General features: G+C 73.1%; 48 protein-coding genes and 2 pseudogenes (1 of these 50 cut by a window edge). 22 read left to right on the forward strand and 28 right to left on the reverse strand.

Features of this window, described 5'->3' with window-relative positions:
* From ACFWWU_RS32840 to ACFWWU_RS32855, 4 genes are all read right to left on the reverse strand, one after another.
* Window positions 1-1092, reverse strand: coding sequence for a glycosyltransferase family 4 protein (locus tag ACFWWU_RS32840; RefSeq protein WP_384151279.1), 1092 nt, complete (start codon window positions 1090-1092; stop codon window positions 1-3).
* 244 nt (window positions 1093-1336) lie between these two features.
* Entirely contained in the window at window positions 1337-3187 is a 1851-nt protein-coding gene (locus ACFWWU_RS32845; protein ID WP_384151282.1) for a glycosyltransferase, read from the reverse strand.
* Window positions 3184-3372 carry a hypothetical protein gene (locus ACFWWU_RS32850; RefSeq protein ID WP_384151285.1) on the reverse strand — a complete coding sequence of 63 codons (189 nt, stop codon included), beginning with the start codon at window positions 3370-3372 and terminating at the stop codon, window positions 3184-3186. The genes ACFWWU_RS32845 and ACFWWU_RS32850 overlap by 4 nt, the downstream gene beginning before the upstream one ends.
* A gap of 578 nt (window positions 3373-3950) precedes the next feature.
* Window positions 3951-4757, reverse strand: coding sequence for a glycosyltransferase family 2 protein (locus ACFWWU_RS32855; protein ID WP_384151287.1), 807 nt, complete (start codon window positions 4755-4757; stop codon window positions 3951-3953).
* 160 nt (window positions 4758-4917) lie between these two features.
* On the opposite strand from ACFWWU_RS32855, the gene ACFWWU_RS32860 reads away from it, so the two are divergent.
* The 5 genes from ACFWWU_RS32860 to ACFWWU_RS32880 all read left to right on the forward strand — a co-directional run bounded on the left by ACFWWU_RS32860 (window position 4918) and on the right by ACFWWU_RS32880 (window position 12196).
* A complete protein-coding gene (locus ACFWWU_RS32860; protein ID WP_384151290.1) occupies window positions 4918-6768 on the forward strand; it encodes a glycoside hydrolase family 15 protein in 1851 nt (616 codons plus the stop codon).
* 121 nt (window positions 6769-6889) lie between these two features.
* The gene (locus ACFWWU_RS32865) at window positions 6890-7960 is read left to right on the forward strand and encodes a phosphatase PAP2 family protein (RefSeq protein ID WP_384151293.1); all 1071 of its coding nucleotides are present in this window, start codon (window positions 6890-6892) and stop codon (window positions 7958-7960) included.
* A 43-nt stretch (window positions 7961-8003) separates the two neighbouring features.
* Window positions 8004-10223, forward strand: coding sequence for an NADP-dependent isocitrate dehydrogenase (locus tag ACFWWU_RS32870; RefSeq protein ID WP_384151296.1), 2220 nt, complete (start codon window positions 8004-8006; stop codon window positions 10221-10223).
* 111 nt (window positions 10224-10334) lie between these two features.
* Window positions 10335-10625, forward strand: a complete 291-nt coding sequence (locus ACFWWU_RS32875; protein WP_384151299.1) for a hypothetical protein — start codon at window positions 10335-10337, stop codon at window positions 10623-10625.
* A gap of 110 nt (window positions 10626-10735) precedes the next feature.
* Window positions 10736-12196, forward strand: a complete 1461-nt coding sequence (locus ACFWWU_RS32880) for a sigma-70 family RNA polymerase sigma factor (protein WP_384151302.1) — start codon at window positions 10736-10738, stop codon at window positions 12194-12196.
* Window positions 12197-12214: 18 nt separating this feature from the next.
* Here the strand turns inward: ACFWWU_RS32880 and ACFWWU_RS32885 are convergent, their stop codons facing one another.
* From ACFWWU_RS32885 to ACFWWU_RS32900, 4 genes are all read right to left on the reverse strand, one after another.
* A complete protein-coding gene (locus tag ACFWWU_RS32885; RefSeq protein ID WP_384151305.1) occupies window positions 12215-12868 on the reverse strand; it encodes a CAP domain-containing protein in 654 nt (217 codons plus the stop codon).
* Between the two features lie 139 nt (window positions 12869-13007).
* Entirely contained in the window at window positions 13008-13880 is an 873-nt protein-coding gene (locus ACFWWU_RS32890; RefSeq protein ID WP_384151308.1) for a universal stress protein, read from the reverse strand.
* A 165-nt stretch (window positions 13881-14045) separates the two neighbouring features.
* Window positions 14046-15413 (reverse strand): acyl-CoA dehydrogenase, encoded by a 1368-nt coding sequence (locus ACFWWU_RS32895; RefSeq protein WP_384151311.1) that lies wholly within the window; start codon window positions 15411-15413, stop codon window positions 14046-14048.
* A gap of 198 nt (window positions 15414-15611) precedes the next feature.
* Window positions 15612-16067: an RrF2 family transcriptional regulator gene (locus ACFWWU_RS32900; protein WP_384151313.1), complete on the reverse strand. Its 456-nt coding sequence runs from the start codon at window positions 16065-16067 to the stop codon at window positions 15612-15614.
* 516 nt (window positions 16068-16583) lie between these two features.
* Between ACFWWU_RS32900 and ACFWWU_RS32905 the strand changes: the two genes are divergently transcribed.
* Window positions 16584-17444 carry a glutathione S-transferase C-terminal domain-containing protein gene (locus tag ACFWWU_RS32905; RefSeq protein ID WP_384151316.1) on the forward strand — a complete coding sequence of 287 codons (861 nt, stop codon included), beginning with the start codon at window positions 16584-16586 and terminating at the stop codon, window positions 17442-17444.
* A 266-nt stretch (window positions 17445-17710) separates the two neighbouring features.
* Here the strand turns inward: ACFWWU_RS32905 and ACFWWU_RS32910 are convergent, their stop codons facing one another.
* Window positions 17711-18748, reverse strand: coding sequence for an NAD-dependent epimerase/dehydratase family protein (locus ACFWWU_RS32910; protein ID WP_384151319.1), 1038 nt, complete (start codon window positions 18746-18748; stop codon window positions 17711-17713).
* A 138-nt stretch (window positions 18749-18886) separates the two neighbouring features.
* On the opposite strand from ACFWWU_RS32910, the gene ACFWWU_RS32915 reads away from it, so the two are divergent.
* Both ACFWWU_RS32915 and ACFWWU_RS32920 read left to right on the forward strand, forming a co-directional pair.
* Entirely contained in the window at window positions 18887-19129 is a 243-nt protein-coding gene (locus ACFWWU_RS32915) for a DUF5133 domain-containing protein (protein WP_384151322.1), read from the forward strand.
* A gap of 146 nt (window positions 19130-19275) precedes the next feature.
* Window positions 19276-21663, forward strand: coding sequence for an ATP-binding cassette domain-containing protein (locus ACFWWU_RS32920; RefSeq protein WP_384151325.1), 2388 nt, complete (start codon window positions 19276-19278; stop codon window positions 21661-21663).
* Between the two features lie 69 nt (window positions 21664-21732).
* On the opposite strand, the gene ACFWWU_RS32925 is transcribed toward ACFWWU_RS32920, so the two are convergent.
* A complete protein-coding gene (locus tag ACFWWU_RS32925) occupies window positions 21733-22266 on the reverse strand; it encodes a hypothetical protein (protein WP_384151328.1) in 534 nt (177 codons plus the stop codon).
* 34 nt (window positions 22267-22300) lie between these two features.
* Window positions 22301-22603, reverse strand: a pseudogene (locus ACFWWU_RS32930) (IS5/IS1182 family transposase); the annotation flags it as partial.
* 252 nt (window positions 22604-22855) lie between these two features.
* Between ACFWWU_RS32930 and ACFWWU_RS32935 the strand changes: the two are divergent.
* The 3 genes from ACFWWU_RS32935 to ACFWWU_RS32945 all read left to right on the forward strand — a co-directional run bounded on the left by ACFWWU_RS32935 (window position 22856) and on the right by ACFWWU_RS32945 (window position 24173).
* Window positions 22856-22996: a hypothetical protein gene (locus tag ACFWWU_RS32935; RefSeq protein WP_384151331.1), complete on the forward strand. Its 141-nt coding sequence runs from the start codon at window positions 22856-22858 to the stop codon at window positions 22994-22996.
* A gap of 92 nt (window positions 22997-23088) precedes the next feature.
* Window positions 23089-23349 carry a hypothetical protein gene (locus tag ACFWWU_RS32940; protein WP_384151334.1) on the forward strand — a complete coding sequence of 87 codons (261 nt, stop codon included), beginning with the start codon at window positions 23089-23091 and terminating at the stop codon, window positions 23347-23349.
* A gap of 461 nt (window positions 23350-23810) precedes the next feature.
* The gene (locus tag ACFWWU_RS32945) at window positions 23811-24173 is read left to right on the forward strand and encodes a hypothetical protein (protein ID WP_384151337.1); all 363 of its coding nucleotides are present in this window, start codon (window positions 23811-23813) and stop codon (window positions 24171-24173) included.
* Between the two features lie 252 nt (window positions 24174-24425).
* Here ACFWWU_RS32945 and ACFWWU_RS32950 read toward each other — a convergent pair whose 3' ends face one another.
* A complete protein-coding gene (locus ACFWWU_RS32950; RefSeq protein WP_384151340.1) occupies window positions 24426-25529 on the reverse strand; it encodes a tyrosine-type recombinase/integrase in 1104 nt (367 codons plus the stop codon).
* A gap of 322 nt (window positions 25530-25851) precedes the next feature.
* Here ACFWWU_RS32950 and ACFWWU_RS32955 point away from each other — a divergent pair, with 322 nt between their 5' ends.
* A complete protein-coding gene (locus ACFWWU_RS32955) occupies window positions 25852-26064 on the forward strand; it encodes a hypothetical protein (RefSeq protein WP_384151342.1) in 213 nt (70 codons plus the stop codon).
* Between the two features lie 193 nt (window positions 26065-26257).
* Here the strand turns inward: ACFWWU_RS32955 and ACFWWU_RS32960 are convergent, their stop codons facing one another.
* Entirely contained in the window at window positions 26258-26509 is a 252-nt protein-coding gene (locus ACFWWU_RS32960; RefSeq protein ID WP_384151345.1) for a hypothetical protein, read from the reverse strand.
* A 482-nt stretch (window positions 26510-26991) separates the two neighbouring features.
* Between ACFWWU_RS32960 and ACFWWU_RS32965 the strand changes: the two genes are divergently transcribed.
* Window positions 26992-27342 (forward strand): DUF6233 domain-containing protein, encoded by a 351-nt coding sequence (locus ACFWWU_RS32965; protein ID WP_384151348.1) that lies wholly within the window; start codon window positions 26992-26994, stop codon window positions 27340-27342.
* Window positions 27343-27651: 309 nt separating this feature from the next.
* On the opposite strand, the gene ACFWWU_RS32970 is transcribed toward ACFWWU_RS32965, so the two are convergent.
* Both ACFWWU_RS32970 and ACFWWU_RS32975 read right to left on the reverse strand, forming a co-directional pair.
* Window positions 27652-27828, reverse strand: a complete 177-nt coding sequence (locus ACFWWU_RS32970) for a hypothetical protein (protein WP_384151351.1) — start codon at window positions 27826-27828, stop codon at window positions 27652-27654.
* 51 nt (window positions 27829-27879) lie between these two features.
* Complete coding sequence (locus ACFWWU_RS32975; RefSeq protein ID WP_384151353.1) at window positions 27880-28848, reverse strand: helix-turn-helix domain-containing protein; 969 nt, start codon at window positions 28846-28848, stop codon at window positions 27880-27882.
* A gap of 263 nt (window positions 28849-29111) precedes the next feature.
* Here ACFWWU_RS32975 and ACFWWU_RS32980 point away from each other — a divergent pair, with 263 nt between their 5' ends.
* Window positions 29112-29390, forward strand: coding sequence for a hypothetical protein (locus ACFWWU_RS32980; protein WP_384151356.1), 279 nt, complete (start codon window positions 29112-29114; stop codon window positions 29388-29390).
* Between the two features lie 376 nt (window positions 29391-29766).
* On the opposite strand, the gene ACFWWU_RS32985 is transcribed toward ACFWWU_RS32980, so the two are convergent.
* A complete protein-coding gene (locus tag ACFWWU_RS32985; protein ID WP_384151359.1) occupies window positions 29767-31044 on the reverse strand; it encodes a D-alanyl-D-alanine carboxypeptidase family protein in 1278 nt (425 codons plus the stop codon).
* A gap of 255 nt (window positions 31045-31299) precedes the next feature.
* Here ACFWWU_RS32985 and ACFWWU_RS32990 point away from each other — a divergent pair, with 255 nt between their 5' ends.
* Window positions 31300-31680, forward strand: coding sequence for a hypothetical protein (locus tag ACFWWU_RS32990; RefSeq protein ID WP_384151362.1), 381 nt, complete (start codon window positions 31300-31302; stop codon window positions 31678-31680).
* 40 nt (window positions 31681-31720) lie between these two features.
* Here the strand turns inward: ACFWWU_RS32990 and ACFWWU_RS32995 are convergent, their stop codons facing one another.
* Complete coding sequence (locus tag ACFWWU_RS32995; protein WP_384151365.1) at window positions 31721-32554, reverse strand: NAD(P)H-binding protein; 834 nt, start codon at window positions 32552-32554, stop codon at window positions 31721-31723.
* A gap of 226 nt (window positions 32555-32780) precedes the next feature.
* Between ACFWWU_RS32995 and ACFWWU_RS33000 the strand changes: the two genes are divergently transcribed.
* Window positions 32781-33986 carry a cytochrome P450 gene (locus tag ACFWWU_RS33000; RefSeq protein WP_384151438.1) on the forward strand — a complete coding sequence of 402 codons (1206 nt, stop codon included), beginning with the start codon at window positions 32781-32783 and terminating at the stop codon, window positions 33984-33986.
* 16 nt (window positions 33987-34002) lie between these two features.
* Here the strand turns inward: ACFWWU_RS33000 and ACFWWU_RS33005 are convergent, their stop codons facing one another.
* The 5 genes and pseudogenes from ACFWWU_RS33005 to ACFWWU_RS33025 form a co-directional block, all read right to left on the reverse strand.
* The gene (locus ACFWWU_RS33005) at window positions 34003-34248 is read right to left on the reverse strand and encodes a hypothetical protein (RefSeq protein ID WP_384151369.1); all 246 of its coding nucleotides are present in this window, start codon (window positions 34246-34248) and stop codon (window positions 34003-34005) included.
* A 140-nt stretch (window positions 34249-34388) separates the two neighbouring features.
* The gene (locus ACFWWU_RS33010) at window positions 34389-34865 is read right to left on the reverse strand and encodes an NUDIX domain-containing protein (RefSeq protein WP_384151441.1); all 477 of its coding nucleotides are present in this window, start codon (window positions 34863-34865) and stop codon (window positions 34389-34391) included.
* Between the two features lie 39 nt (window positions 34866-34904).
* A pseudogene (locus tag ACFWWU_RS33015) lies at window positions 34905-36116 on the reverse strand (FAD-dependent oxidoreductase); the annotation flags it as partial.
* A complete protein-coding gene (locus ACFWWU_RS33020) occupies window positions 36113-37531 on the reverse strand; it encodes an FAD-dependent oxidoreductase (protein ID WP_384151372.1) in 1419 nt (472 codons plus the stop codon). The gene ACFWWU_RS33020 and the pseudogene ACFWWU_RS33015, both read right to left, overlap by 4 nt.
* Window positions 37528-39033 (reverse strand): FGGY family carbohydrate kinase, encoded by a 1506-nt coding sequence (locus ACFWWU_RS33025; RefSeq protein ID WP_384151375.1) that lies wholly within the window; start codon window positions 39031-39033, stop codon window positions 37528-37530. Before ACFWWU_RS33025 ends, ACFWWU_RS33020 begins: the two co-directional genes overlap by 4 nt.
* 303 nt (window positions 39034-39336) lie before the next feature.
* Between ACFWWU_RS33025 and ACFWWU_RS33030 the strand changes: the two genes are divergently transcribed.
* The 4 genes from ACFWWU_RS33030 (at window position 39337) to ACFWWU_RS33045 (ending at window position 45432) form a co-directional block, all read left to right on the forward strand.
* Entirely contained in the window at window positions 39337-40311 is a 975-nt protein-coding gene (locus ACFWWU_RS33030) for a hypothetical protein (protein WP_384151377.1), read from the forward strand.
* Between the two features lie 158 nt (window positions 40312-40469).
* Window positions 40470-42002, forward strand: a complete 1533-nt coding sequence (locus ACFWWU_RS33035) for an amino acid permease (RefSeq protein ID WP_384151379.1) — start codon at window positions 40470-40472, stop codon at window positions 42000-42002.
* Between the two features lie 139 nt (window positions 42003-42141).
* A complete protein-coding gene (locus ACFWWU_RS33040; protein WP_384151381.1) occupies window positions 42142-43470 on the forward strand; it encodes a phytase in 1329 nt (442 codons plus the stop codon).
* Between the two features lie 96 nt (window positions 43471-43566).
* Window positions 43567-45432 carry a rhamnogalacturonan lyase gene (locus tag ACFWWU_RS33045; RefSeq protein WP_384151384.1) on the forward strand — a complete coding sequence of 622 codons (1866 nt, stop codon included), beginning with the start codon at window positions 43567-43569 and terminating at the stop codon, window positions 45430-45432.
* 40 nt (window positions 45433-45472) lie between these two features.
* Here ACFWWU_RS33045 and ACFWWU_RS33050 read toward each other — a convergent pair whose 3' ends face one another.
* Window positions 45473-46225 (reverse strand): GntR family transcriptional regulator, encoded by a 753-nt coding sequence (locus ACFWWU_RS33050; RefSeq protein WP_384151387.1) that lies wholly within the window; start codon window positions 46223-46225, stop codon window positions 45473-45475.
* A gap of 183 nt (window positions 46226-46408) precedes the next feature.
* Between ACFWWU_RS33050 and ACFWWU_RS33055 the strand changes: the two genes are divergently transcribed.
* Window positions 46409-47749, forward strand: a complete 1341-nt coding sequence (locus tag ACFWWU_RS33055) for a DUF2252 domain-containing protein (protein WP_384151390.1) — start codon at window positions 46409-46411, stop codon at window positions 47747-47749.
* 25 nt (window positions 47750-47774) lie between these two features.
* Here ACFWWU_RS33055 and ACFWWU_RS33060 read toward each other — a convergent pair whose 3' ends face one another.
* Together ACFWWU_RS33060 and ACFWWU_RS33065 are read right to left on the reverse strand one after the other, a co-directional pair.
* Window positions 47775-49160, reverse strand: a complete 1386-nt coding sequence (locus ACFWWU_RS33060; protein WP_384151393.1) for an NAD(P)/FAD-dependent oxidoreductase — start codon at window positions 49158-49160, stop codon at window positions 47775-47777.
* A 29-nt stretch (window positions 49161-49189) separates the two neighbouring features.
* Window positions 49190-49561 (reverse strand): ArsR/SmtB family transcription factor, encoded by a 372-nt coding sequence (locus ACFWWU_RS33065; RefSeq protein WP_384151396.1) that lies wholly within the window; start codon window positions 49559-49561, stop codon window positions 49190-49192.
* A gap of 121 nt (window positions 49562-49682) precedes the next feature.
* Between ACFWWU_RS33065 and ACFWWU_RS33070 the strand changes: the two genes are divergently transcribed.
* Complete coding sequence (locus ACFWWU_RS33070; RefSeq protein ID WP_384151399.1) at window positions 49683-51581, forward strand: heavy metal translocating P-type ATPase; 1899 nt, start codon at window positions 49683-49685, stop codon at window positions 51579-51581.
* A gap of 570 nt (window positions 51582-52151) precedes the next feature.
* Here the strand turns inward: ACFWWU_RS33070 and ACFWWU_RS33075 are convergent.
* The 3 genes from ACFWWU_RS33075 to ACFWWU_RS33085 all read right to left on the reverse strand — a co-directional run.
* Window positions 52152-52694, reverse strand: coding sequence for a PadR family transcriptional regulator (locus tag ACFWWU_RS33075; RefSeq protein ID WP_384151402.1), 543 nt, complete (start codon window positions 52692-52694; stop codon window positions 52152-52154).
* A gap of 186 nt (window positions 52695-52880) precedes the next feature.
* Window positions 52881-54914 carry an FAD-dependent oxidoreductase gene (locus ACFWWU_RS33080; protein ID WP_384151405.1) on the reverse strand — a complete coding sequence of 678 codons (2034 nt, stop codon included), beginning with the start codon at window positions 54912-54914 and terminating at the stop codon, window positions 52881-52883.
* 96 nt (window positions 54915-55010) lie between these two features.
* Window positions 55011-55842 carry the 3' portion of an ATP-binding cassette domain-containing protein gene (locus tag ACFWWU_RS33085; RefSeq protein WP_384151444.1) on the reverse strand. 44 nt of this gene lie beyond the right edge of the window, so only the last 832 of its 876 coding nucleotides appear in the window; its start codon lies beyond the right edge, outside the window; its stop codon occupies window positions 55011-55013.

Genomic DNA, 55842 nt, shown 5'->3' on the forward strand with positions numbered 1-55842 from the left:
TCACGTCAGCAGCTCTCGGTAGAGCGCCGCGTACCGGGCGGCGAACCGTTCGGGGCCGAAGTGGTCCTCGGCCAGGGCCCGTCCGCGCTCCGCGAGCACGTCCCAGGAGCGCGGCTGGTCGAGCAGCCACGCCAGCTGCTGTCCGGTGCGGCGCGCGTCGCCCGCGGGCGCCCGCAGCACGGCGTGGCCGAAGTCCGCGAACTGCGGCAGGTCGCTGAGGACCGCCGGCCGTCCCGAGGCCAGCGAGTGGAGCACGGTGAGCGGAATGTCCGCCTTGCCGCCGAGCACGGCCGGTGCGTACACCAGCACGTGGGCCGAGGCGATCAGGGCCCGCATGTCCTCGACGTGACCCCGGACTTCGACGTCGGGGAGCCCCGCCGCACCGGCCCGCTCCCGCAGCGCCTGGTCCAGCAGCCCGGAGTGCTGCCCCGACCGCCTGCGCATCGCGAGCACCAGCCGGAACCGGGCCCCCTCCTGCCACGCCTCGGCCGCCGCGTCGATCGCCGTCTCCGCGCCGCCCCGCAGATCGTGGTACCCGGCGAAGAGGACCATCGGATACCCCCGCGGGCGCGGCAGATACGGCCACGCGTCCAAGTCGATCATGGGTGGGATCACCCGTACGTCCCCGAAGTCCGCGGACCGCAGCCGCCGCGCCATCGACTCCGAGAGGGCGACCGTCGCCCCCAGCGGTCGGGACCGGGCAAGGAAGCGGCAGTCCGCCACCCCGGGCACGGTGTGCACGACCGGCCGCCCCCCGAGGAACAGCGGGCGGAGCCACGAGAAGACGGGGAAGGCGCGGCCGACGGAGAGGAAGGCGTGGACCAGGTCGACCCGGCGGCCGAACACGGTTCCGGCGAGGACGGCCTGCGCCCGCTGCGGGACGTGGGAGACGCCGTCGCGGGAGAGCATGCGCACCGGGCGGCCACGTCGCGGCGAGTTCCGCCCGTGGTCCGGCCACTGGGCGAACCAGACGAAGTCGACGTCGGGCAGCGCTTCGAGGACGTCGGAGGCGAGCCGCACGTCAGAGCCCTCCGCCCCGTCCAGCGGGCCGCCGGTCAGGAGCAGCACCCGGGGCCGCTCATGGCGGACCATCACGCACCTCCGTCCCCGTCGAGGCCGCGGCGCCGGGAGCCGTCCAAGGGGATCGGCACGACACGCTTCCGGAGGTACGGGCGCCGGCGGGGGTCCCTCCGGGCGGTTTCCCGGACGGAGCCGTAAGCGGCTGCTCCGGAAACGACGGACATCGGACCGGCGGCCGGTCCGGCGTCGGCGCCCACGTGGGGAGAGGGCACCGGCACGGGAGCGCCCGATCCGATGACGGTCAGGACGAAGCGGGTCAGCGGGGCGACTGCCATGACGTCCCCCTCTTCCTCGGCCGCCGTGCGGGGGCGGGCGCGTCCAGGAGCCGGTGGGCCAGGGCCAGATAGCGGCCCGTCATCTCGTCCCACGTGTAGTGCTGGGCGGCGAGCGCGGAGCGCCGGCCCAGGCCGCGGCGGAGCGCCGCGTCGCGGGCCAGCTCGCCCATCCGGTCGCCGAAGGCCGCCACGTCGAACGGCGGGACGGCCACGTCGCCGCCGTCGCGCATCCAGCGCAGGGCGGGCAGGTCGAAGTGGAGGACGGGCTTGCCGTACGCCATGCCTTCGAGGGCCACGAGACCGAACGTCTCGTGGCGGGAGGGCATCACGAGGAAGGCGCTGTCGCGCAGCAGTTGCCGCTTGCGCTCCTCGTCGGCGCAGCCCAGCCAGTGGATCCGGGGCTCGGGCCCCCTGGTGCGGGCGGCGACGAGCGCCGCGAGCCGGCGTTCCTCGGCCGGCGTGCCACTGCCCGCGAGCAGCAGATCCAGCGGCGACCCGGCCCGGTCGTAGGCGTCGAGGAGCAGGTCGAGCCCCTTGCGCCAGGTGTCGATCCGCCCCAGGAAGAGGATGAACTGCCCCCTGCCGAGGCGGGATTGGTCGTAGAGGCGCGGCTCCACGCCGTTGGCGATGACCTGGACGTCGGCGCGGGGACTGAGCCGCCGGATCGCCGAGGCGTCCGCCGCGGTCATCGCCACGAGGTACCGGTAGCGGCGCAACCCGAGCCGCTCGGCCAGGAACAACGGCACGCGGTAGGGGCGCCACAGCGCCTCGGCGCCGCGGCCCTGGTCGATGCCGACGACGGGCGCGCGGGTCGCCAGGGGCAGCAAGCCGGTCGAGAACGGGGGAGCGAAGCTCTCCAGCCACAGGTCGTGCCGGATACGGCGGGCCGCGAACGGCAGCAGTGCCAGGAACACCAGCCGCCCGGCGCGCGGACCCGCGCGGCCCACCGGCAGCCGTACGTACCGGATGCCGTCGCTGTACTCGGTTCCGGCGCGGCGGCCCGCCGTCACGACCGTCACGCGGAAGTCCTCCGCGAGCCTGCGGGCCACCTTGCCGGCGACCACGGCCCCGCCGGGCCGGTGGCCGGCGCTGTCGGCGTCGTCGTAGACCGACACGACCACGTGCTGCCGGGCGTCGGCGACGCCATCGGCGCCCCCGCCGTCCTCCTCGCCGTTCCTGGGAGGTGTCCGCACCACGTCGAGGATCTCCTCCAGGGCGCCGGCGGCGACGAGCGACGGAGCCCGCTCACCGTCGACGCACACCACTCGCGGCAGCCGCACGGACCAGGACTGGTAGCGGGCCCGCGCGGCGGCGGGGGAGCCGGCGAGGACCTGCCGGCCGTGCCCGAGCAGCGTGTCGGTCCCGGTCTCCACGAGGAGCGTCAGACCGTACCGGCCGGCCAGCCGGCGGAAGGCGCCCGCGACCGCCGACGAGGCGGGCGGGCCGAACGTCACCAGACCGTCGAGGGGCCCCCGGTCGGTCAGGACCACGGCCTGCCTGCCGCGCGCCCGCGCGGTCGCCTTCAGCCGGGCCGCCGTGATCCGGACCGCCAGCTCGGCGGCGTCGAGGAACGCGTGGGCGCGGCGCGGCAGGGATCCCCGGCGCTCGGGATCCGTTGCCCGCCGTGCCCACCGCTCACCCGGTTCCCCTTCTTCCCTCACCCGCGGTGGAACCGGGAACCTGCGGCACAGGAAGCAGCCGTGGCCGTGCGTGGTGACGACCGGCACCCCCCGTTCCTCGAGCAGCGTCGCGAGCCTGCGGACCAGCGAGGACCGGCCCGATGCGTCGGGACCGGACACCGCCACCAGCAGAACGTCTCGGGACGTCGTCATGGCAGGCGCCCCTCGGGCTTCTCGGCCGCCGCGTGCCCGCCGGGCACCGCGTCGCCGCGCACGACGCGGATCCCGTCGCGGTACCCCAGGGCGCGCGTGCCGGGGTACCGCGACGAGTCGAGGGTGTCGTGGGAGGAGAGGGTGACGGCGGCGGCGAGCACGGTCGTGGGAATCCGTGCGGCCACGGGGAGTGGTTCAGGAGCGCGCGGGATCAGGGCGGGGGCGGCGCGTCGACTACGGCGGCGGGCGCTGTGGCCGGCCTGGGCACACGGGCCGTCGATCCCGGAGGGACCGTCAATCCCGGAGGGACCCTCCGGCCCGGAGGGGCCGCCGGAACCCGCTGGGCCGCCGGAACCCGCTGGGCCGCCGGAACCCGCTGGGCCGTCGGAACCCGCTGGGCCGCCGGAACCGGCGGGGCGCCGGGCGTGTGTCCCGACCGCACGAGCGCGCCGGCGGCGGGCGGCGCCCCGGGGCCTGCACGTCCTGCTGAGGGGCGGCGGCGCGGCGGCGCGGAGGCGGTCGGAGACCCGGCGGGCCGGGGGAGCGGTCGGGCTGTGCGGGGCGCGGCGGACGGGCCCGCGTCGGGCCTCGGTGAGGGGCCAGTCGGTCACCCGCCGCAGGGGATGCGGAGCGGGTGCCGCCGGCACGCGGTTGATCTGGAGTGAGGTCACGACGAGCCTCTTCCGGCAACCGACCCGACCGAGGGTCTGCTCTGGCCTGAAAACGATGCTGTTTCCAGCCTTAGCCTCCCGGGTGCGATTCGTCAACCGGAGGGGTCGGCCGGAGGAGTGCCGGGGTCTCCCTGGGCGTGCCGGGAGCGGCCGTGGGCGAACCGCGAGAGGGTGTTGTGCGGCCGTTCGTCGAGGAGTGTGCCGAGGATGCGGGCGCCGTCGCGGACCGTGCGGGGGTGCGGAGGGCCGTGGCGGCGCGGCAGTTCACGACTGGGTACTTCGGCGACGCGCAGCCCGTAGTGCAGGGCGTGCGTCACGAGCTCTGCGCCGAGCTCGACACCGTCCTCGCGCAGGTCGAGGAGGTCGACGAAGCCCCGCCGGAACGCGCAGAACCCGTACCAGAGATCGGTGAGCTGCTGGCCGTAGAGCCGGCGTGCGACCCGCAGCAGGGCGCGATGGCCGAGGCGTCGCGCGAGGGGATAGTCGGCGACGTCCCCGCCCGCGATGAAACGGGACCCTTTGACGAAATCGAATCCGCTCTCCAGGTAATGCAGGTAGTGCGGGATCTCGTGGGGCGACATGCTGCCGTCGGCGTCCATCAGCACGATCAGATCCCCGGTGGCCGCGCGCAGTCCCGCGTGCGGGATGTCGCCCCGGGCGAAGTCCCAGGCCCCGAGCGTCCGGATGGTCATACCGTCCCGCGCGGGTCCCGTGCCGGTCGGTCCGCCGATCAGGACCACGTCCCGCACGTCCTCCGGAACCTGGCCGAGCAGCAGGTCGAGCGCGTGTCCCGGGTCCCGTCCGTCGGGGCGGACCGTCAGGACGAGGCTCACGGTGCGCGTGCCGGAGCCGGGCACCCGGTCGGTCGACCGGCGGAGGGGATGCGCGTCACTACTCATGGGTACGGCCTCCCGCGCGGCGAACCCGCGTAATTCAGAATCCTGCGGGGAAGGCGATGCCGTCAAGAAAACCGGAAGAATATGCGGAATGCCGCGAAGGAATACCCTCCCCGCCGCCCCGGTTTCTGCGCGAGATTTCCGAACGGCATACAATCCGGTCATGGCAGGGCGAATTGAAGACTACGCCCTCGTCGGGGACCTGGAGACGGCAGCGCTCATCGGGACCGACGGGTCCGTCGACTGGTGGTGCGCGCCCCGCTTCGACTCGCCCGCCTGTTTCGCGGCCCTCCTCGGAGATCCCGGGCACGGCCGGTGGATCCTCGCCCCGGTCGGGAAAACCCGCTGCACGCGCAGGAGTTACCGCGGCGACACGCTCGTCCTCGACACGTTCTGGGAGTCCCTCACCGGCACCGTCCGGGTCACCGACTTCATGCCCCCGCGCTCCCCGGGCTCCTCCCGCGAGGGCGTGCCGAGGATCGTCCGCGTCGTCGAGGGGATCGCCGGCCGGGTCGCCATGCGGGGCGAGTTGAGACTCCGCTTCCACCACGGCAGCATCGTGCCCTGGACCCGTGCGGTGGACCGGCACACCGTGGCCAGCATCGCGGGACCCGACGCCGCCTATCTCTCCTGCGGACCCGGCGCCGACCCCGTCGTCACGTCGGACCGTACGACCGTCGAGTTCACCGTGACCGCCGGGAGCCGCGTCGCGTTCGTCCTCGGCTGGCGCCCCTCGCACGCCTCCGTGCCCCCCACCGCCTCGCCCGCCGAGATCGACGCCACCCTCCTGCGTACCCTCGACTTCTGGAACGACTGGGCGGGCGCGCTCCGTTACGAGGGGCCGGCCAGGGAAGCCGTCCTCCGCTCCCTCCTCACCCTCAAGGCCCTCACCTACGCCCCCACCGGCGGTGTCGTCGCGGCCGCCACCGCCTCCCTCCCCGAGAGCATCGGAGGGCAGCGCAACTGGGACTACCGCTTCTGCTGGCTGCGCGACTCCACCTTCACCCTGTCCTGTCTGCTGCGCGGCGGATTCCGCCGGGAGGCGCTGGCCTGGAACGACTGGCTGCTCCGGGCCGTCGCGGGCGATCCCGCCGACCTCCAGCCGCTGTACGGGGTCGAGGGGCAGCGCCGGCTTCCCGAGACGTACGCCGACTGGCTGCCCGGCTACGAGCACTCACGTCCTGTCAGGTTCGGTAACGCGGCCGTCGACCAGTTCCAGCTCGACATCTACGGCGAGGTGCTCAACACCGTCTACTCGGCCGTACGGGCCGGGCTCGCCCTCGACCCGCCGGCCTGGGCGCTCGTCGCCGAGCTCCTGGAATACCTCGGTACGCGCTGGCAGGAACCCGACGAGGGCATCTGGGAGGTCCGCGGTCCACGCCGCCACTTCGTCCACTCCAAGGTCATGGCCTGGGTCGCCGCCGACCGCGCCGTCCGCCTCGCCCGCGTCGCCGGCCTGCGCGGCTCGGTGCGCCGCTGGCAGGCCCTTCGCCACGAGATCCACGCCGAGATCTGCGCCCAGGGCTGGAGCGAGGACCAGCGGTCGTTCACGCAGTACTACGGCGGCAGCCAGGTCGACGCCACCGCCCTGCTGATCCCCCGGCTCGGCTTCCTCCCCGCCGACGACCCCCGGGTCCTCGGCACCGTCAAGGCGATGGAACGGCTCGACGAGCACGGATTCCTCCGCCGGTACGGCGACGTCCGGGACGGCGGGACCCACCGGCTCGACGACCTCGGAGGCACCGAGGGGGCCTTCGTCGCCTGCACGCTCTGGTACGCCGACGCCCTCGCCGCCACCGGCCGCCCCGCCGAGGCGCGGACCGTCTTCGAGCGGGTCCTCGCCATCCGCAACGACGTCGGGCTGCTCTCCGAGGAATGGGCCCCGGTGGCCGGCCGCCAGCTCGGCAACACGCCGCAGGCACTCAGCCACGTGGCACTGGTGAACACGGCCTTCACGCTGTACGGCACACGCCGCCACGACCGTGCGGCCGCCCACCGTCTCGCCGTGGCATGAGCCCCCCCCCGCCGCTCCCTGCCGGGGCCGGGCGGCGGTACACCACCCCGCCAGGACCTTCGGCGTGTCGTTCGGGTGCATCCAGCGGGCGGGTGGGCCGCGCGTGGGTTCGAATCGGGGCATGGCTTCCTACGACTGGCTCCGCGCCGGCGGCACCCCGAGGCCGCTGGAGACCGGTGACACCTGGTGGTACGCCGCCGTGGCCGGCGAGGCCGCCGGCTCCTTCAGCACCAGGGTCCGCACCCGGACCCGGCGTGCCTGCCTCGGGACCGTCCTCCTCCTGACCGTCGTCTACGCGGGCCTCGTGCTCACCGCGACCGGCCGCCGCTGGGGCGACGCCGCCCTCACCGGACGGCGCGCCGACACCGCCGCCGCCACGGTCCTCCGCGAGCACCCCTCGCTCGCCGGGCTCACCACGCTCTCCCTCGTCCTCGGCTGCGTCCTGCTGCTCGCCACCGGCCTCCTCCGCAAGCGGTACGCGCTCACCGGAGCCGTCGCCGGCGCCCTCGTCACCTCCCTCGCGCTGACCGGGCTCCTCCAGCGGTACGCGCCACGCCCCCGCCTTCTCGACGCCGGCGGCGCCCTCCTCCAGAGCGGCTTCCCCAGCGCCCAGACCACCCTCGCCCTCGGCACCGCCTTCGGTCTCGCCCTCGTCGTCCCCTACCGGCTCCGCGGCCTCACGGTCCTCGCCGGCACCCTCTGGGCCGGAGCCGTCGGCGCGTACACCATCGCGGCGGGCGACCACCGCCCCGGCGACCTCATCGCCGCGACCCTCGTCGTCCTCGCCGTCTTCTGCGGCCTGGCCGGCCTCCTCGCCCGCAAGGGCAAGATCCGCCCCGCCCCCCGCGGCCCGCTCCCGCACATCCTCCTCGCGACCGTCCCGCTCGCGGCCCTCGCCGCCGTGGGGCTCGGCGCCGGCGTCTGGCTCCTCGGCGACACGCTCTCCCTGCCCGCCACCGCCCCCTACGACCCGGCCGAGCTCCGGCTCGCCCACCGCTGCGGACAGGCCCTCGCCGCGGGCGTCACCGCCGCCGCGGGACTGCTCCTGCTCACCCTGCTCCGCCGCGTCGCCGTGGACGGGGCGCCCGCCCCGTACCGGCTCGGCGGGCCCTTCGTGGAGGCCGCGGGGGCACCGTCCGACGGCGAGCTCGTGGGGCCCTTTACGGAGGACCGCGATCACGAGATATCTTGATGTCGAGCAATCTCGCATACGCAGACGTGGAGCGGAGCACCCGGTGACTGACTCGACCATCATCTACACCCACACTGACGAGGCGCCTGCCCTGGCGACGTACTCGTTCCTGCCCGTGGTCCAGGCGTATGCCTCGCAGGCCGGCGTCACGGTCGAGACGCGGGGCATCTCCCTCGCCGGCCGCATCATCGCCGTCTTCCCGGAGTACCTGGAGGAGGGCCAGCGCATCGCCGACGCCCTCGCGGAGCTCGGCGCGCTCGCCAAGACCCCCGGCGCCAACATCATCAAGCTGCCGAACGTCTCGGCGTCCATCCCGCAGCTGAAGGCCGCCATCGCCGAGCTCCAGGCACAGGGCTACGCCCTCCCGGACTACCCGGACGACCCGCGGACGGACCAGGACAAGGACGTCCGCGCCCGCTACGACAAGATCAAGGGCTCGGCCGTCAACCCGGTCCTGCGCGAGGGCAACTCCGACCGCCGCGCCCCCGCCTCGGTCAAGAACTACGCCAAGGCCCACCCGCACCGCATGGGTGCCTGGACCTCCGAGTCGAAGACGAACGTCGCCACCATGAGCGACGACGACTTCGCCTCCACGGAGAAGTCCGCCGTCATCGCGCAGGACGACACCCTCCGCTTCGAGTTCACCGCCGCCGACGGCACCGTCTCCGAGCTCCGCGAGCCGCTGAAGGTCATCGCCGGCGAGGTCGTCGACGCCGCCGTCATGCGCGCCGCCGCCCTGCGCACCTTCCTGAGCGAGCAGGTCGCCCGCGCCAAGGCCGAGGGCGTGCTCTTCTCCCTGCACCTCAAGGCCACGATGATGAAGGTCTCCGACCCGATCGTCTTCGGCCACGTCGTCCGCGCCTTCTTCCCGGCGACCTTCGCCGCGTACGGCGAGGTGCTCGCCGCCGCCGGCCTCTCCCCGAACGACGGCCTCGGCGGCGTCCTGAAGGGCCTGGAGTCCCTCCCGCAGGGCGCGGAGATCAAGGCCTCCTTCGAGGCCGAGCTCGCCGCGGGCCCCGCCCTGGCGATGGTCGACTCCGACAAGGGCATCACCAACCTGCACGTGCCGTCCGACGTCATCGTCGACGCCTCGATGCCAGCCATGATCCGCACCTCCGGTCACATGTGGGGCCCGGACGGCCAGGAGGCCGACACCCTCGCGGTCCTCCCGGACCACAGCTACTCCGGCGTCTACCAGGTCGTCCTCGACGACTGCCGCGCCCACGGCGCCTTCGACCCGTCGACCATGGGCTCCGTCCCGAACGTCGGCCTCATGGCGCAGAAGGCCGAGGAGTACGGCTCCCACGACAAGACCTTCGAGATCGCCGAGGCCGGCACCGTCCGCCTCGTCGACTCCGCGGGCAACGTCGTCCTGGAGCAGGAGGTCGCCGAGGGCGACCTGTTCCGCGCCTGCCAGACCAAGGACCTGCCCATCCAGGACTGGGTCAAGCTCGCCGTCACCCGCGCCCGCGCCACCGGCTCCCCGGCCGTCTTCTGGCTGGACGCCGCGCGCGCCCACGACGCCCAGCTGATCGCCAAGGTCGAGCAGTACCTGCCGGAGCACGACACCGAGGGCCTGGACATCAAGATCCTGTCCCCGGTCGAGGCCACCAAGTTCTCCCTGGAGCGCATCCGCCGCGGCGAGGACACCATCTCCGTCACCGGCAACGTCCTCCGCGACTACCTGACCGACCTCTTCCCGATCCTGGAGCTGGGCACCAGCGCCAAGATGCTGTCGGTCGTCCCGCTGATGGCGGGCGGCGGCCTCTTCGAGACCGGCGCCGGCGGCTCCGCCCCGAAGCACGTCCAGCAGCTCGTCAAGGAGAACTACCTCCGCTGGGACAGCCTCGGCGAGTTCTTCGCCCTGGCCGCCAGCTTCGAGCACCTCGCGACGACCACGGGCAACGACCGCGCCCAGGTCCTCGCCGACACGCTCGACCGCGCCACCGGCACCTTCCTCAACGAGGACAAGTCGCCGACCCGTCGCCTCGGCGGCATCGACAACCGCGGCAGCCACTTCTACCTCGGCCTCTACTGGGCCCAGGAGCTGGCCGCCCAGACCGAGGACGCGGAGCTGGCCAAGGCCTTCGCCCCGCTCGCCGAGACGCTGGCCGCCAACGAGCAGAAGATCGTCGACGAGCTCGTCGCCGTCCAGGGCTCCCCGGCCGAGATCGGCGGCTACTACCAGCCCGACCCGGCCAAGGCCGCGGCCGTGATGCGCCCGTCGGCCACGCTGAACGAGGCCCTCGCGACCCTCGCCTGATCCGGCTCGCGCCCGCCCCGGCGGACGACACGTACCGCCCCGGCCGGAAGGATTCCGGTCGGGGCGGTCCCGTCGGTGGCGCATACGCCGTCCGGGTGTGAACCTGGATGGATGAGCTGGGCATCTTGGACGACCGCCGGTGTCTACACCGGGCGAGGTGGGGTGCTGACCGACGAGGCCGGTGTCGTCACGGGCGATCTGACCGTGCACACGACCTGGGCCGAGCGCGAGGCACGCGTGGCCGTGCAGTACAGCGGCGCATCCGACTGGTTCACCATGTCGGGCAGTCCTGTTCCGTGCGCGACGGAGGAGGAGAGCCGAGATCTCCACGAAGCGGTCGTGGAGGCCGTCCGGGAAGGCAACGGGGCCACGGTCCCGTCGCTGCCCGGCGCGATACCGTAGTCGCGACGGCCTGCGCTGTCGCGACGAACACCACAGGAAGTGTTATCCCTCCCGCTCCCACGGGTCTCCGAACGACGGGGGACTCGGATCACGGATGAGGGAGCAGACCCATGCACAGCGACGAGCGCCGCACCACCGCACTGGTGGAGGCGGCCCGGGCCGGTGACGCGCACGCCAGGGACGAGCTGGTACGCGCGTACCTGCCCCTCGTCCACAACGTCGTCGGTCGCGCCCTCGACGGCCACGCCGACGCCGACGACATCGTCCAGGAGACGATGGTCCGCGCCCTCGACGGCCTCGCCGGGCTCCGTGATCCGGCCCGCTTCCGCTCCTGGATCGTCGCCATCGCCATGAACGGGATACGGCGCCGCTGGCACGAGAACCGGCAGGCCCCCGTGCCCGGCCTCGACCGCGCGGCCGACCTCGCCGACCCGGCCGGCGACTTCACCGAACTCACCATCCTCCGCCTCCGCCTCTCCGGGCAGCGCCGCGAGGTGGCCCGCGCCACCCGCTGGCTCGACGACGAGGACCGCGAACTCCTCACCCTGTGGTGGCTGGAGGCCGCCGGAGAACTGACCCGCGCCGAACTCGCCGAGGGCCTCGGCGTCTCCCCGCAGCACGCCGCCGTCCGCGTCCAGCGGATGAAGGAACGCCTGGAGACCGGCCGGGCCGTGGTCCGCGCCCTCGACGCCGACCCGTCGTGCCACGGACTCACCGACTCCCTCACCGCCTGGGACGGCCGCCCCTCGCCCCTCTGGCGCAAGCGGATCGCCCGCCACCTGCGCGACTGCGCCGCCTGTACGGGGCAGACGACCGGGAGCCGCGGCCTCGCCCCCGTCGAGGGCCTGCTCGTCGGCATCGGCCTCGTCCCCCCGCTGGCCGCGGCGGCCGTCTCCCGGCCCGACGCGGAATCCTTCGCCGCCGAGCCCGTGGGCCGGTGGACGCCGATGCGGCGCGCCTGCCTCGCCGGAGCCGTGACCGTCGCCGTCCTCGGCGCGCTCGCCGTGCTCGTACCGAGGCAGGAGGAGATACGGGTGACGCCCGACCGGCCCCGCGCCGCGACCCCGGCACCCACCACCCCGACCACCCCGGCGCCCCCCACCACCGAGGCGGCCACCGTCGCCGCCCCGGCCCCCACGACCCGCACCCCGGCACCCCGCCGCACCACGCCCCCCGCACCCGCGCCGACCGCCGAGGAGCGGGTAACGGAGAAGGTCAACAGGCTCCGGGCGGCAGCGGGTTGCGCCCCGCTGCGGACCGACCCGCGCCTGGTCGCGGCGGCCCGGGGATACGCCCGCGACATGGCCGCGCGCGGCTACTACGCGCACAGCAGCCCGGAGGGCGACTTCGCGGACGCGCGGATCACCGCGGCCGGATACGACTGGAGCGCCTGGGCCGAGAACCTGGCCCAGGGGGCGGCGGACCCGACGGCCGTCGTCGAGGGCTGGACCGACGGGGCGATGCACGAGGAGAACATGCTGGACTGCCGGTACCGGGACACCGGAGTGGCGTCGGTGCCCGGTCCCGGCGGCACGATCTGGGTGCAGAAGCTGGCGGCCCCGGCCTCCTGAACCCCGGACCGCCGGGGGTCAGCCCTTGGCGCCGAAGTTCTGTACCCACCACGGGCCGTTGGCGGTGAGGGTCACCCCGACGCCGATGTCCTTGAAGGAGCAGTTGAGGACGTTCTCGCGGTGTCCGGGACTGTCCATCCAGTCCTCCATCGCCCGGGCCGGGGTCTTCGGCCCACGATGGATGTTCTCCCCCCACGTCGCCCACGTGTACCCGGCGACGGTCATCCGGTCGCCCGCGTCACGGCCCTCCGGACTGTCGTGCTCGTAGTAGTCGCGCGTGGCCATGTCGTCGGCATGCCCCTGGGCGGCGGTCCGCAGATGGCTCTCCGCGCGGAGCGGGCCGCAGCCGGCCTTCTCCCGTTCGGCGTTGGCGAGGTCGACGACCTGCTGGACGTACTCCGAGACCGTCCCGCCGGCCGCACCGGCCTCGGGCCCGGCCCCGGCGGCCGGGGCGGGGGAGGCCACGTACACCCCGGCGGCCACCGTGAGGACGACGGCCGCGGCCCCGGCGGCGGTGACGGCGGTACGGAAGCCCGGGCGCCGGAGAGCGCGCCGCCGTGATCCGTGGCCCTTCCGGTGGCGCCCGCCGTCCCGCACGACAGGTGCTTCGTGTTCGACGTGTTCGACGTGTTCAGGGCTGTCGGGGTGACCGGAGTGGTCGTGGTGCCGCATGGAGCTCCGCTCTCTCGCCGAGGTCGCCGGACGGTCCGGCGCTGGGGAGAGCCACCGGGGCGACGGCGGTATCACTTTCCGGCCCCGGCCGCCCCGACACTCCTCGTCAACCCGACGCGTCAACGCACGTCAGAGCCTTTCAGTCCTGCGGGACCACCGCCACCGGGCACGGCGCGAGATGGAGCGCCGCGTGGGCCACGGAGCCGATGCGCGGGCCGACGGCGCCGCGCCTGGCCCGTCGGCCGACCACCAGGAGCTGGGCCGCCCCCGAGGCGGAGAGCAGCACCTGTCCCGCGCTGCCCAGTTCGACGTGCTCCGTCACGGGCACCTCGGGGAACCGTTCCCGCCAGGGTGCCAAGGCCTCGCGCAGCGCCTTCTCCTCGTACGGGACGAGACCGCCGGCCTCGTCGGCGAGTCGCATCGAGGCCGGGCTGTACGCGTAGAGGGGCGGCAGGCTCCAGGCGCGGACGGCCCGCACCGAAGCCCCGCGCGCGGCAGCCGTCTCGAAGGCGAAGCCGAGCGCCGCGGCACTGTCCTCGGGACTGCCGAGCTGGCCGACGAGGACGTCACCGACCGGCGGCTCGGCGGGCTCGCCGTCCCGGGACCTGACGGCCACCACGGGCCGGCCTGCGGCGGCGATGATCTGCTGCCCGTACGAGCCGAGCAGGAAGCCCGCGACGGCGCCGTGGCCGCGTGAGCCGATGACGAGCATCTCGGCCCGAGGCTCGGTGCCGAGCAGTGCCGCGACCGGGGTGTCGCGGAGCACCTCGGCCGTGAGAGTGACGTCCGGGTGGCGCCGCGCGACCGTCGTCTCGGCTTCGCGCAGGACCTCGTCGGCGGCCCGCTCCTGGCCCGCCCGGTCCTGGACCAGCGGGATGTCGAGGGGTTCCCAGCGCCACGCGTGGGCGAGCCGCAGCGGGAGCCCCCGGTGGAGGGCCTCGCGGGCGGCCCAGTCGGCCGCGGCGAGACTCTCCGGGGAACCGTCCACTCCTGCGACGATCTCACGACTCATCGGACTGCCTCCGTCGGTAGCGTGACGGGCCCGCCGGGCGGCGGGGCCCTCCTGCCTCCAGCTTGGGCCCATCGGCAGCCCGAAGAGAGGGACGGACGTCCCGACATGCCGGACCGTCCGTCCCTTCTGTCGGCCGTTGGCCGTTGGCCGTCGGCTGTCGTGGTGTCAGGCCGGCAGGGTCAGCCGCGCGTGGGTGCCGTTGAGGTAGTGGTCGCCGATGTCGCGGAGCCGATGGGCCGGCTGCGTGTGGGCGGTGAGCGCACGGGCGTTGCGCCAGAAGCGGTCGAATCCCGGGCCTCCGGACCGGGTGTCGGCGCCCTCGGCCCCGTCGACGAGTTCGAGGACGCGGGTCGTGATGCGGACGGCGGCCCGGCCGGTGATCGTCTCGGCTGCGGAGACCAGGACGGCGATGTCGGCGCGCTCCTCGGGGCTCAGCGTCCGTCCGGTGAGGAGACCGCGGGCCAGGGCGTCCGTCGCCCGCTCCACCACCGCCGATGCGGCGTGCGCGGCCGTGGCCAGCTCGCCGTAGGCGAGGAGCAGGTAGGGGTCGTCGTCCGCCGCCAGGAGATCCGCGCCGGCGGTGGACGGCCTGCCGTCGGCCGAGGGCGCCGGGGCCGGTCCGGCCTGCCCGGCGCGGCTGATGTCCCGGGCCTCGGCGAGCGCACCCTCCGCGATGCCGAGCCCGACCTGGGCGAGGAGCAGCCGCAGGGCGAGCGGGGCGAGGGTGGCGAAGGGGGTGACGGCGTGTTCGTCGTGGGGGAGCAGACCGAGGACCTGGTCGGCCGGGACGGGGACGTGGTCGAAGGTGACGGTGCCCGCGCCGGAGAGCCGCTGCCCGATCCGGTCCGTGCCGGCATCGGTGAACACGCCGGGATGCGCCGGGTCCACCAGGACGATCAGCCAGTCGCCCGTCCCGCCGGGACGGGCGCCGACGACGAGCCGGTCGGCGACGGCGACACCGGAGGCGAACGCGCGGCGCCCGTCGAGGATCCAGCCCCCCGCGTCCGGCGTGAGCCTGAGGCCGGGGTCCTTCTCGGTGCGCGGCGGCTCGACGCCCCCGCCGAGCAGCCAGTGCTCCTCGGCCGTCCGTACGTCGAGGTCGCGGGCGGGGGCGTCCTCGGTGCGTTCCGTGCCTTCCGTGGCTTCCCTGCCTTCCGCGTACTCCGTGCCTTCCGTGTGCTCCGCCCGTCCGAAGAACCGGCTGCTCCAGGACAGGACGTAATGGTGGGCGAGGAGTTCGCCGACCGAGCTGTCGGCGGCGGAGATCTCCCGTACGACGGCGGACGCGGCCCGCCAGTCCGCGCCCCGCCGGTTCGCTCCGGGCGCCGTGAGGAGGGCGGGCAGGCCGGCCTCCTGGAGCCGGGCGACCTCGTCGAAGGGGGCTTTGCCCGCCCGGTCGCGGGCGGGCGCGTCGACGGCGAGGTCGTCGGCGAGCTCGCGGGTGACGCGGGGCCAGATCTCGTCGTCCGCGGGCCGGTCGGCCGGTGCCGGGACGGTGCGTATCGCGGTTCTCCTGACCGATTTCCTCGGCATACTCACGTCACCTCACCCGATCCCCCATATCCCCACTGGAATACTAGGGATAGTGGCAGAGGTGGTCGCCCGGCCCCAAGGGGCGTCCAAGGACTGGACGAGTGCGTCTTGATCGATGAGATGTCGTCACGTCGGCGCAGCTCACGCGGAGTTGCCTTCGCCGAGAACCGGCCGCGTGGGCGCTTTTCGGGCACCCGGTCAGGGGTTGGTCCAGGCCTCCGGGTCGTCCGCGAGCGCGGTGATCCCCGCCGGCAGCTCGGCCGCCGCCACCTCCGCGAGCGAGACCCCGAGCACCTCGCGCACGCTGGCGCGGAGCGCGATCCAGAGCGGGAGCAGCGACTCGGCGGGTCCCGTGTAGGCCAGGTCCGGGGGCCGCTCGCCGCGTACGGAGACCAGCGGGCCCTCCACGCAGCGGATGACGTCCGCGACCGAGATCGACTCGGCCGGTCCGGCCAGCCAGTACCCGCCGTTGCCGCCGCGCTGGCTCTGGACGAGCCCGCCCTTGCGCATGTCGCCGAGGATGCCCTCCAGGAACTTGTGCGAGATCCCCTGGACTTCGGCGATCGCCTCGGCCTTCAGCGGCCCCGTGTCCTGGGCGGCGGCGAGCTGGAGGGCGGCCCGCACCGCGTAGTCGGCCCTGGCTGAAATGCGCATGCGGGCATTATCCCGTACGAGCCCGGCCGGATTCGTGCGCCCCGGAGGCGGCGCGTCCCGCACCCTTGACGGCGCGGGTGCCCGGTCGGAGACTCGTGAAAGGGAAAACCGAGTGAACGGGTAGGGAATCATGGGGCGCACCGGTCGGCGGGACACCGCGCACGCCGTGCTCCTCCCGCGCTCCGTACCCCTCACATCCCGCCGTCACATCGATCTGCTGCGGGTCTGCAGCGCCGCGAGTCGCCGTCCCCGCCGGGGCGTCCACCGCGTCCGCTGAGCCCGTCCGCCCCGCCCGGGCCGCTCCGGCCCGCGCCATCCGATGCTCGGGCCCACCGCGGTCCGGGCCGGGCGGGATCCGGGACCGGACGAGCGCTGCGCCGCGGTCCGTCCGCCTCCTCCTTCCCGTTCCTCTGCCGCCTCCGGGCCTGCGCGGCAGCCCGACGCCGTCGTGTCACCGCGACCGTCGTCGCCGCGCACCGCCCCGGACCCGGCACCGAGCACCCTCCAGGGAGAAGCATGTCCGTCGTCCCGTCCTCGCTGCTGCCCACCTCCGCCGTGCCCGCCTTCCGCGGCCGGATCGGCCGCGACGTGCGCAGCGGCCACTACGCCGTACCGCACCGCTACCGCCTCCATCTGGCCCCGTCGGGCCCCGGCTGTCTGAGCATCGCCCTCACCCACGGCCTGCTCGGCCTCGACGACACGCTCCCCCTGACCGTGCTCCCCGGGACGCCCGACATGCCCGACGGCGGGTACGCCGCCCTGCGTCCGCTGTACGAGGCGAGCGCCCATCTGTACGCGGGGCCGGCCGCCGCGCCCGTCCTGAGCGACGGGTGGACCGGGCGGATCGTCAGCACGCACGTCCCCGACATCCTGCGGGACCTCGCCCTGCGCTTCCGCGGCGACGGCCCCGACCTGCTGCCCGAGGAGCACCGGGGCGAGATCGAGGCCATCGCCGACCTGTGCGAGCGGAGCATCAACCGGGCCGCCCAGCGCGCCGGCGAACTCGGCCTCGACGGCGACGCCGCCCACCGGGACCCGCTCGGCGTCCTCTTCGCGGCCCTCGGCTCCCTGGAGCGGCGCCTCACCGGCCGCCCGTACGTCCTCGGCGACCACCCGACCGCCGCCGACGTGCAGGTCTGGGTCACCCTCGTCCGGCTCGACACCGTCCACCGCTGGCACCTGGACGCCGCCGCGATGGACACGGTCGCCGGACACCCCGCTCTCTGGGCGTACGCCCAACGCCTCGCGGCGCGCCCGGAGTTCGCCCGCCACCTCGACATCGACGCCGTGCTGCGCCGGCACCGCGCCCACTGTCGCGGCCACGAGGCCGCGGGCGCCGGGATACGACTCGTCGACTGGTCCGGCGCCACGAGCTGACGGCGGAGACGCCCGCGGGCCGCGCGCCGCCAAGCCAGCCGCTGCCGCCAGCCCAGCCGCATGCCGCCAACGCCCGCCGCCAACCGTCTGCCGCTCACTGCCTACGGCTCACTGCCACTCGCCCACCGCCACCCGCTCACTGCCTACGGCTCACTGCCAACCACCTGCCGCCACCCGCCCACTGCCCACCGCCCATCGCCACCCACCTGCCGCCACCCGCCCCCTGCCGCCGCCGGAACAGCCGTCGTCGGGACCCCCGAGCACGCTCAGCCGATGCGGTGGCCCGCCAGCGGAGCCGTGTCGTCGCCCGCTCCCGCGCGGACCCCGCGCAGGAAGGCCTCCACGGCCTCCAGCGAGCTCGCCGACGGTTCCCACCCCAGCTCCCGCCGGGCCCGCTCGGTGGCGAGCAGGGGCATCTGCAGCAGCGCGTCGAAGAGCCCGGGGGAGGCCGGGGCGAGCCGCAGGCGCCAGGCCGCCGACAGTGCTCCGCGTACCGCTCCGGCCGGGACCCTCACCGGCCGGGCGTGCAGCAGCCGGCCGAGCGTTTCGGCATCGAGCACCGGTTCGGCGGCGAGGTTGAACGCGCCGCGGACGTCCCGGAGGAGCGCCCTCCGGTAGGCGTCCGCGGCATCCTCGGTGTGCAGGACCTGGAAACGGAGCCCGTCGAACTCCGGCAGCAGCGGCAGCAGTTCCGGCCGCATCAGCTGAGCGGGGAAGAACCGCCCCGCGAAGATCCGCCGCTGCCCGCTCGCCGACTCCTCCTTGAAGAGGAAGGCCGGGCGCATCCGGACCACCCGGGTCAGCGGATGGTCGCGCTCGTAGGTGTCGAGGACCCGTTCCAGGTACGCCTTCTCCCGGGTGTACGCGGCGCCGGGCCAGCCGTGCGTCGGCCAGGCCTCGGACACCGGGGCGCCGCCCTTCGGGCCGGGGGAGTACGCCCCCACCGAGGAGGCGTGCACGAGGACCGGCACCCGCGCCGCCGCGACCGCGTCGAAGACGCGCACCGCGCCCAGGACGTTGGTGCGCCAGGTCTCCACGGGGTCGTGCGTCGGCCCGAACCGCCAGGCCAGGTGCACGACCGCGTCCGCGTCCGCCACGTACTGCGCGAGCCGGGGCTCGTCCCCCTCCCGGGAGAGGTCGATCTCGGCCCACTCCACGCCGGGCAGCTCCAGGCGAGGCCTGCGCCGGGCCAGGCCCAGGACGGAACCGACCCGCGGTTCGCGGGCCAGCGCCCGCACCAGGCTCGTGCCGACGTTGCCGGTGGCGCCGGTGACGACCACCCGCCGTTGCGCGCTCGGGTTCATGTCTCCGACCCTCCGCCATGGGCGGCGGAAGCGCACTCCGGCAGCCGACCCGTCACGCAGCGTGCCCGCGCGGGTCGCGGGCGTGGTCGACGACCGGGAGGATGGAGCGACTCGGGAGCCAGGAGACAGGAGGACGCGATGCTGCTGCCCGACGCGAACACGGTCGACCGGCTGCTCCGGCACTACCGCACCCAGGAGCGGTCCGTGCTCGCCAGGCCGTGCGACCTGTCGGTCCGCCGGCGCTTCGAGGACACGGCGTACACCCTCTGCGTCCTGATGGGAGAGCGGACCGCGCACGAGGCGGTCCGCGCGGCCGAGCGGTACGTCGCCGAGGGGCGGCCCGCACCCCGGCAGGCCCTGGAAGGGCTGACGGGGAGCTGACCGGAGTCCGGTCAGGAATCGAGAAGCGTGGCCATCGCGGCCCGGCTAGCGTGGCCGTCGTGGACATTGCCATTTCCCGGCGCCGGAGCCGGCGTGATGCGATGATCGCGATGATCATGACTCGGCCGTCCGACGGAGGAGAAACGATGAGCCAGGCCCCGAGGACGGGTAAGAAGGCGGTCGCGCCGCACGCCGCCGACCAGCACGACACGATCCGCGTGCTCGGCGCGCGCGAGAACAACCTCAAGGACATCAGCATCGAGATCCCGAAGCGCCGGCTCACGGTCTTCACGGGCGTCTCCGGCTCGGGCAAGAGCTCCCTCGTCTTCGACACGATCGCCGCGGAGTCCCAGCGGCTGATCAACGAGACGTACAGCGCCTTCGTCCAGGGCTTCATGCCGACCCTGGCACGGCCGGAGGTCGACGTCCTCGAAGGGCTGACGACCGCGATCATCGTCGACCAGCAGCGGATGGGAGCCGACCCCCGCTCCACCGTCGGCACCGCCACCGACGCCAACGCGATGCTCCGCATCCTCTTCAGCCGCCTCGGGAAGCCCCACATCGGCCCGCCCAGCGCCTACGCCTTCAACGTCCCCTCGGTCCGGGCGAGCGGCGCGATCACCGTCGAGCGCGGGAACAAGACGGCCGTGCGGGCGACCTTCGAGCGCACCGGCGGCATGTGTACGCGCTGCGAGGGCCGGGGCTCCGTCTCCGACATCGACCTCACCCAGCTCTACGACGACTCCAAGTCGCTCGACGAGGGAGCGCTCACCATCCCCGGCTACACCCCGGGCGGCTGGAACTACCGGCTCTACGGCGAGTCGGGCCTCGTCGACCCGGCCAAGCCGATCCGCAAGTACACGAAGAAGGAACTGCAGGCCTTCCTCCACCACGAGCCGACCCGCATGAAGATCGCGGGCATCAACATGACCTACGAGGGGTTGATCCCGCGGATCCAGAAGTCCTTCCTGGCCAAGGACAAGGAAGGCATGCAGCCGCACATCCGGGCGTTCGTCGACCGGGCGGTCACCTTCACCACGTGCCCCGAGTGCGACGGCACCCGGCTCAGCGAAGGGGCCCGGGCGTCGAAGATCAAGAAGGTCAGCATCGCCGACGCCTGCGCCATGCAGATCAGCGACCTGGCCGAGTGGGTCCGCGGGCTCGCCGAGCCTTCGGTGGCGCCGCTGCTCACCGCCCTCCGGGACACCCTCGACTCGTTCGTGGAGATCGGCCTCGGCTACCTCTCGCTCGACCGGCCCGCGGGCACGCTCTCGGGCGGCGAGGCACAGCGCGTCAAGATGATCCGGCACCTCGGCTCCTCGCTCACCGACGTCACGTACGTCTTCGACGAGCCGACCATCGGCCTGCACCCCCATGACATCCAGCGGATGAACGACCTGCTGCTCCGCCTGCGCGACAAGGGCAACACGGTGCTCGTCGTGGAGCACAAGCCGGAGACGATCGCGATCGCCGACCACGTCGTCGACCTCGGCCCCGGCGCCGGTACGGGAGGTGGGACCGTCTGCTTCGAGGGCACCGTCGAGGGGCTGCGGGCGGGCGACACCATCACCGGCCGGCACTTCGACGACCGGTCCTCCGTCAAGGACGCGGTACGGACGCCCACCGGCACACTGGAGATCCGCGGCGCGTCGACGCACAACCTCCGCGACGTCGACGTCGACATCCCGCTCGGCGTGCTCGCCGTCGTCACCGGAGTCGCCGGCTCCGGCAAGAGCTCGCTCGTACACGGTTCGATCCCGCCCGGCGAGGACGTCGTCTCCGTCGACCAGGGCGCCATCCGCGGCTCGCGCCGGAGCAACCCGGCGACGTACACCGGGCTGCTCGAACCGATCCGCAAGGCCTTCGCCAAGGCCAACGGCGTCAAGCCGGCGCTGTTCAGCGCCAACTCCGAGGGCGCCTGCCCGACCTGCAACGGCGCGGGCGTCATCTACACCGACCTGGGGATGATGGCCGGGGTCGCGAGCACCTGCGAGGAGTGCGAGGGCAAGCGGTTCCAGGCCTCGGTCCTGGATTACCACCTCGGTGGCAAGGACATCAGCGAGGTGCTCGCGATGTCGGTGACCGAGGCCGAGGAGTTCTTCGGCGACGGAGAGGCCCGCACGCCGGCCGCGCACAAGATCCTCGAACGCCTCGCCGACGTCGGCCTCGGCTACCTCAGCCTCGGGCAGCCGCTCACGACCCTCTCCGGCGGCGAGCGGCAACGGCTCAAGCTGGCCACGCACATGGGCGACAAGGGCGGGATCTACGTCCTCGACGAGCCGACCACCGGCCTGCACCTCGCCGACGTCGAACAGCTCCTCGGCCTGCTCGACCGGCTCGTCGACTCCGGCAAGTCCGTCATCGTCGTCGAGCACCACCAGGCGGTCATGGCCCACGCCGACTGGATCATCGACCTCGGCCCCGGCGCCGGCCACGACGGCGGCTCGATCGTCTTCGAGGGCACGCCCGCGAAGCTCGTCGCCGACCGCTCCACCCTCACCGGCGAACACCTCGCGGCGTACGTGGGCGCCTGACCGTACGTCCTAGGGGGTGTCCTGATCCGGCCTGACCGATAGGACACCCCCTAGGCAGTCTCCGGCGGATCAGGGACGGACCGGGACGCGGTGGGCCGCGGATGAGCCGTCGGTGGGGATGGAGCCGCGCGTCGCCAGGACCTCGCCTGTGTCGGCGAACTCCCAGTGGGTCGCATGCTTCCCGTCCTTGAACGGCCATTCGACGCGGACGACAGGGCGCCTTAACAGGCTCTCGAACCAGCCGGCGCACCGCTCCGCGAGCTCCTCAACCGTGCCGGAGGCCCGGAAGGAGCCGCGCTCGGGCGACTCGTGAAGGTTGAAGAGCTGGTCGCAGACATTCCCGGCCTGCATGTGTGTGCCGTGAAAGTGCACGGCCCACTCGCCGAGCACCAGTCGGCGCGCCTCATCGAGAAGGCTGAAATAGACGAGGAGCGACGACTCGCCCTCGGGCCGGCCGACCTGGCTGGGAGCCCACGGCACCCGCCAATCAGCGGCCCGGGCTCGCAGGACTGCCAGGAAGGCGAGTTCTGCCTCGCCGAAGTCCCAGGGCTCCTCGCCGCACTCCTCCGGGTCCTCGACCTCGAACCAGCTGTTGACGTCCACGGGGAGACTCTAGAACCACAGGATGTCTCGTAGATCACCGGCGGAGCCATAGGCGGATTGCTGCGGTGGTGACGGTTCCGTGGAAGACGTAGGCCCGCTTGTCGTAGCGGGCGGCGACGGCCCGGGAGTTCTTGAGCCGATTGATAGTGCGCTCGACCTCGTTGTGGCGCTTGTAGATCTCGCTGTCGAAGCCGGTGGGCCGGCCGCCCTTACTGCCGCGCCGTTTGCGGTTGGCCCGCTGGTCCTTCGGTTCGGGGATGGTGCGCTCGATCTGGCGTCTTCGCAGGTAGCGGCGGTTGCGCCGTGAGCTGTATGCCTTGTCGCCGCCGAAGCCATCACCGTTGATGAGGATCCGCATTCGCGTCTTCACCCAGCCTGCGGTGGCCTAACGCCACAGATCCGCACCGTCGCGCCCACTCGGGGCCATCGTCAAGAGGTCTTCGTGAAGACCCGAGAGGGGACGGCCGGTGGAACATCCGTCCTCGCCGGACTCCATGACCGCCCAGCCGACATCGACCCCTGACACGTTCACGTCCCCGCCGCAATCGAGCTCGTCCACCTCGGCGAATCTTCGAGATCACCTCGGTGCTTGCTTCAGGCGGGACGGGACGAGCGGCAGGTGTCGGTCGTCAGCTACGACGCAACGAGCGCTGAGTACTACAAGCCCCGGAAGGTCGCCGAGGCCGGCGTCAGCGACGTCGAGATCGTCCCGGTGAAGCCCGTCGAGTAGCCCGTCCGGCCCGTCGTTGTCAGTGGCGGCTCATAGCGTGGTCGTACAGGAAGGCTGGGAGCCGCCCAGCCAGCGACGCCAGGGAGCGGGTCATGGGTGAGATCACCGTCAGCGCGCAGGACATCGACCATCTCCTGCACGACCCCAAGGGCGCGTACGGAGCTCCGTACCAGCGGGCCTACGCCGAGCTCGCCGTCTCCCACCGCGGCCGGCCGACCGCCGAGATCGTGCCGCTGCTCCGCACGGCCGCCGACCGAGCGCTCCTCGGCTTCACCGAGGACGACCTCGCCGAGCAAGCCTGGGCGATCAGAAGCGGCGCGCCGTACGAGCTCCGGGTCCGCATCACCGAATAGAGCTGGCGGGTGCGATCAGCCGCGCTGCGGCACGCTCGGTTCCTCCTCGGTCGGCGCCTCAGTCTGACTGCTGAGCTCCTCTTGCGGTCGCTTCTCTGCCTCGCGTGGACGGGCGCCCAGTGGCCGGGCCGCGCCCTGTAGCCGATGGTGTAGTTGTGGTGCATCGAGCAACCTCCCCGAGGGTCAGAACCCGCCGACCGCACTCCGCGCAAAGACGTCCACGCGTCGGCGTAGCACCGGGATCGCCTCGGCAGGCACGTCGCATTGGTGACGCCCTAGCGCCCTGGGCAACAGCACTGACGGCCACAGCGGCAGCGATCGGCCTGTTCTTCAGCGCCCTGGTGGCGTCGTCGAGCGTGGATGCAACGCGCCGGCAGCTCGATCAGGACCGGCGGCAGCAGGCGGGACGGGTCGCCCACTGGACGGAGCCCGTAGGCGAGCTCTCCGAAACGGTCGTCATCGTGAACCGCTCGCTGGATCCAGTGAGCAATGTCGAGATGTTGTTCTACGCACCAGACGCAGACATCGATCCGGCAGAGCACGAATGGCTCTTCTTAGGGCTGGATTCTTGGACCATGCCGCCCTGCACCCAGCTGACCATCGCCCCGGGCCCCATCGAAGCTTTTCTGCTGGGCTACGGAATCGAGCAGGGCGAGGCGCCGATCCGGGCAATCCGGTTCCTTGACAGCGATGGGCGGCTGTGGGAGCGCGACGAGGGAGGGCTCCGCGCGGCCGAGTACAGCGAGTCGGATTCGGCTTCCGGCAGCGACATCCTCTCTAGGGGGGCGGCCCGGCGAGAGCCAGCTGAGCACTGCGACAAATGATCACCTTCTCGTGGCAGCGCAGGGCATATCCGTCGGCAGTCGCCGCATGACGGCAACCGCAGCGGTGCGCCGTACGAGCGCCCAATCCGTGTCACCGCTGAGACCGCGGGGCGTGCGATCACGGACCGCACCTGCAAAGCCTGGGAGCACGTCCAGGGAGCCCTGGAGGAGTGCGAATGCCCCGTCCCCTGTGGTCCGGAGCGGTGTCGTTTGGCCTGGTCACTTCTCTGAACTAACGCTGGCGGGCGCGGATCACGTTTCGTCGGCGCCGATAGCGGCGTTCAGCGTGAGCAGGGCGGCATCGTATGGGACACGTTCAAAATGGAACGGTCCAAATGCCGTGTACTCGCGGGTCTTGCGATGGGGTTGCTCGAAGGAATCCCAGATCACGAGGTCCGCTGTTGTCGTGATGCGGGCCATGAGAGGCCAGCATCCCCATTCGCCGCATTCACAACCGAGAACGGGTGTCTTCGGCCCCATCGCGTTGGTGGAGCGTCCGGAGAAATGGTCCTGCATGTGGCCGAACCGGTAGAACTCCGGTATCAGACCACCATAGGCTTCGCCTGCGGGCTGCATCTCGGCGGCGATCTCGAAGTTGTCTATCAGCTCGGTGAGTGGTGCTCCGTCGATGTGAGGGAGCACCACGAGCGGGCCGACGCCGCCACGCTGCTGGCAGTCGAAACGGATCTCATTGCTCGTCATCCGCTGATTGTCACAGCACCGCTGTGCCGTCATCCTCCCGGATGGGCTGAGCTGGGGGGCATGCGTGGCATGCCGTGGTTGACCGTCGTGCCGCTGGGAGTTTGCCGGTCCACTTGAGCGATCTCGTCCTCGGCGCCAGCCAGGCTGACCCGAAGCGACAAGACGCTGCCGCTGGGCTGGATCAGGGCGGAGCATCGAGCACCGGATGCAGGCGTGCTCGTGGATGCAGGGTGTGCCGAAGGCGCGGGCGCAGGTGCCCACGGAGAGTTTGCGGCGTTCGAAGTGGCCGAGGAAGTCGTCCCACTCGGCGTCGGTGGGCGTGCGGTACTCCTCGCCGGGACGCTGGGCACGCCGGCGGCTGATGAAGGCCCGGTGGGCCTCGATCGCTTCGGCGGGGTAGATGGCGTGGTAGCCCATGGCGGTGTTGATGCTGGCGTGGCCGGCGATGACCTGGGCAATGTGTGGGGGCAGTCCGCTGCGGATTGCGTCGGTGATGAAGATGCGGCGGAAGTCGTGGGGAGCGAACTCCAGAGGCTTTCCAGAAGTGTCGGTCAGGCCCGTGGTGGTGAGGACCTCGCGCAGGCCGCGGCGGATGAGTTCGCTGGTCATTCTGCTCGGCTCGCCGCTTCGGTTCCACTGGAACAGCAGGGGCATGGGCTGGTTCCATACGCGTTCTTCGTAGTCCTATGCGGCGATGAGGGGAACTGCGCCGGTGCGGGTCTCGCACGCGTTGGACGATCGCGGACAGGACGTCGGCGAGTTCGGGGCTGACGAGCAGGACGCGCTCCTGGTCGGTCTTTGAAGGGGCGATCTGAAGCAGGGGGACGACTTCGCCTGTGGAGGGCAGCCGGTTCTGGATCAGGCTGTGGTGGGTGGTCTCCAGCATCTCCTCGATTCGGGCACCGGTGTGTTGGAGGACTCCACCGCTGCCCAGGCCCAGAAGGCCCGGTGCTCAGCCTGACCGAGGTGCTCGCGGGTGCCGTCCGTGCGCCATGCCCACGGCGACTGGACCTTGCCTGCGCGGGTGAAGTGCTCGCCGTCCACGGTGAACAATCTGCCGGGCCTGGCCGCGCGTAGGGCGGCAAGCCGGGCCTGGGCCGCCTTCCTGTGCGCGGTTTGTATCGACGGACGCGAAGCCGACGCGCTGGCCGACGTCCTTCGTGCCGCGTTCGACGAGTTCAGCCAGTAGTCACGATCGGCCAGCGCCCCAACGGAGGGCCCCGAATCAGGGCGCCCGTTGGTGACAACCAGCCTGCGAAATCGCCGATGGCGCCAGATAGCGCGCTTTACGGGCGACGACACGCGTGCCCCACTCAAAGCAATCAGCACGGTCACCTCCAGCCCATGGGTGACAGCTCTCGTGCTTCGGCACACTGATGCGCTCAATCGGCTTTCGGCACGACCTTGACCTCGTACGCGAAGACGGGCACTGCGGCGAGCTGCTCGTCAACTTGCTCCCGGACATCGCCAGCCAGCGACAGCACCATCTTGGTTCTCGCCCCCGGGCCGTCGGCCCGGGGAACGGAGCTCTCCACCGGACCGATAGCGCTACCGGCCAGGCTCCGCAGAGCCCTGCGAGCCTCGTCGAGCGCATCGTCGCTAACAGTCATCGAAACGACGGTGGTAAGTGCCATGGCAAGCCTCCTGGCAGTGAACGAACACACGACTACCCCAAGGATCACCCCCTGGCGCCTCCCCTGCACCGTGAGTTACAGGTAGCGCGACGAGCGCGGCTGCTCGGATGCGCTTCGCGCTGCGTGACCGCCGTTCGGCTGGGCGGGTTGTCGCTTCGTGGACACCTCCCCGCTCGTATCCGGCGACTACTCCACCCGTGTCGCCCTGAACAAGGAAGGCACCGACTTCGAGCGGCCGTACGCGCCCTTGGGGTCGTGCAGGAGGTGGCCGATGTCCTGCGCGCTGACGGTGATCTCACCCATGACGCGCAGTTCGCCCCGACCGCCGGGGCCTCGACGGCTTCGGCCAGGAGTACTACGGAGCGGGTGTTGCAGCCGTCAGTGGGGGTTCCCGCGTCGCCGAGCGGGAGATCCACGACCTGGAGGCCCAGGACGCCGAGGAGAAGCGACGCCGGGAGGTCGCGCGTCGTGAGCAGGCGTGAGTGGTCTCGGCGGCCCGGGCGCCCGAGGGGCATCCGATGCTTCACCGGGGGAACTGCGGCCTCAGGGCGAAGTACGGGGCCGGGGAGCTCCTGGACGTCGACGGTGCGATGGGGGCGGCCGAGGAGTATCCGGACATGGAGATGTGCGATGTGTGCGCGCCGTGGGGGAGTCTCGGCATCGACAAGTCCGCCGACCGGCCCACGCGGCCGGCCGAGGTCGAGTGCCCCAGAGCGGGGCCGGGCTCTAGAAGACACCGCCGCCCGCGGTGCCTCCGCGACCCTCGATGCCACCACCGCCCACGGCGACATCACCGCCCGCAGCAGCTGAAACGCCGCCACCTGCGAGCATAAAAGCGGCTGAACCATGACGACCCCGGGCGGAGCAGCCCACGCCGCCGCTCTCCAGGACACCAGCGCCGCCCACGGCCAGACTGCGCGGCGCTCTCTCCGCGCTGTGCTGGATCTTGAGTCGGTCCAGGTCATGGCCGCGTTCCCCGACGGCGCGGTTCCGCCCATCGGCGCCAGCCCTGTCACCGAGGCGTCCTTGGCGCAGGACTCGACAACGGTCGGTACGCCCGTAAGAGCCCGCTGATCCCCCGGTCTCACCAGGGGGCCTCTTGCTCTGGGGCATGACCGTAGACGTCGCTGTGCAGGTGCGGTTCAGTCGTCTTCCGAGTCGTGCGAATCGGGCACGTAGTCGTCGAACGACGGCTCGTCGGGCGCATCAAGACGGACATACAAGCGCGCCCACATCGTCACGTCCCGCAGATTGACCACGCCGAACAGGGCCTCGGTGTAGCCAGTGTCGAACTCGAGGAAGAGCTCCTTGCCGGGCAACTTGTCGATGAGGACGTTCTCGTGCGGCGACGGGCGGAACGACGCTTTCCTTCAGGCGGAGGGGTGGGGGCGGTTGTGGTCGCGCCAGGCCCGGGGCGAGATGTCATAGGCCTGTTTGAACACCTTGCTGAAGTGGGTCGCGTCGGCAAAGCCCCAGCTTCGACCTATCGCCGCGATGGTCTTGTGCCGACCCTGTGGGGCGGCCAGCTCCCGCTTGCATTCCGCCAGCCGGTGCGTGCGGATCCAGTCTCCGAGGCTGATACCCGACCGGGCCAGCACCGTGTAGAGATGACGGACCGAAATGCCGTGCGCGGCGGCGATCCGCGCCGCCGACAGATCGGGATCTGCGAGGTGTGCCCGTAGGTATTGCGTGATGCGCAGGCCGAGTGTTTCCGCCAGTGGTCCCCGGGCCAGGTCCGCCTTTCCGACCTGTGCTGCCACGACGGCCCGGACGAGTTCGATACTAGGCTCCACGACCGCTTCGGCGGGCCGGCCCCGGTGCAGCTCCTCGCTGACGGCCAGTTGGCGAAAGTAGGCAGAGGCCAGACGAGCAAGAGGGTTGTCGGAGGCGAGGGCTACCGCGGTGATATCCCGGAGCGACCTCTCAGGCAGCGCGAGTGCCGCGCGGGGAAAACGGAGGAAGTGCTGGTCGACCCCCTCGTTGAAGAGCAGGGTGTAGGGGGCGGACGTGTCGTAGAGGGCGAAGTCTCCTGGCTTCAGCAGGGCTTCGCGATCGTTCTGCACCACCACACTGGTCCCGGTCACCTGAAGGCCAAGGAAGACGGCCGGCTCAACGTCCTCTCGCGCCAGCCGCGGAGTCCGCTGAATAGTGAGCGCAGTCGCTCGCGCCGAGCAGACCCCGATAGGCCCTACGGTATCCAGCCCGATGTGCACCGCGAGGTCATCGGGCGGCAGATGGTGTTCGATGTCGATCCGTACGACGGACTCCCACACGGCGTACCGGACCACCTCTTCCCGGTCTCGCGGTGGAACAGAGGTGGTGTCCAGGATGGGGCTCACCGGACAGGTACGGGTCGGGACCCGTTGTCGGCCCTGCGGTGTAACGCCTCGGCTCCTACCCTCATAAGTCCCCCCCGCGCAGTCAGCCAAGCCAGAATGACAGAGGCCAGTCATGCCACGCAACGAGGTCGAGGCGCGGAGGCTGCATTCAACAATGCACAGGCAACAAGGTTCCCTGCACGCATGACACATTGCGCGTGCTGCATCCGTCCTAGGTTCTTCAAAGCCATGTGAGGTGGCTTGACGATGATTTGGGAGTGCCGATGTCTGGTTCACTGACCGTGCTGTTGGTCGTCGCGGTGGTCTGGTTGTCGATCTCGCTCATCCCGATGCGCAGCACCCCGGCCCGCAGGGCGTGGGGCATGATCGTTCTGGGTGTCTCGGTTCTCCTCGTTCTGGTTGCCGGCCTCTTCGCCTCGCAGGTGGAGGTCAGCGACTCCTACCAGGGCGAGTCCCCCACCTTCCTGGGGATGCTCGTCGCGGCGATCGTCCTGGCACCCGGCGCGATCGTCGCTCTCGTACGCCGAGGCAAAAGGGACTAGGGACTGTCTCCTTGAAAGGCAATGGGCGCCATTCCTGCTGGTAGGCGGGCTCGTGATGCGTTCGTCCGAGGAGCATCGCGTCCAGGCGCTCTACCCGCACCCGGAGTTCGCCGGCGGCCCTCGGTGGAAGCATGAACAGAGCCTCTTGCAGCTTGTCCCGGGCCCAACCCTCACCGCAGCACGGGCAGGTGAATTCAGCCTCCCACAGCCCATGATCGGCCGGACAGGTCCTAGCGGGTGCCGGCGGATCTGCGGGCACCCGCGTGGCGGCCGGATCGTGCGGCGCCCACCGGACCGTCGCCGACACGACCGTCCGATGTCTCCAGTGGCGCCGCACGACCGGCGGTCCTGACCCCCCGCCCCCGGTGTGCCTCCGTCAGGCCCGGTGGGCGGCCCGGCGCCGCCATCCCCAGAGTGCGAGGGCCGCTGCGCAGGCCGAGCCCACCAGCGTCAGCGGCAGCCCGGCCGACGGGCCCGACGACGCGTCCTCGCGCGCGTAGCCCTCGTGCGGCGCCGCCACCGCCTCGGCCCCGGCGCGCGGAGCTCCACCGGCCGCGACGGAGACGGTCTCGTCCGCGCGGCCGGCGGCACGCGCCGCCGCCATGGCCCGACCGCCCGCCTCGGCCGCGGCCTTCGGCCGGCCCGGCAGCAGGGAGCCCACCGGCTGCACCCGCCCCGCTGCCTCGAAGCCCCAGTCGAGCAGCGAGCGCGCCTCCTCGTAGACGGCGAGCCCGCCGCCGCCCTGCGGGTTCATCACCGAGACGACCAGCGTCCGGCCGCCCCGCCGCGCGGCGGAGATCAGCGTGTTGCCCGCGTTCGTCGTGTAGCCGTTCTTGATGCCGAGGAGCCCCGGGTAGCGGGCCACGCCGTCCGCGCCCGTGAGGAGCCGGTTGGTGTTGGCGATGCCGTACGACCAGGAACCCGCGGGGAAGTCCGCGTACGGCGTGGAGCAGTACTTGGTGAAGGCGGGATCCTGGAGCCCGGCCCGTCCGAAGACCGCGAGGTCGTACGCGGAGGACACCTGCCCGGGCGCGTCGTACCCGTCGGGGGAGACCACGTGGGTGTCCCGCGCCCCGAGGGACCGGGCCTTCGCCTGCATCTTCCGGGCCATCGACTCCCAGCCGCCGTTCATCGCGGCCAGGACGTGCACGGCGTCGTTCCCCGAGCTGAGGAAGACCCCGTTCCACAGGTCCGACACCTTGTAGGTGTATCCCTCCTTGACCCCGACGAGACTGCTGCCCGCCCCGATCCCGGTCAGCTCGGAATCGGCAACGGTGTGCTGCTCCGAGGGATCGTTGTGGGGGAGCGCGGTGAGCGCGAAGAGCGCCTTGAGGGTGCTGGCGGGCGGCAGCTTCCGGTGGGCGTTCCGCGCGGCGAGCACCTCGCCCGAGGACGCGTCCGCCACCACCCACGACAGCGCGGAGACCGCCGGTACGGAGGGTGCCCCCGGCAGTCGCTGCACCTGCGTGCCCCGCCGGTCGAGCCGCGCCGGGTCGACGAACCGCGGTGCCGGCGGACTCGGCTCGTCCACGGAGGAGCCGGACGCGGGGAAGAACGGAGGAGCGGGGGAGGCCGTGGCCGCCGGAGCGGGCAGCACGAACAGCAGCGCCGCGGTACCGGCGGCAGCATGACGGACAGCTGACGTGACGATCATTCAGCCACCGTAGGAAGGAGGTACGGACCGCGCAGGACGGAGTGCGCCGACCGGCGTAGAGGTTCCGGCGTACGGCGGCACGGCGTGCGCCCGCCCGGGGGAGGGCGGCGCCGCACGGGCACCCGCAGCTGTTGTCGGTCCGACAGGGCCTGCTGGTGACGTGCCCTCACACCCGAACCCGAACAGCGCCGTTCCGGACGGCGGCGCCGGCGCCCGCCCGCCGGAGCGCCTCCCGCCGGCCCGGCCACCCGGTCGGTGCCCGCTCCCGCGCGGGCCCCGGGGAGCCCGGTCGTCGAAGCCGCGGAAGCCGACGCCCGGGCCCTGACGGACGCCGGAGTCGAGCGCGCCGCCGCGCTCGCCCTCGTCCACGAGGACGACGAGGACGACGAGGACGACGAGACCGACATCCGGGCCGGGCTCAGCGCCGACCGGAGCGCCCCCGCGTACGGCGCCCCGTACGGCACCGGGGCCGCGGCCCGGGGTCAGGACCGGCGCCTCGCCCCGGAGCGGGTGCTCGGCCCGGGGGACCGGATGATCGTGGCCGCGACCCGCCGGGGCCTGGCCGAGCTCCTCGGCCGCGGGGGCGCGACGGACCACCGCACCGCCGAAACCCACGCATCGGACAACCCGGCATAGCCCGAGGAACGTTGAGCCGATCGGGCTCAGGCGCGGTGATTCAGCGGAACGCGGTGGCGTTCTCCGCAGCCCACTGCCGGAACGGCCGGGCCGGCTTCCCGGTGATCTGCGACACCGTGTCACGCACCATCAGAAGCTCGTCGTTGACGTCGCCGCCCGTCACGTCGAGCACCGCGTCGGCGGCCTCGGCCCCGAAGATCGAGGCCATGTGCGCGTGGGCCTCCTGGCGGCTGATCTCGGTGAAGGGGACCGCGCGGCCGAGCGCTGTCGCGATGGCCTCGACCTGCTGTCGGGCAGACACCGGCTCCGGACCGGTCAGGGCGTACGTGCGCCCCCGGTGACCCGGCTCGGTCAGCGCCACCCGTGCCACCGCCGCGATGTCCGCGGGGTGGATCGTGGGCAGCGCGGTGTCCGCGTAGGGCGCGCGGACGGTTTCGTGGCGCTGGACGGACTCCGCCCACATCCGGGCGTTCGACGCGAACTGCGTCGGTCGCAGGATCGTCCAGGCCATGCCGCTGTCGTGGAGCAGGCGCTCGACCGCCGCGTTCTCGGCGGCGGGCCCGAGGTGCGGATGGGTCTGGACGGTGATCGACGACACCAGCACCACGTGCTCCACACCCGCCTGCCGGGCGGCTTCGAGGATGTCGGCGTCCGAACCCACGCGCGACACGAGGAACAGCGCGCGCACCCCGTCCAGCGCGCGCTTCAACGACGCCGGCTCCGCGAAATCGCCCTCCACGGCCTCGACCCCCTCGGGGAAGGCGGCCTGCGCGGCAGTCCGGCTGAGCCCCCTCAGCGGCCCCGCGCCGCATGCCGCCAGCTCCTTCAACAGGGCACTGCCTATGTTTCCGGTGGCTCCGGTCACGAGGATCATGAGCATGTTCTCCCGCCGTCAAATGATCAACTGGAGACGACGATAGAAGCTCAATCGCGCTTGAGGTCAAGGAGCCCCGTAATCCTGCCTGTTGCGGGGCAGGTTCCTCTGTACGTCGTTCCCCAGGATCCGACCGCCCGCGCGCCGCACCGGCCCGCCTTCGTCGTCAGGAGTGCCCTCCGTGAACACCCCGCACAGCGCCGCCCCCGGCCGGCCGCCGCACCGCATGGACCCGGCCGGCGGCTGCCCGCACGCGGCCAACGCCCGGCTCCTCGCCGAGGGCGCCGTGACCCCCGTGGTCCTGCCCGGCGACATCGAGGGCATGGCGGTCCTCGGCCACGACGCCCTCCGCGACTTCCTCTCCCACCCCGACGTCGCCAAAGGCGCCCGGCACTTCACCGCCCTCACCGAGGGCCGGATACCCGACGGCTGGCCGCTGCGCACCTTCGCCACCGTGCCCGGCATGACCACGGCGGACGGCGCCGACCACCGCAGGCTGCGCGGTCTGGTCAGCAGCGCCTTCACCGTGCGCCGGGTCGAAGAACTCCGCCCGCGCGTCGAGGCCGTCACGGCGGGGCTCCTCGACGGACTCGCCGAGGCGGCCCGGACCGGCGGAGGCGTCGCCGACCTACGACGCCACTACGCGCTCCCGCTGCCCCTCGGGGTCATCTGCGAACTCCTCGGCGTCGACCCCGCCCACCAGGACCGGCTGCACCACCTGTCCAGCCTCGTCGTCGCCACCGACACCGAGCCCGCGCGGGCCGTCGCCGCCAACCGCGAACTCGTCGAGCTCCTCGACTCCATCGCCGACGACAAGGCCCGTACCCCCGGCGACGACCTCACCAGCGCGCTCATCGCGGCCCGGGACGAGGGCGGCGACCAGCTGAGCCGGCCAGAGCTGATCGGCACCCTGCTCCTGCTGATCATCGCGGGCCACGAGACCACGCTGAACCTCGTCACCAACGCCGTACGCGCGCTCTGCGGCCACCGCGAGCAGCTCGCCCTCGTCCTCGAAGGCCGGGCCGCGTGGGCGGACGTGGTGGAGGAGACCCTGCGCTGGGACAGCCCGGTCAGCTACTTCCCGTTCCGCTACCCCACCCGCGACCTGACGGTCGACGGCACCCTCATCCCCCAGGGCACCCCCGTCCTCGCCGGCTACTCGGCGGCGGGCCGCGACGCGAAGGCGCACGGCCCGGACGCCGACCGCTTCGACATCACCCGCGCCACGGCGGCGAAGCACCTCTCCCTCGGTCACGGCTCCCACTACTGCCTGGGCGCCCCGCTCGCCCGCATGGAGGCCGCGATCGCCCTGGAAGCGCTCTTCACCCGCTTCCCCGACCTGGACCTGGCCGTCCCGGAACCCGGGCTGACCCGCCACTCCGGCTTCGTCGGCAACAGCGTCCGCGCGCTCCCGGTCCGCCCGGCCCCCTGACGGACCGCCGATTCCGCTACCCGGTCCTCCCCCACAAGCTCGCGGGGGAGGCCCGCAGCGAGGAGACGAGACGCAGCAGCCGGTCCTCGTTCCCCGAGAGGCCCGCCGCGCGGAGCGCCTCGTCGGCCTCGGCCATCGGATGGGTGAGCATCACCCCGGCGTACGGGGCGAGCTGCGGGTCGGTCAGCACGGCCTGCGTGGATTCGAGCAGCCGCAGGTACGCCTGGGCCGCCGCGCGCTCGGTGGCGGTCATCGTGGTCATGTCGGGCTCCCTCTCGACAGTTCTGCGGTCACCACCCTCTCGCACGGGTCTGACATCGACGCTCGCAGCGGGTTCCGACGGCCGTGGCGCAGGGTCTGTCCGGGCACCTCGTGACTGCCGGTGCGGAGTGTCCCTGGGGTTCAGGCCGGTGCCCCGAGGTGTTCCGCCAGGCGCTCCAGGAACACCCGCTGCCCGGCGACCAGCAGCGGCGCGGCCGTCTCCGGGGTGAACCAGCCGACCCGGTCGATCTCCGGGAACTCCTGGCGGACACCGGACCGGGGCGGCCACTCCATGGTGAACGTGCCGGGGACCGCCGCCGCCGGGTCGAGATCCCCCTCGACCGCCCAGACGGTGACGGTCTTCCCGCCGCGCTGGCGGGTCTCCCCGAGGTCGATCCACGCGCCCTCGGGGGCCGGCAGCCCCAGTTCCTCCAGGAACTCCCGCCGCGCCGCCACCTCGGGAGCCTCGCCCGGCTCGTACTCGCCCTTGGGGATCGACCAGGCCGCCTGCTCCCGGGAGGCCCAGAGGGGCCCGCCCATGTGGCCGATGAGGACCTCGACGCCCTGGCCCGCCGTATGACGGAAGACCAGAAGACCCGCGCTGCGTTTCGCCGACATACGGCCCAGTCTGACCGAACGCACCTCAGCCGGGCACTCCTCCGCGCCGATCACCACCGGACCGCCCGCGGGATCCACGCCCCTCGTCCACTCCGGCCCCAGCCGCACCGAACGCCACGGCGCGAGCGACCCGCGCAGCTGCTCCCGCCGCAGCGGTACACCCCCCTGGGTGACAGTCAGCAGGGGGCGTACGAGATGTCGGTCCGGCCGTACGAGCAGGGGGACGGCCGCCGCGTCGAGGAGACCGGGTGCCGCCCACCGCACGGGCCCCGCCGTCACCACCGGCACTCCCTCGGCGGGCCGGTGCCGCCCGGCGAGCAGACCGAGGACGGCCTCGGCGACCGCGCGGCCCTCGGCGGCGGCCACCTGCGCCGGCTCCACCCCGCGCAGGAGGTTGCCGACGGCGAAGACCCCCGGCTCGACCGTGCGGTACGCGCCGTCCGTGACGGGCCCGCGGGTACCCGGCGCGATGACGAGACCCCGCGCCCGGGCCAGCTCGTGGTCGGGGATCCAGTCCCCGGTGAACACCACGGTGTCGCAGCGCAGTACGGACGTCCGCCCTCCCCGTCCCCGGACCGCGATCCCGGTCAGCCGCCCCCGTCCCAGCAGCTCGGTCACCGCCGTCCGCGTGAGGACGGGTACGGCCCCGAAGCCGTGGGCCGCTCGCGGGAGTTCGGTGACGACCGCGGCCACCTCCACGCCCGCCCCGCGCAGCGTCCGGACCGCGTGCCGGGCCACCGGCTCACCGCCGACGACCACCGCCCGACGCCCGACCCGCCCGCGCACGGACGCGCCGCCGGGTCCGAACATCCTTACCGTCTGCTGGAGTTCGCCCGTCGTCAGCACCCCGGACGGCCGGGTGCCCGGTACGAGCCGGGCGCTGCGCGGTCGTTCGCGTGCCCCCGTCGCGAGGACCACGGCGCCCGCCCGGATCCGCTCGAGCCCCGTCGGCGCCGTGACGTCCAGGACGAGCGGCCCGGCCCAGCCGGTGGCGGAGACCCCGGTGCGGACGACGGCCCCGGCGCGGAGCGCCGCCCGGACCGCGCGGCGCGCGTACGCGGGGCCGTCCAGCGGCCGCCCCCGGTGATCCGCGCCGAACCCGGGGTGCCCGCAGTGCCGCGGTACGCCCCCGGCCACGCGTTCCCGCTCCAGCACCTCGACCCGTCCCGCGCCCGCCGCCGCCAGGCGCGCCGCGGCGGCGAGCCCGGCGGGTCCCGCGCCCACGACGAGGACGTCGACCGTCCGGTTCACCGCGTCCCCTTCCCGTACTCCTCGCTCAGCGCCCGTACCTCCGCGCCGCAGAAATGCCCCTGGCACCGCCCGCCCCGGGCGCGCGTCCGGCGCCGCAGCCCGTCCGGGCCCGCCGGGGGGATCGCCGACGCGAAGGCGGCCCGGATCTCGCCGCGCGTCACACGTTCGCAGTGGCAGACGACCATCCCGAACTCCGGGTCCCGCGCGATGAGTTCGGCGTCGCGGTACGGGCGGGGAAAGGCCTCGCCGAGATTCGGCATGCGGATCGGGGCGAGCGGACGCTCGGGCCCGGGGTCGAGGCCGCAGTCGGCGAGGAGCCCCCGTACGTGCTCGGCGAGCGCCAGGGAGGCGGTGAGCCCGGTGGAGCGGATCCCGCCGACCGTGACGTACCGCAGTGCGGGGTGGGCCGCGCACCGGTAGTCCTCCTGCCCGGTGGCGGCCCGCAGTCCCGCGTAGACCGCCGTGACCTCCTCGTCGAGCAGCGCGGGAACGATACGGCCGCCCTGCTCGCGGAGACCGGCGAGCCCTTCCGCCGTCGTGCCGGTGGCGGACTTGTCGTCGAGGTCCTCGGCGGTGGGGCCGAGCATGACGTTCCCGTACACCGTGGGGGAGACGAGCACGCCCTTGCCGAGCGGTCCGGGAACGGGGAGGAGGATGTGCCGGACCAGGTCGCGGGCGAACTTGTCGAAGACGAGCAGCTGGCCCCGGCGCGGGGTGACGGTGAAGTCGTGGCGGTCCAGGAGCGCGTCGAAGGCGTCCGCGTGGAGCCCGCAGGCGTTGACCAGGTGGCGGGTCCGCAGCACCCCCCGCCGGGTGACGAGCCGGTGCCACGGAGCGCCGGTACGGACCTTCTCCACCCGGCAGCCGAGGTAGAGGTCGACACCTGACCGGACGGCCTGCGTCGCGTACGCGAGGGTGGTCGTCCACGGGCAGATCACCGACTCGCCCGGCACCGCGAGCGCGCCGAGCGCACCCGGCCCCAAGTGGGGCTCACGGGCCGGGAGTTCGTCGGCGGAGAGGAGTCGGGTGGTGCGGTGGCCGTTGCGCGCCGCCTTCTCCGCGAGGCGGGGGAGCGCCGCCAGCTGCTGTTCGTCCCAGGCGACGAGCAGCGCGCCGAGCGGCTCGACGGGAATGCCCGCCTCCCCGGCGAACGCGCCGAGCAGCCGGTGACCCTCGCGGACGAGCCGGGCTTCGAGCGTGCCCGGTGCGGCGTCGAAACCGGTGTGCAGGATGGCGGTGTTGGCCTTCGACGTGCCGTCCCCGACGTCGTTCGAGGCCTCCACGAGCGCGACCCGCAGCGGGTGTCGGGCGAGGGTGCGCGCGATGGCGCAGCCGACGACGCCCGCGCCGACGACCACGACGTCGTACTCGGCCTCCCGGCCCGTCGGCAGCGGGCCCGTACGGGTGACGCTCACCCGGCACTCCCCGCGCCGTCGCCCGTCGCGTCGGCACCTCCCGCGCCGGCACCCCTCGCGCCATCGCCGCCGCGGTCGACCAGCGCCGACACCTCCGCCCGGAAGGCGGCCAGGCGGGCGGCGGCCTCGTCGCCCGGGATCCGGGGCTCGTACACCACTGAGGGCTTCCACTCCGGCACGGCCTCGCGGAGCGCGAGCCCCGGGTGGAGGCCGAGACGGGCCACCGCGCCCACCCCGAGGGCCGTGGCGTCGGGCGACGACGCCACCTCGACGGGGAGTTGCAGCAGGTCGGCCTGGGTCTGCATGAGCAGCGCCGACCGGGTCAGGCCCCCGTCCGCGCGCAGCGACGTCAGCGGTGCACCCCGGTCCGAGGCGACCGCCGCGGCGAGCTCCACCACCTGGGCGGCGATGCCCTCGCACAGCGCGCGCACCAGATGGCCGGGGGAGGTGTCCAGGCCGAGCCCGGTCAGCGAGCCGCGCACGTCCCCCCGCCACCACGGCGCGGCGAGGCCGGCGAGCGCGGGCACGAACGTGACCCCGCCGGTGTCCGGCACGCCGCCGCCGACCGCGTCGATCTCCGCCGCGCCGGCGAGGACGCCCAGGTCGGTGAGCCAGCGGACGGCCGAGGCCACCGTGTACACCTGGCCGTCCAGACAGTGCTCGACGCGCCCGCCGAGCCGCCAGGCGACACAGCTCACCAGGCCCGAGGTGCCGCGCCGGGGCTCCGGCCCGGTCCGCGCGAGGAGGAAGGCGCCCGTGCCGTATGTGCACTTGGCGGCGGACGGGTCGGTCGCGCTCTGCGCGAGCAGGGCGGCCTGCTGGTCGACCAGGAGGCCGGTCAGCGGCAGCGGCGGCCCGAAGGCGGTGGTGGTGCCGACCAGGGTGTCGCAGTCCACCACCCGGGGCAGCCGCTCGCCGCCCAGGCCGTACAGGTCGAGGGCCGTCTCCGACCAGGCGACCGTGTCCGGATCGAGCAGGCCGGTACGCCCGGCGGTCGCCGCGTCGGTGACGAAGGCGCCCGTCAGCCGGTGGACGAGCCAGGCGTCGCTGGTGGTGACCACCCCGGCGCCGGTGGCGTGACGGCGGATCCAGGCCATCTTGGGCGCCGCGAAGTAGGGGTCCACGGGCAGGCCGGTCAGCCGCTGCAACAGCTCGGCGTGGTCGTCGAGACCGGCGCAGACGGAGGCGGCCCTGCGGTCCTGCCAGACGAGCGCGTCCGTCAGGGGTTCGCCGGTGGCGGGGTCCCAGGCGAGCACGGTCTCCCCCTGGTTGGCGAGACCCACGGCCGACACCGGGGTGCCGGCCTCGGCCAGCGCCGCCCGCCCGGCCGCCACGACGGAGTCGTACAGCTCACGGGGGTCGACCTCGACGAGGCCGCCCGGGAGGTACCGGGGCCGGACCGGGGCCGTGCCGGTGCCGATCACCCCGCGCTCCGGGCACAGGACGAGCGCCTTCGTGCCCGACGTGCCCTGGTCGACGGCGAGTACCGGGCCGCCCGTCATTCCACTGCTCCCGTCGCAGGATCGGAAGGTGATCGTCCGATCACCGAAAAGGGTCAGGGTGCCGCCGCCCGGGGCCCGCGTCAAGCGTCGGCGACCGACACCGTCAGGTTGGCCCCACCTACCTGACAGTAAGTCAAATTCAGTCGCTGTCTTAATAGTTACTGTCACCGAGAAGAGTGGACTGGTCGCGTCCAGTGCCCTCTATAGTGATCGCCGATCAACGGCAGGAAGGCCTTCGGGGGACTGACCACCCCCCTTCGTCCACCGAGGAACCATGTCATCCACACCAGACCCCGCCCCCTGATGGCCGCACAGGGCTTCCGGCCCGTCTACCACCCGGCGGGGCACGACCACGCCCTGCGGGGCGCCGTCCAGGACCTGCGCACCGGCCGCTGGGTGGCCATGGCCCGGCTGCTCGACGAGACCTCCGGGTGGGACGGCTGGACCCGCCGCACCCAGGTCCTGGCCGCCGTCGCCGCGGGCACCGACGTCGTCCACACCTGGCGCACCGAACAGCCCGGGAGCATCGCCGCCACGGTGATGCACAGCCGCGTCGCCGTCGAGCGGGCCGTCCGCGCCCACCGCGCCGGCCACGCCCGCACCCGCGAACTCTGGCAGGAGGCCTGGACCGGGTGCCGCGAGGCCGCCGAACTGGCCCCCGCCGACCCCGTGCCCTGGGTGGGCCTCCTCGCCCTCGCCGCCCTCGACGGACGCCAGCGCATGGCCGAGCACCGGCACTCCCCGCCGGCCCCCATGCTGGCCCCCGGCCCCTGGGGGCTGCTCGCGGAGGCGGAGAAACGTGACCCGTACAACCGCGAAGCGCACCACCGCATGCTCCAGTTCGTCTACGCACGCAGCCCCGGACCGCTCTCCGAGGCCGTCAACTACGCCCAATGGGCCGCCACTTCGGCACCCGTCGGTTCCGCCCTGCACGCCCTCCCGCTGTACGTGCGCGTCGAGCGCTACCGGCGCGAGCGCGGCCACGAGCGCGCCCTCGACCTCCACTGGGTCGCCGAGGACGCCGTACGCGACGCCGAGCGCGCCCTGGACACCTGGTTCCTCTTCTGCGCCACCGAAGAGGCCTCCCTGCTCGACCTGAACTACCTGGCGCACGCCCTCTACGGAGCCCTCCGCTTCGACGACGCGGCCCGGGTCTTCAAGGCGCTCGGCCCGTACTACGCGACGCTGCCGTGGGCCTACCGCACCGCCCGGCCGGACGACCGAGCCCTCGCGGAGGACGTCTTCCTCCGCGCCCGCGCCCGCTGTCTCACCGGCTGACCCCGCCGCCCACGGCGCCACGACCCGGCCCCGGCGCCACGGCCCCGCCCGACAGGGCCACGGACCGGCCCACAGCGCCACGGCGGGTCCCGGCGCCACGGCCCCCGTACGCACCACCCCCGCTCCCGCTCGACCCGTCAGTCCCCCGGAGGTCCCCCATGTCCCGCAGCACGGCCCCGATCGACGCGATACGCAAGCCACCCCCCGTCCAGGACGAGGAGGCGCGGCTCAGAGAGCTCGGCTACCAGCCGGTCCTGGCCCGTCGCATGGGCGGCTTCGGCAACTTCGCGATCAGCTTCTCCGTCATCTCGGTGCTCTCCGGCTGCATGACCCTCTACGGCTTCGGCATGGGCACGGGCGGCCCCGCCGTCATGCTCTGGGGCTGGGCCGGCGTCGGCCTCTTCGTCCTGTGCGTGGGCCTCGCCCTCGCCGAGGTGACCAGCGCCTACCCCACCTCGGGCGCGCTCTACTACATGGCGGACCGGCTCGGCGGGCGACGCTGGGGCTGGTACACCGGCTGGCTGAACCTGCTCGGCCTGCTCGGGGCCATCGCCGGCATCGACTACGGGGCCGCCCTCTTCACCGGGGCGTTCCTCAACCTCCAGTGGGGCTTCGAACCCACGGCGGGCTCCACCTTCCTCATCTTCCTCGCGATCCTGCTGCTGCACGCCGTCCTGAACCTCTTCGGCGTCCGCCTGGTCAGCGTCCTCAACTCGATCAGCGTCTGGTGGCACCTCGCGGGTGTCGCGGTCATCGTCGGCGCGCTCGCCTTCATCCCCGACCGCCACCAGTCCGTCGACTTCGTCTTCACCGAGTTCGTCAACGACACCGGCTGGGCCAACCCCTTCTACGTCGCGGCGATCGGCCTGCTCCTCGCCCAGTACACGTTCTCCGGCTACGACGCCTCGGCCCACCTCTCCGAGGAGACCTCCAACGCCTCCGTCACCGCCGCCAAGGGCATCGTGCGGGCCATCTGGGTCTCCTGGATCGCCGGCTTCGCCCTCCTCGCCGGACTGAGCTTCGCCATCCAGGACTACGCCGCCACGCAGGGCACCGTCACCGGCGTCCCGCCCGCCCAGATCTTCCTGGACGCGCTCGGATCCGGCGGTGCCACCGCCCTCCTGCTCGTGGTGATCGTCGCCCAGCTCTTCTGCGGCAATGCCGAGGTCGCCGCCGCGAGCCGCATGGTCTTCGCCTTCAGCCGCGACAACGCCCTGCCCGGCTCCGCGATCTGGCGGAAGGTCAGCGGCCGGACCCAGACCCCGGTCCCGGCCGTCTGGCTCGCGGTCGCCGTGGCGGCGGTGCTCGCCCTGCCCTCGCTGTACTCCGCCACCGCCTACGGCGCGGTCACCGCGATCAACGTCATCGGCATCACCCCGGCCTACGCCATCCCGATCTACCTCCGGCTGCGCGCCGGGGACCGGTTCACCCCCGGGCCGTGGAGCCTGGGCCGCTGGAGCAAGCCGATCGGCTGGACCGCCGTCGTGTGGGTGGCCCTGGTGACCGTCCTCTTCTGCCTGCCGCAGAAGTCCCCGGTGACGGTCGACACCATGAACTACGCCGTGATCGCGCTCGCCGTCGTCCTCGTCCTGGCCAGCGTCTGGTGGTACGTCGCCCGACGCTCCTACGGCACCCCGACGACGTACGGCACGGCCCGCGAGGAGGCGGACATCGCGGAGGGCATCGTCTGACGACCACGCCTCCGCCACTGTGAACCCCCGCACACACGGCGGGGGTTCACGGTGCATCCGGTGTTCACATCGGCGTCCCCGGTGCTCCACCCTCCGTCCGTAGCGTCACGCCCGTCCGTCAACGCTACCGAGGAGTACCGTGAGCGCCTCCGCTCTGACCGCTCTCGCCGCCGCCGCCCTCGCGGTGGTCACCGCGGCCTCCGCGACCACCCAGCCCGTCCCCGTCACCGTCACCGCCCGCGTCGAGACGCCCGCCGTGTACGACGACGAGGCGGGCGGCAACGCGAACGCCGACGACCCCGCCGTCTGGGTCGACCCGGCACGCCCCGGCCGCAGCATCGTGATCGGCACCCTGAAGGAGGCCGGGCTCGACGTCTACGGCCTCGACGGACGCCGGCTCCAGCACATCGCCGCACCGCAGGCACCCGGCGAGGACGCCGCACCCGGCCGCTTCAACAATGTCGACATCGTGTACGGCTTCGACCTGGCCGGCCGGAAGACCGACCTGGCCCTGGTCAGCGACCGCGGCCGGGACCGCGTCCGGGCCTACGCCATCGACCCCGCCGCCGTCGCCGCGGGCCGCCCGCCCCTGCGTGACGTGACCGCGGCCGACGTGGCGCCGGTCTTCGCCGCCGACGAGTCCGAGGTGGACGAGCAGCACACCACCTACGGTCTCGCCGCGTACAGCGACGACGACGAGGCCTACGTCGTGGTCTCCCGTCGCGAGGAGACCAGCCTGCGCCTGCTCGAACTGGTGGACCGGGGCGGCCGGGTCGGCTACCGCACCGAGGACACCCTCGACCTGCCCGCCTCCTTCACCCTCCCCGACGGCACCTCCTGGCGGCCCTGCGCCGACCCCGGCGAGCGCCCGCAGGTCGAGGGCATGGCCGTCGACCAGGAGGAGCACGTCCTCTACGCGGCCCAGGAGGCCGTCGGTCTGTGGCGGATCGAGCTCGACGACGCCGAGTTCGAGAAGCCCGAACTCCTCGACCGGGTCCGTGAGTACGGCACCCCGTGGACGTACGACAGCGCCGAGGAGGAGTGCGTCGTCGACACCGCCCACGACCCCGGCTTCGGCGGCGAGCACCTGAGCGCCGACGCCGAGGGCGTCACCGTCTACCACGCCGGTGACGGCGCGGGCTACGTCCTCGCCTCCAGCCAGGGCGACAACACCTTCGCCGCCTACGACCGGCAGGGCGACAACGCCTACCTCGGCTCCTTCGCGATAGGCGACGGCGCCGCCACCGACGGGGTGCAGCACTCCGACGGCAGCACCGTGGTCAACGTCCCGCTCGGCCGGGACTTCCCCCGGGGCCTCCTCATCACCCACGACGGCGAGGCCGCACCCGCCGACGGCGAACGCGAGAGCACGAACTTCAAGTTCACGCGCTGGGAGACGGTGGCCCACGCCTTCCCCCGGCCCCTGATCGTCGACACCGAGTCCTTCGACCCGCGCGACACCGACTGACGCCGACGGGCGGTCCGATCGCCGGGGACGGGCAACCGATCGCGGGGCGGCGACGACTGGGAGGTACGCAACGGCTCTCTTCCCGCAGGAGGACTCGTGCAGTACCCGCAAGTACCCGTCGCCGCCCGCCGCCTGGCCGCCGCGCTCGTGGCCGGCGTCGTGACCTGTGCCGCGCTCACCGCGACCACCGGGACCGCGTCCGCCGCCACCGCGCGGCAGGCCGAGCGGCTCGACCGCGGCGTGGTGAGCGTCCACACCGGGACGGGCAACCTCGTCAGCTGGCGCTGGCTGGGCACCGACCCGGACTCCGTCGCCTTCAACGTCTACCGGGCCGGTACGAAGGTGAACGCCACGCCCGTCACCGCCTCCACCAACTTCTTCCACGCGGGCGCGCCGAGCACGGCCGACTACACGGTCCGCGCGGTCGTCGGCGGCGTCGAACAGGCGGACTCCGTGCACGCCGTGCAGTTCCGCTCCGGCTACAAGGACGTGCCGATCACCCCGCCGGCCGGCGGCACGACCCCCGACGGGGTGGCGTACACGTACGAGGCCAACGACGCCTCCGTCGGCGACCTCGACGGCGACGGCGACCTGGACTTCGTCCTCAAGTGGCAGCCCACGAACGCCAAGGACAACTCGCAGTCCGGATACACCGGCAACACGATCGTGGACGGCGTCACGCTCGACGGCACCCGGCTGTGGCGGATCGACCTCGGCCGCAACATCCGGTCCGGCGCGCACTACACGCAGTTCCAGGTGTACGACTACGACGGCGACGGCAGGGCCGAGGTGGCCATGAAGACCGCCGACGGGACCGTCGACGGACGCGGCACGGTGATCGGCAGCGCCTCCGCCGACCACCGCAACAGCAGCGGGTACGTCCTGGCGGGAGCCGAGTACCTGACGATGTTCGACGGGCGCACGGGCGCCGCCCTGGGCACCACCGCCTACGTGCCCGCGCGCGGCACCGTCTCCTCCTGGGGTGACGGCTACGGCAACCGGGTCGACCGGTTCCTCGCGGCCACCGCGTACCTCGACGGCGCCCGGCCCTCGCTGATCATGGCGCGCGGCTACTACACGCGGAGCGTGATCGCCGCCTGGGACTGGCGCGACGGCGCCTTCACCCGCCGGTGGACCTTCGACTCGTCGAGCTCCACGAACGCCGGGAAGGGCTACGACGGCCAGGGCTCGCACAGCCTCTCCGTGGGCGACGTGGACGCCGACGGGAAGGACGAGATCGTCTACGGCGCGATGGCCGTGGACGACAACGGCAACGGCCTGTGGACGACGAGGACGGGCCACGGCGACGCCCAGCACCTCGGCGACCTCGACCCGGGCACGGCGGGGTTGGAGTACTTCAAGGTCTCGGAGTCGTCCTCGCAGCCCGCCCAGCTGTACATCGACCCGGCGAACGGCACCGTCCGCTGGAAGCTGGCAGCCTGCTGTGACAACGGGCGCGGGGTCGCCGGCGACATCTGGGCCGGGAACGACGGCGCGGAGGTGTGGTCCTCGTCCGACACCTCGATACGGGACGAGGCCGGGGCCACCAAGGGCCGCGAGCCCTCGTCCGCCAACTTCCTGAACTGGTGGGACGGCGACACCACCCGGGAACTCCTCGACGGGACCCGGATCGACAAGTACGGGACCGCAGGCGAGACCCGGCTCCTCACCGGTGCCTCGGTGGCGTCGAACAACACCACCAAGGCGACGCCGGCGCTCTCCGGGGACATCCTCGGCGACTGGCGCGAGGAGGTCGTGTGGCGCACGAGCGACAACACCGCGCTGCGGATCTACTCGACGCCGTACGAGACGGGGACCCGGATCACGACCCTGCTGCACGACACCATGTACCGCACGGGGCTGGCCTGGCAGAACACCGCCTACAACCAGCCCCCGCACCCGAGCTTCCACATCGGCGCCGGGATGCGCACGCCGCCGAGGCCGCTGATCACGACGCCGTAGGCCCGGCAGGAGGGCCCGTGGTCAGGAGGTCCCGGCCTTCTCAGGCGCTGAACTCGTACGTCCAGGCCGCGGACCGGGCCGAGAAGTCGATGTCCGTGATCTCCAGCGCGTGTCCGTGCTGGTCGCTCACCACCCGGTGGACGATCAGCCGGGCCGCGCCGTCGCCCGTCGGAGTGGTGGCCGGGCCGGGCGGGACGCCGACCGACTCCCGGTGGGTGATCCGCAGTCCCGCCTGGTGCATCCAGTGGTAGAGGAGCCGCAGGTCGGGCTGGTGATGGCTCTCCTTGATCCGCCGGTAGCGGGCGAGTTGGGGGATCTCGGAGAGCGCCGGCCGGGAGAACCACGACACGGCCCGTTGGAGCGCCGCTCCTTGGGGCCCTAACACCAGATGGCGGTGGACGAGCGTCGGTTCGCCGGGGGCGAGCAGCAGGCGGGACGTGAGCGGGGTCGGCGGTGGCTCCCAGGCGAGCGAGGCCCGCACCAGGGCCTCGCTCACGCGCGGGCCGCCGGGGAAGGTCGGCCGGCGGGCGGCCAGCGCCGGCGCGGCGGGATCGGCGCCCGCCGCCGCGGCGAACGTGCCGCGCCGGTCGGTGACCACGAGGCGCTCGTCCCGCAGGAGCTGGAGAGCGCTGCGGACCGTCTGCCGGTTGACGTGGTAGCGCTGGGACAGGGACCGTTCCGAAGGGAGCCGGCTCCCGGGGGAGATGCGCCGGTGAGCGAGATCCTCGCGCAGGGCGGCGGCGACCCGGAGATAGAGCGGGACCTCCGCCGCGTCGACATCGGGCTCGGCCATGATCAAACCCTCTCTAAGCACAGCGTGACCGCATGGGCCGTATCGGTGATCAATTCCTATCATTGGTCTAAACCATTCCGCTAGAGCGGCCGGGCAGAGTGGCCGAAACGAGCGTCGCCCCGTGTAATGGGTTCCAGGCGGCGGGCATCGGGCCGCGGCGGCGGAAGAGGCGGGTGAGGCCGGATGACGACACCGTCGGAGCGCGCGGCGAGGGGCCGGGCCGCCCGCAAGCGCGTCCCCCGCTCCTCCCACGGCCGCTGGATTCCCTCTGCTCAGCGCCCCGACCCGCTGGCCGTCCTGGACCGCGAGTCCCAGGACCGGCTGCCCGAGTTCGTTCCCCTCCGCTACGGCCGCATGGCGGTCTCGCCCTTCGCGTTCCTCCGCGGCGCCGCCGGCGTGATGGCGGCCGACCTCGCCGCCCCGAGCGACACCGGACTCACCGTCCAGCTCTGCGGCGACGCCCATCTCCTCAACTTCGGGGTGTACGCCTCGCCGGAACGGACGCTCCTCTTCGATGTGAACGACTTCGACGAGACCCTCCCCGGCCCCTTCGAGTGGGACGTCAAGCGGCTCGCCGCGAGCGTCACCGTCGCCGCCCTTCAGAACGGCAGCACGCAATCCAAGGCCCACCGGGCCGCGCTCGTGGCCACGGAGGCGTACCGCACGGCCATGAGCCGCCTCGCCGAGCTCGGTGAACTCGAGGTCTGGTACGAGCGGATAGCCGCCGACGACCTGCTTCCCCTCGTCCGCGGCGGCGACCGCGCCCGCCTGGCCGACCGGATCGCCCGGGCCCGCCGCCGCACCAGCCTCCAGGCCCTCGCCAAGCTCACCGCGACCGACGAGTCCGGTGCCCGGCGCATCGTCGAGGACCCGCCGCTCCTGGAGCGGGCCACGGACATCGACCGCGTCGGCCTCGGCAAGATCTTCAACGACTACCGCAGCTCGCTCTCCGAGGAGAGGCGCCTGCTGCTCGACCGCTACCGCTTCGTCGACGCGGCCCGGAAGGTCGTCGGGGTCGGAAGCGTCGGCACCCGCTGCTTCGTTCTCCTCCTCGAAGGCCGCGACGACGGCGACCCGCTCTTCCTCCAGATCAAGGAGGCCGGCCGCTCCGTCCTGGAGCCCTACCTGCCGCCGACGGCCTATGAGCACCAGGGCCGCCGCGTCGTCTCCGGACAGCGCCTCACGCAGGCCGCCAGCGACATCTTCCTCGGCTGGATGACCGGACCCGGGCAACGCCACTTCTACTGGCGCCAGTTGCGCGACATGAAGGGCTCGGCCGAAGTGGAGACCATGTCCCCGGCCACCCTCCGGAACTACGCGCGGCTCTGCGGCAGAGCCCTGGCCCGCGCCCACGCCCGCTCCGGCGACCGGATCGCCATCGCCGGCTACCTCGGCACCTCGGACGTCTTCGACCGCTCCGTCGCCGACTTCTCCCTCGCTTACGCCGGTCAGAACGCCGACGACTACGCGGCGCTCGGCGCGGCCATCGCGGCCGGCATGGTGACGGCGGACCCGGGCGCCTGAACCCCGCGCCCGGGACCGCCACCCCCTACGCGTCGCGGCGCAGCGGCGGACCGGCCGGTGTCGCGGACACCGGCCCGAACAGTACGGACTTCGCCACGGCCGGGGCGAACAGCGAGGTCAGCGGGGCGGTCAGGGTGAGGGCCGCCCGGAAGGGCGCGTCGATGCCCGGGTCGCCCGCGGCCCGCTCCTGCACCCGGCGCAGGTACCAGCCGAGCACGTTGTCCATCGGGGCGGGGCGCGCCGCGTCCCCCGTAGCGCCCGGCATCTTCTTGTCGGCGCCCGCCGAGATGTCCCAGGCCTGCCGCGAGGCGTCGAGAAGCGCGCGCTGCACCCGCCGCGTGGTCGCGGTGCGCTTCGGGTCGGCGAGGGTCCGGCGCAGGGCGACGGCGGAGAGCGCGGCGACCGCCATGCCCTGCCCGTAGATCGGGTTGAAGGTGCAGAGGGCGTCGCCGGTGGCGAGGAAGCCGGCGGGGCGGCGCCCCGGACGGTCGTAACGGCGCCGGATGTTGGCGGTCTTCCGGAATCCGTACACCGGCGACACCGGCTCGGCCTGCGCCAGCCACTCGCTGACCACCGGGTGCGGAAGCCGCTTCGCGTACTCCTCGAACGCGCCTTCCTCCGTGGGCGGTTCGTCGCCGCGCAGCCCCGACAGGGTCACCAGGTGATGTCCGTCCCCGAGGGGAAGGACCACACCGCCGTACACCTGGGAGGGGTTGGGCACGATGAAGTAGCCGACGGCGTCGGTGTCCATGGCCGGCGAGCGGTAGACCCGGGTGCCGTAGGCAAGTCCTGTGTCGAGGGTCTCCTCGTGCGGGGCCTCGGCGCCGATCGCCGCCAGCCAGTCCGCCGCCTTCGTGGACCGCCCGGAGGCGTCCATGACCAGATCGGCCTCCAGGACGCGGGTCTCCTTTTCGGCGCCCGCGCCGCGCTCGCGCAGCCGTACGCCGCGGACGCGCGACGAGTCGCCGGTCAGGCCCACCGTCTCGTGACCCTCGATCAGTTCGATGCGTGGGTCGGCCAGTACCCGCTGCCGCACCAGCCACTCCAGTTGTGGGCGGGGGCCGGTGGAGTACTGCGTGAGCGCCGGTGTCCGGCGGTACCACAGGCCGTTCTGCCACTGGACCATGTCCTCGGGCGCGCCCACCCTGGGCGCGCCGAGCTCCTTCAGCTCCGCCATGAATCCCGGGAGCAACTCGTCGAACGCCTGCTGCCCGCCCGCGATGAGCACATGGAGGTGCCGGCCCTGCGGAACGCCCGGCCGGGCCTCCGGCCCCTCCGGGAAGCGGTCGCGCTCGACGACCGTCACCTTCTCCGCGTGCTCCGCGAGGACCCGTGCGGCCAGAAGGCCGGCGAGACTTCCCCCGATGACCACGGCGTGACGTGTCGCGCGGTGCCCCAAGTCGTCGGCCATGCCCGCCCTTTCGTTGCGTGGATTGACAACTACCCAGTATCCACGGCGGTGCGGGCCGCGTCGCGTGCCCCGAGACGCAAGTGCTCGATGTGGTAGACGGCTTCGTCGAGGAGCTGGGCGACGTGGTTGTCGTAGAGGCTGTACTCGATCCGGCGGCCCTGGCGGACCCCGCTGACGAGGCCGAGGGCGCGCAGCAGACGGAGCTGGTGGGAGACGGCGGACTGCTCCATGTCGACGGCGGCGGCGAGCTCGGTCACGCCGCAGGGGCCCTGGCGGAGCTTGGTGAGGATCATCAGCCGCGACGGGGTGGCGAGGGCCTGGAGGGTGGCGGCGATGGTCGCCGCGGACTCGGCGTCCAGGTGGGTTGCGGGGGTCGTCTCGCCGTTCACTCCGTGTCCCATGCGCTCATCGTAGCCGCGGCTTGTATGTCAATACGTGAAGACCTCTTCATGTGTTCGGGTATGGTGATGCCCCGCCCCTGCCCTCGCCCTCCCGACCACCCTCGAAAGAGGTGCTCATCCCATGGTCCTCCCGGAGCTGGACACCGCTCAGGCCACGGCCCCCGCCCCCGTCCGGGCGGTCCGCCCCACCCGCACCCGCGCCACCGCCCTCCCCGAGGTGCGCTGGGCCGCGCTCGCCGCCCTCGCCTTCCTCGCGGCCTTCCCCCTCGACCTGGCCGGCGCCCCCGGCTGGGCCTGGGGGCCGCTCTACGCCGTCTGCTACGCCGCCGGAGGCTGGGAGCCGGCCCTCGCGGGCCTCCGGGCGCTGCGCGAGCGGTCCCTCGACGTCGACCTGCTGATGGTGGTCGCCGCGCTCGGTGCCGCCGCCATCGGCCAGTACCTCGACGGCGGACTCCTCATCGTGATCTTCGCGGTCTCCGGCGCCCTGGAGGCCCTCGCCACCCGTCGTACGGCCGACTCCGTACGCGGGCTCCTCGACCTCGCGCCCGCCACCGCCGTACGCCTCACGGGGGCGGGCGAGGAGACCGTCGAGGCCACCGCGCTCCTGCCCGGCGACACCGTCCTCGTACGGCCGGGGGAACGCCTCCCCGCCGACGGCACCGTCCTGAGCGGCACGAGCGACATCGACCGCGCGAGCGTCACCGGCGAACCGCTCCCGGCCCCCGCGGCACCCGGCGACGAGGTCTTCGCGGGCACCCTGAACGGCTCCGGGGCGCTGCGCGTCCGCGTCGACAAGGACCCCGGGGACTTCGTGGTCGCCCGGATCGTCGCCCTCGTCGAGGAGGCCAGCGCGACCAAGGCCCCCACCCAGCTCTTCGTCGAGAAGATCGAACAGCGCTACTCCGTCGGCGTCGTCGTCGCCACCCTCGCGCTCTTCGGCCTGCCCGTCGCCTTCGGCGCGGACCTCACCGAGGCGCTCCTGCGCGCGATGACCTTCATGATCGTCGCCTCGCCCTGCGCGGTCGTCCTCGCCACCATGCCCCCACTGCTCTCGGCCATCGCCACCGCCGGGCGCCACGGCGTCCTCGTGAAGTCCGCCGTCGTCATGGAACGGCTCGGCGCGGTCGACCGAGTGGCACTCGACAAGACGGGCACCCTCACCGAGGGCGCGCCCCGGGTGACCGCCGTCCGCGGCGACGGGACCGCGCTCGCCCTCGCCGCCGCGGCCGAGGTCCCCAGCGAGCACCCGCTGGCCCGCGCCGTGGTCGCCGAGGCCCGCGCCCGGGGTCTGCGCGTACCCGAGGCGACCGACTTCGCCGCCGAGCCGGGCCAGGGTGTACGGGCCGTGGTCGACGGCCATGACGTACGGGTCCGCCGGGCGTCCGGCACCCACGGCGACACCGCGGTCGAGGTCGTCGTCGACGGCGCCCCGGCCGCCGTACTGGAACTCTCCGACCGGCTCCGCGAGGGAGCGGCGGAGGCGGTCGCCGCCCTCGGCAGGCTCACCGGCACCGCCCCCACCCTGCTGACCGGCGACAACGCGGGCGCCGCCGCCCGGATCGCCGCCGAGGCGGGCATCGGCGACGTCCGCGCCGGACTCCTCCCGCACGAGAAGGCGGAGGCGGTACGGGAATGGGAGCGGGCGGGCGCGAAGGTGCTGCTCGTCGGCGACGGCGTCAACGACGCTCCGGCCCTGGCCGCCGCCCACACGGGCGTCGCCATGGGCAGGGCCGGTTCCGACCTGGCCCTGGAGACCGCCGACGTGGTCGTCGTCCGCGACGAACTCGGCGCGATCCCGGCCGTCGTGGCGCTCTCGCGCCGCGCCCGCCGCCTGGTCGTCCAGAACCTGGTGATCGCGGGCGTCTGCATCGGCGCCCTGGTCGTCTGGGACCTCGTCGGCCACCTGCCGCTGCCGCTGGGCGTCGCCGGTCACGAGGGTTCGACGGTCCTCGTGGGCCTCAACGGCCTGCGGCTGCTACGCGAGGCGGCCTGGCGTCGAGCGGAGAACGCCGCGTCCTGAACCGCCACCCACGCCCCGGCTCCGCCCGGGCGGCCGAACGGCCGGGCTCCCGGGTGGTCGGACCGCCGGTCGGTCGGACCGCCGGACCGCCGGGCTCCCGGGCGGCTGGTCGGTCGGTCGGACCGCCGGGCTCCCGGACCGCCGGAATGCCGCGCTCCCGGCGCCTGCCGGAATGCCGGACCGTTGGGCTCCCGGGCTGCCGGGTGGCCGGACCGCCGGACCGCCGGGCGGCCGATCGGTCGGTCGGACCGCCGGGCGGCCGAACCGCCGGGCTCTCGGGCTCCCGGACCGCCGGAATGCCGGACTGCTGGGCTCCCGGGCGGCCGGGTGGCCGGACCGCCGGGCTCCCGGGCTCCCGGACCGCCGGGCTCCCGGCCTTCCGGAATGCCGGACTGTTGGGCTCCCAGGCTCCCAGGCGGCCGGGTGGCCGAACCGCCGGTCGGTCGGTCGGACTGCTGGGCTCCCGGCCTGCCGGAATGCCGGACCGCCGGGCTCCCGGCCTGTCGGACCGCCGGGCGGCTGAAGCGGCCGGGCTCCCGGACTGCCGGGCTCCCGCACGGCGTCGCGCCGCTACGCCCCCTCCGGTTCCAGCTCCGCGAGTGCGCCCGTCAGCCACTCCACCCAGAACCGCTCCAGGTCCACCCCGCCCCGCAGGACGAGATGGCGCAGCCGGTCCGGCTCGGTGCGGCGCCGCTCCGCCGGGAAGTCCCGCTCCTCGATCGCGAGGTACTCATCCAACTGCTCCCGGTGCAGGGCGAGATGGCGCTCCAGCTCGGACCGGAGCCCCTCGGTCCCGACGATCGCGGCGGCCCGCATCCGCAGCAGCAGGGCGGCCCGCATCGGCTTCGGGTCCTCGGACCTGGCGACCCAGTCGCTCAGCTCCGCCCGGCCCGCGGGCAGCACCTCGTACTCCTTCTTCTGCCCGCGCGCGGGCACCGGAGCGGGCAGGGCACGGATGTGCCCCGCCTGCTCCAGCCTGCCGAGCTCGCGGTAGATCTGCTGGTGCGTGGCCGACCAGAAGTAGCCGATCGACTTGTCGAAGCGGCGCGTCAGTTCGAGGCCGGAGGACGGCTTTTCGAGCAACGCGGTGAGGATCGCGTGCGGGAGGGACATGCTCGCATCCTAGATTCGGCCGGCCACACGGATCACCGGACGTGGATCACCCTGCGGCGATCACCGGGCGGCGATCACGGCGCGGCGATCACCGGGCGGCGATCACCGGGCGGCGATCAAGGCGCGGCGATCACCGGGCGGGGGTCACGGCGCGGCGATCACCGGGCGGGGGTCACGGCGCGGGGATCACAGCGCGGCGGCGAGCCGCGTGCCCTGGTCGATCGCCCGCTTGGCGTCCAGCTCGGCGGCGACGTCCGCGCCACCGATGAGGTGCGTCGAACGCCCCGCCGCCACCAGCTCCTCGTACAGGTCCCGCCGCGGCTCCTGGCCGGCGCACAGCACGATCGTGTCGACCGGCAGGAGCTGGGCCTCTCCGTCGATCGTGACGTGCAGGCCCTCGTCGTCGATCCGGTCGTACGACACGCCCGCCACCATGGCGACGCCCCGGTGCTTGAGCTCGGTGCGGTGGATCCAGCCGGTCGTCTTGCCGAGGCCCGCGCCGACCTTGGTGCTCTTGCGCTGGAGCAGGTGCACCTGGCGCGGCGGCGCGGTGCGCTCGGGGGCGCGCAGTCCGCCCCGGTTCTCGTAGGAGGTGTCCACGCCCCACTGGCGGAAGTACGTCTCGGGGTCCTGGCTCGCGCCCTCGCCGCCGTCCGTGAGGAACTCGGCGACGTCGAAGCCGATGCCGCCGGCGCCGATGATCGCCACCCGCTCGCCGACCGGCGCGCCGTCCCGCAGCACGTCCAGGTAGCTGACGACGCTCGGGTGGTCCACGCCCACGATCCCGGGGGTGCGCGGGGAGACGCCGGTGGCGACGACGACCTCGTCGTAGCCGTCGAGGTCGCCCGCCGCCACCGGGGTGTTCAGGCGGACCTCGACGCCGCGCTCGGCGAGCTGCACGCGGAAGTAGCGGAGGGTCTCGTCGAACTCCTCCTTGCCCGGCACGCGCTTGGCGATGTTGAGCTGGCCGCCGATCTCGGCGGCGGCGTCGAAGAGGGTGACGGCGTGGCCGCGCTCGGCCGCGGACACCGCGCAGGCGAGTCCGGCGGGGCCGGCGCCGACGACCGCGACGCGCTTGGCGAGGCGCGTGGGGGCGAGGACGAGCTCGGTCTCGTGGCAGGCGCGCGGATTGACCAGGCAGGAGGTGATCTTCAGGTTGAAGGTGTGGTCGAGGCAGGCCTGGTTGCACCCGATGCAGGTATTGATCCTGTCGGCGCGGCCTTCCGAGGCCTTCGCGACGAAGTCGGGGTCGGCGAGGAAGGGGCGGGCCAGCGAGACCAGGTCGGCCCGGCCGTCGGCGAGGATCTCCTCGGCGACCTCGGGGGTGTTGATGCGGTTGCTGGTGACGAGCGGGACGGAGACCGAGCCCATCAGCTTCTTCGTCACCCAGGTGTACGCGCCGCGCGGCACGGAGGTGGCGATGGTGGGGATGCGCGCCTCGTGCCAGCCGATGCCGGTGTTGATGATGGTGGCGCCGGCCGCCTCGATCTCCTTGGCGAGCCGGACGACCTCCTCCAGGGTGGAGCCGCCGGGTACGAGGTCCAGCATGGAGAGGCGGTAGACGAGGATGAAGTCCGTGCCGACCCGCTCGCGGATGCGGCGGACGATCTCCAGCGGGAAGCGGACGCGGTTCTCGTACGAACCGCCCCACCGGTCGGTGCGCTGGTTCGTGGCCGCGGCGATGAACTCATTGATGAGGTAGCCCTCGGAGCCCATGACCTCGACGCCGTCGTACCCCGCCTCCTTGGCGAGCTCGGCGCAGCGGGCGTAGTCCTCGACGGTCTGCTCGACCTCGGCGTCGGTCAGCTCGTTCGGTACGAAGGGGCTGATCGGGGCCTGGATCGCGCTGGGCGCGACGAGGCCGGGGTGGTACGCGTACCGGCCGAAGTGCAGGATCTGCATCGCGATCCGGCCGCCCTCGCCGTGCACGGCGTCGGTGATCAGCCGGTGCTCGGCGACCTCCTCGGCGGTGGTGAGCTTCGCCCCGCCGTCCCAGGGGCGGCCGGCCTCGTTGGGCGCGATGCCGCCGGTGACGATGAGGCCGACGCCGCCGCGGGCGCGCTCGGCGTAGAAGGCGGCCATGCGCTCGAAGCCGTGCTCCGTCTCCTCCAGGCCGACGTGCATCGAACCCATGATCACCCGGTTGGGCAGGGTCGTGAACCCGAGGTCGAGCGGGCTCAGCAGATGCGGGTACGGGGTGGGGGTGGGGGTCGCGGTCATGGGGGCGCCTCCTCGCGCAGGATCAGTCGACCTCAGTTCTAGGGGACCCCTCCTCGTTATGCAACTAGTTGCAGAAGATTCGGGACGTGATGTCTACTACTCAGTAGCAAGTGGCCCGGCCCGCAGCCAGGCGTCCAGCTCCTCCGGCGTACGGGGCTCGGGCGCGTCCGGGGCGAGCAGCCCGTGGGCGCGCAGCAGCCGGGCGACGGACGTGCCCCAGGGCCGCCGCAGCCGCGCCGCGTCGAGCAGGGCGTCGTCCCCGAGGAGCTCGGCGACCGGACCGGTCCGCAGTCCGGCGGGGGAGAGCACCGCCGCCTCGTCCGCCCAGCGCAGCGCGAGATCCACGTCGTGCGTCGCCATCACCACCGTCGTCCCGGCCGCGCGGAGCCGCGCCAGGGCGTCGAGAAGCCGCTCCTGACCGTGCGGATCGAGCCCGGCCGTCGGCTCGTCCATGATCAGCACCCGGGGCCGCATCGCCACCGCGCCCGCGATCGCCGCCCGCTTGCGCTGCCCGTACGACAGCAGATGCGTCGGCCGGTCCTCCAGGGCCACGATGTCCAGCGCCTCCAGGGCCTCCCGCACCCGGAGCCGTACCTCCTCCTCCGGGAGCCCCAGGTTCATCGGCCCGAAGGACACGTCCTGCCCGACCGAGGCCGCGAACAGCTGGTCGTCCGGATCCTGCACCACCAGCTGCACGGTCGTCCGCAGCCGGGTCAGCCCCTTCCGGTCGTACGTCACCTCCGCCCCGTCCAGGAGCAGCGACCCGCTCCCGCGCCGCAACCCCCCGCTGAGCAGCCGCAGCAGCGTCGTCTTGCCGCTGCCGTTCCGCCCGAGCAGCGCGATGGCCCGCCCCTCCGGCACCGCGAAGTCCACGTCCGACAGGACCGCCGGCCCGTCCTCGTAGGCGAAACCCGCCTTCACCAGCTCC

The organism is Streptomyces sp. NPDC058650 (assembly GCF_042717315.1).
Taxonomy (GTDB): domain Bacteria; phylum Actinomycetota; class Actinomycetes; order Streptomycetales; family Streptomycetaceae; genus Streptomyces.

What these genes read in the sequence shown, in the direction of transcription:
- ACFWWU_RS32910 (WP_384151319.1), bottom strand. Translation starts at nt 18,748, where the DNA reads ATGAACCCGAGCGCGCAACGGCGGGTGGTCGTCACCGGCGCCACCGGC.
- ACFWWU_RS32900 (WP_384151313.1), bottom strand. Translation starts at nt 16,067, where the DNA reads ATGCGCATTTCAGCCAGGGCCGACTACGCGGTGCGGGCCGCCCTCCAG.
- ACFWWU_RS32880 (WP_384151302.1), top strand. Translation starts at nt 10,736, where the DNA reads ATGCACAGCGACGAGCGCCGCACCACCGCACTGGTGGAGGCGGCCCGG.
- ACFWWU_RS33030 (WP_384151377.1), top strand. Translation starts at nt 39,337, where the DNA reads ATGGCCGCACAGGGCTTCCGGCCCGTCTACCACCCGGCGGGGCACGAC.
- ACFWWU_RS32950 (WP_384151340.1), bottom strand. Translation starts at nt 25,529, where the DNA reads ATGCCCCTGCTGTTCCAGTGGAACCGAAGCGGCGAGCCGAGCAGAATG.
- ACFWWU_RS33075 (WP_384151402.1), bottom strand. Translation starts at nt 52,694, where the DNA reads ATGTCCCTCCCGCACGCGATCCTCACCGCGTTGCTCGAAAAGCCGTCC.
- ACFWWU_RS33000 (WP_384151438.1), top strand. Translation starts at nt 32,781, where the DNA reads ATGGACCCGGCCGGCGGCTGCCCGCACGCGGCCAACGCCCGGCTCCTC.
- ACFWWU_RS33065 (WP_384151396.1), bottom strand. Translation starts at nt 49,561, where the DNA reads ATGGGACACGGAGTGAACGGCGAGACGACCCCCGCAACCCACCTGGAC.
- ACFWWU_RS32940 (WP_384151334.1), top strand. Translation starts at nt 23,089, where the DNA reads ATGGGTGAGATCACCGTCAGCGCGCAGGACATCGACCATCTCCTGCAC.
- ACFWWU_RS33080 (WP_384151405.1), bottom strand. Translation starts at nt 54,914, where the DNA reads ATGACCGCGACCCCCACCCCCACCCCGTACCCGCATCTGCTGAGCCCG.
- ACFWWU_RS33070 (WP_384151399.1), top strand. Translation starts at nt 49,683, where the DNA reads ATGGTCCTCCCGGAGCTGGACACCGCTCAGGCCACGGCCCCCGCCCCC.
- ACFWWU_RS32995 (WP_384151365.1), bottom strand. Translation starts at nt 32,554, where the DNA reads ATGATCCTCGTGACCGGAGCCACCGGAAACATAGGCAGTGCCCTGTTG.
- ACFWWU_RS32905 (WP_384151316.1), top strand. Translation starts at nt 16,584, where the DNA reads ATGTCCGTCGTCCCGTCCTCGCTGCTGCCCACCTCCGCCGTGCCCGCC.
- ACFWWU_RS33010 (WP_384151441.1), bottom strand. Translation starts at nt 34,865, where the DNA reads ATGTCGGCGAAACGCAGCGCGGGTCTTCTGGTCTTCCGTCATACGGCG.
- ACFWWU_RS32985 (WP_384151359.1), bottom strand. Translation starts at nt 31,044, where the DNA reads ATGATCGTCACGTCAGCTGTCCGTCATGCTGCCGCCGGTACCGCGGCG.
- ACFWWU_RS32845 (WP_384151282.1), bottom strand. Translation starts at nt 3,187, where the DNA reads ATGACGACGTCCCGAGACGTTCTGCTGGTGGCGGTGTCCGGTCCCGAC.
- ACFWWU_RS32865 (WP_384151293.1), top strand. Translation starts at nt 6,890, where the DNA reads ATGGCTTCCTACGACTGGCTCCGCGCCGGCGGCACCCCGAGGCCGCTG.
- ACFWWU_RS32890 (WP_384151308.1), bottom strand. Translation starts at nt 13,880, where the DNA reads ATGAGTCGTGAGATCGTCGCAGGAGTGGACGGTTCCCCGGAGAGTCTC.
- ACFWWU_RS33050 (WP_384151387.1), bottom strand. Translation starts at nt 46,225, where the DNA reads ATGGCCGAGCCCGATGTCGACGCGGCGGAGGTCCCGCTCTATCTCCGG.
- ACFWWU_RS33060 (WP_384151393.1), bottom strand. Translation starts at nt 49,160, where the DNA reads ATGGCCGACGACTTGGGGCACCGCGCGACACGTCACGCCGTGGTCATC.
- ACFWWU_RS32860 (WP_384151290.1), top strand. Translation starts at nt 4,918, where the DNA reads ATGGCAGGGCGAATTGAAGACTACGCCCTCGTCGGGGACCTGGAGACG.
- ACFWWU_RS33035 (WP_384151379.1), top strand. Translation starts at nt 40,470, where the DNA reads ATGTCCCGCAGCACGGCCCCGATCGACGCGATACGCAAGCCACCCCCC.
- ACFWWU_RS32920 (WP_384151325.1), top strand. Translation starts at nt 19,276, where the DNA reads ATGAGCCAGGCCCCGAGGACGGGTAAGAAGGCGGTCGCGCCGCACGCC.
- ACFWWU_RS32855 (WP_384151287.1), bottom strand. Translation starts at nt 4,757, where the DNA reads ATGAGTAGTGACGCGCATCCCCTCCGCCGGTCGACCGACCGGGTGCCC.
- ACFWWU_RS32980 (WP_384151356.1), top strand. Translation starts at nt 29,112, where the DNA reads ATGTCTGGTTCACTGACCGTGCTGTTGGTCGTCGCGGTGGTCTGGTTG.
- ACFWWU_RS32895 (WP_384151311.1), bottom strand. Translation starts at nt 15,413, where the DNA reads ATGCCGAGGAAATCGGTCAGGAGAACCGCGATACGCACCGTCCCGGCA.
- ACFWWU_RS33025 (WP_384151375.1), bottom strand. Translation starts at nt 39,033, where the DNA reads ATGACGGGCGGCCCGGTACTCGCCGTCGACCAGGGCACGTCGGGCACG.
- ACFWWU_RS32885 (WP_384151305.1), bottom strand. Translation starts at nt 12,868, where the DNA reads ATGCGGCACCACGACCACTCCGGTCACCCCGACAGCCCTGAACACGTC.
- ACFWWU_RS33055 (WP_384151390.1), top strand. Translation starts at nt 46,409, where the DNA reads ATGACGACACCGTCGGAGCGCGCGGCGAGGGGCCGGGCCGCCCGCAAG.
- ACFWWU_RS32840 (WP_384151279.1), bottom strand. Translation starts at nt 1,092, where the DNA reads ATGGTCCGCCATGAGCGGCCCCGGGTGCTGCTCCTGACCGGCGGCCCG.
- ACFWWU_RS33005 (WP_384151369.1), bottom strand. Translation starts at nt 34,248, where the DNA reads ATGACCACGATGACCGCCACCGAGCGCGCGGCGGCCCAGGCGTACCTG.
- ACFWWU_RS32875 (WP_384151299.1), top strand. Translation starts at nt 10,335, where the DNA reads ATGAGCTGGGCATCTTGGACGACCGCCGGTGTCTACACCGGGCGAGGT.
- ACFWWU_RS32960 (WP_384151345.1), bottom strand. Translation starts at nt 26,509, where the DNA reads ATGGCACTTACCACCGTCGTTTCGATGACTGTTAGCGACGATGCGCTC.
- ACFWWU_RS32915 (WP_384151322.1), top strand. Translation starts at nt 18,887, where the DNA reads ATGCTGCTGCCCGACGCGAACACGGTCGACCGGCTGCTCCGGCACTAC.